The sequence below is a fragment of the Mesorhizobium sp. M5C.F.Cr.IN.023.01.1.1 genome (genome assembly GCF_003997585.1).
Taxonomy (GTDB): domain Bacteria; phylum Pseudomonadota; class Alphaproteobacteria; order Rhizobiales; family Rhizobiaceae; genus Mesorhizobium; species Mesorhizobium wenxiniae.
Genome location: NZ_RZSU01000053.1, coordinates 1 through 43938 on the forward strand (window position 1 = coordinate 1; position 43938 = coordinate 43938).

At 63.1% G+C, this 43938-nt stretch carries 35 protein-coding genes and 6 pseudogenes; 9 read left to right on the forward strand and 32 right to left on the reverse strand.

Translation table 11 applies throughout. The annotated features are described in order from the left end of the window. Positions 1–398: acyl-CoA dehydrogenase domain-containing protein (locus tag EOA78_RS20645; RefSeq protein ID WP_127316738.1), on the forward strand; the 398-nt coding region annotated here is incomplete at its 5' end. Positions 399–479: 81 nt separating this feature from the next. On the opposite strand, the gene EOA78_RS20650 is transcribed toward EOA78_RS20645, so the two are convergent. The 3 genes from EOA78_RS20650 to EOA78_RS20660 are packed head-to-tail and all read right to left on the reverse strand — an operon-like array spanning position 480 to position 5850. Continuing rightward, positions 480–2348 carry an acetyl-CoA hydrolase/transferase C-terminal domain-containing protein gene (locus EOA78_RS20650; RefSeq protein WP_127316739.1) on the reverse strand — a complete coding sequence of 623 codons (1869 nt, stop codon included), beginning with the start codon at positions 2346–2348 and terminating at the stop codon, positions 480–482. Continuing rightward, complete coding sequence (locus EOA78_RS20655) at positions 2345–4447, reverse strand: 3-hydroxyacyl-CoA dehydrogenase NAD-binding domain-containing protein (RefSeq protein ID WP_127316764.1); 2103 nt, start codon at positions 4445–4447, stop codon at positions 2345–2347. Before EOA78_RS20655 ends, EOA78_RS20650 begins: the two co-directional genes overlap by 4 nt. Then, positions 4447–5850 carry an acetyl-CoA C-acetyltransferase gene (locus EOA78_RS20660; protein WP_127316740.1) on the reverse strand — a complete coding sequence of 468 codons (1404 nt, stop codon included), beginning with the start codon at positions 5848–5850 and terminating at the stop codon, positions 4447–4449. Before EOA78_RS20660 ends, EOA78_RS20655 begins: the two co-directional genes overlap by 1 nt. 313 nt (positions 5851–6163) lie before the next feature. Here EOA78_RS20660 and EOA78_RS20665 point away from each other — a divergent pair. Next, positions 6164–6452: pseudogene (locus EOA78_RS20665) on the forward strand (transposase); the annotation flags it as partial. Between the two features lie 180 nt (positions 6453–6632). Here the strand turns inward: EOA78_RS20665 and EOA78_RS37125 are convergent. From EOA78_RS37125 to EOA78_RS20695, 6 genes and pseudogenes are all read right to left on the reverse strand, one after another. Then, a pseudogene (locus EOA78_RS37125) lies at positions 6633–7011 on the reverse strand (tyrosine-type recombinase/integrase); the annotation flags it as partial. A gap of 247 nt (positions 7012–7258) precedes the next feature. Further along, a complete protein-coding gene (locus EOA78_RS20675; protein WP_245477624.1) occupies positions 7259–8758 on the reverse strand; it encodes an ABC transporter substrate-binding protein in 1500 nt (499 codons plus the stop codon). A gap of 33 nt (positions 8759–8791) precedes the next feature. Next, positions 8792–10510: an ABC transporter ATP-binding protein gene (locus tag EOA78_RS20680; RefSeq protein WP_127316742.1), complete on the reverse strand. Its 1719-nt coding sequence runs from the start codon at positions 10508–10510 to the stop codon at positions 8792–8794. Continuing rightward, on the reverse strand, positions 10507–11355 hold the full coding sequence (locus EOA78_RS20685; protein ID WP_065006375.1) for an ABC transporter permease: 849 nt from the start codon (positions 11353–11355) through the stop codon (positions 10507–10509). The genes EOA78_RS20680 and EOA78_RS20685 overlap by 4 nt, the downstream gene beginning before the upstream one ends. Next, positions 11355–12293 carry an ABC transporter permease gene (locus EOA78_RS20690; protein WP_065006374.1) on the reverse strand — a complete coding sequence of 313 codons (939 nt, stop codon included), beginning with the start codon at positions 12291–12293 and terminating at the stop codon, positions 11355–11357. Before EOA78_RS20690 ends, EOA78_RS20685 begins: the two co-directional genes overlap by 1 nt. Before the next feature lie 48 nt (positions 12294–12341). Beyond that, a complete protein-coding gene (locus EOA78_RS20695; RefSeq protein WP_127316765.1) occupies positions 12342–13232 on the reverse strand; it encodes a proline iminopeptidase-family hydrolase in 891 nt (296 codons plus the stop codon). Between the two features lie 117 nt (positions 13233–13349). Here EOA78_RS20695 and EOA78_RS20700 point away from each other — a divergent pair, with 117 nt between their 5' ends. Both EOA78_RS20700 and EOA78_RS20705 read left to right on the forward strand, forming a co-directional pair. After that, positions 13350–14114 carry a LuxR family transcriptional regulator gene (locus EOA78_RS20700; RefSeq protein ID WP_065006372.1) on the forward strand — a complete coding sequence of 255 codons (765 nt, stop codon included), beginning with the start codon at positions 13350–13352 and terminating at the stop codon, positions 14112–14114. Between the two features lie 91 nt (positions 14115–14205). Continuing rightward, a complete protein-coding gene (locus EOA78_RS20705; protein ID WP_127316743.1) occupies positions 14206–15111 on the forward strand; it encodes a proline iminopeptidase-family hydrolase in 906 nt (301 codons plus the stop codon). Positions 15112–15640: 529 nt separating this feature from the next. Here EOA78_RS20705 and EOA78_RS20710 read toward each other — a convergent pair. The 4 genes and pseudogenes from EOA78_RS20710 to EOA78_RS37140 all read right to left on the reverse strand — a co-directional run. Next, on the reverse strand, positions 15641–17239 hold the full coding sequence (locus tag EOA78_RS20710) for a BCCT family transporter (protein WP_127316744.1): 1599 nt from the start codon (positions 17237–17239) through the stop codon (positions 15641–15643). Positions 17240–17628: 389 nt separating this feature from the next. Continuing rightward, positions 17629–17781, reverse strand: coding sequence for a hypothetical protein (locus tag EOA78_RS37130; RefSeq protein WP_164783853.1), 153 nt, complete (start codon positions 17779–17781; stop codon positions 17629–17631). Between the two features lie 68 nt (positions 17782–17849). After that, a pseudogene (locus EOA78_RS37135) lies at positions 17850–17909 on the reverse strand (hypothetical protein); the annotation flags it as partial. 12 nt (positions 17910–17921) lie between these two features. Further along, positions 17922–18026, reverse strand: a pseudogene (locus EOA78_RS37140) (transcriptional regulator); the annotation flags it as partial. 511 nt (positions 18027–18537) lie between these two features. Between EOA78_RS37140 and EOA78_RS20720 the strand changes: the two are divergent. Continuing rightward, positions 18538–20406 carry an OmpA family protein gene (locus EOA78_RS20720; RefSeq protein ID WP_245477622.1) on the forward strand — a complete coding sequence of 623 codons (1869 nt, stop codon included), beginning with the start codon at positions 18538–18540 and terminating at the stop codon, positions 20404–20406. 101 nt (positions 20407–20507) lie between these two features. Here the strand turns inward: EOA78_RS20720 and EOA78_RS37145 are convergent. From EOA78_RS37145 to EOA78_RS20730, 3 genes and pseudogenes are all read right to left on the reverse strand, one after another. Then, positions 20508–20717: pseudogene (locus EOA78_RS37145) on the reverse strand (hypothetical protein); the annotation flags it as partial. A gap of 17 nt (positions 20718–20734) precedes the next feature. After that, entirely contained in the window at positions 20735–23176 is a 2442-nt protein-coding gene (locus tag EOA78_RS20725) for an SAM-dependent methyltransferase (protein WP_164783854.1), read from the reverse strand. An 11-nt stretch (positions 23177–23187) separates the two neighbouring features. Further along, positions 23188–23925: a protein-L-isoaspartate(D-aspartate) O-methyltransferase gene (locus tag EOA78_RS20730; protein ID WP_127316747.1), complete on the reverse strand. Its 738-nt coding sequence runs from the start codon at positions 23923–23925 to the stop codon at positions 23188–23190. Between the two features lie 942 nt (positions 23926–24867). Here EOA78_RS20730 and nuoH point away from each other — a divergent pair. The 3 genes from nuoH to EOA78_RS20745 are packed head-to-tail and all read left to right on the forward strand — an operon-like array spanning position 24868 to position 26924. Further along, on the forward strand, positions 24868–25854 hold the full coding sequence (gene nuoH, locus EOA78_RS20735; protein ID WP_127316748.1) for an NADH-quinone oxidoreductase subunit NuoH: 987 nt from the start codon (positions 24868–24870) through the stop codon (positions 25852–25854). A gap of 23 nt (positions 25855–25877) precedes the next feature. After that, positions 25878–26444, forward strand: coding sequence for an NADH-quinone oxidoreductase subunit I (locus EOA78_RS20740; protein WP_127316749.1), 567 nt, complete (start codon positions 25878–25880; stop codon positions 26442–26444). A gap of 39 nt (positions 26445–26483) precedes the next feature. Beyond that, a complete protein-coding gene (locus EOA78_RS20745) occupies positions 26484–26924 on the forward strand; it encodes a CBS domain-containing protein (RefSeq protein WP_127316750.1) in 441 nt (146 codons plus the stop codon). Positions 26925–26947: 23 nt separating this feature from the next. Here the strand turns inward: EOA78_RS20745 and nuoG are convergent, their stop codons facing one another. The 15 genes from nuoG to EOA78_RS20820 all read right to left on the reverse strand — a co-directional run bounded on the left by nuoG (position 26948) and on the right by EOA78_RS20820 (position 42078). Beyond that, a complete protein-coding gene (gene nuoG / locus EOA78_RS20750; protein ID WP_127316766.1) occupies positions 26948–29560 on the reverse strand; it encodes an NADH-quinone oxidoreductase subunit NuoG in 2613 nt (870 codons plus the stop codon). A gap of 31 nt (positions 29561–29591) precedes the next feature. Then, a complete protein-coding gene (gene nuoF / locus EOA78_RS20755) occupies positions 29592–30857 on the reverse strand; it encodes an NADH-quinone oxidoreductase subunit NuoF (RefSeq protein ID WP_127316751.1) in 1266 nt (421 codons plus the stop codon). A 5-nt stretch (positions 30858–30862) separates the two neighbouring features. Then, positions 30863–31372, reverse strand: a complete 510-nt coding sequence (gene nuoE / locus EOA78_RS20760) for an NADH-quinone oxidoreductase subunit NuoE (RefSeq protein WP_127316767.1) — start codon at positions 31370–31372, stop codon at positions 30863–30865. 18 nt (positions 31373–31390) lie between these two features. Beyond that, positions 31391–32605 (reverse strand): NADH dehydrogenase (quinone) subunit D, encoded by a 1215-nt coding sequence (gene nuoD / locus EOA78_RS20765; RefSeq protein WP_127316752.1) that lies wholly within the window; start codon positions 32603–32605, stop codon positions 31391–31393. A 29-nt stretch (positions 32606–32634) separates the two neighbouring features. Then, positions 32635–33171: an NADH-quinone oxidoreductase subunit C gene (locus EOA78_RS20770; RefSeq protein WP_127316753.1), complete on the reverse strand. Its 537-nt coding sequence runs from the start codon at positions 33169–33171 to the stop codon at positions 32635–32637. Beyond that, entirely contained in the window at positions 33168–33671 is a 504-nt protein-coding gene (locus EOA78_RS20775) for an NADH-quinone oxidoreductase subunit B (protein ID WP_127316754.1), read from the reverse strand. Before EOA78_RS20775 ends, EOA78_RS20770 begins: the two co-directional genes overlap by 4 nt. Further along, the gene (locus EOA78_RS20780) at positions 33659–34024 is read right to left on the reverse strand and encodes an NADH-quinone oxidoreductase subunit A (RefSeq protein ID WP_127316755.1); all 366 of its coding nucleotides are present in this window, start codon (positions 34022–34024) and stop codon (positions 33659–33661) included. The genes EOA78_RS20775 and EOA78_RS20780 overlap by 13 nt, the downstream gene beginning before the upstream one ends. A 152-nt stretch (positions 34025–34176) precedes the next feature. Next, on the reverse strand, positions 34177–35610 hold the full coding sequence (locus EOA78_RS20785) for an NADH-quinone oxidoreductase subunit N (RefSeq protein ID WP_127316756.1): 1434 nt from the start codon (positions 35608–35610) through the stop codon (positions 34177–34179). After that, positions 35607–37082, reverse strand: coding sequence for an NADH-quinone oxidoreductase subunit M (locus EOA78_RS20790; protein ID WP_127316757.1), 1476 nt, complete (start codon positions 37080–37082; stop codon positions 35607–35609). The genes EOA78_RS20785 and EOA78_RS20790 overlap by 4 nt, the downstream gene beginning before the upstream one ends. Positions 37083–37086: 4 nt before the next feature. Then, complete coding sequence (locus tag EOA78_RS20795; RefSeq protein WP_127316758.1) at positions 37087–38847, reverse strand: Na(+)/H(+) antiporter subunit D; 1761 nt, start codon at positions 38845–38847, stop codon at positions 37087–37089. Further along, positions 38840–39094, reverse strand: coding sequence for a hypothetical protein (locus EOA78_RS20800; protein WP_127316759.1), 255 nt, complete (start codon positions 39092–39094; stop codon positions 38840–38842). Before EOA78_RS20800 ends, EOA78_RS20795 begins: the two co-directional genes overlap by 8 nt. After that, a complete protein-coding gene (locus EOA78_RS20805; RefSeq protein ID WP_127316760.1) occupies positions 39091–40554 on the reverse strand; it encodes a monovalent cation/H+ antiporter subunit D family protein in 1464 nt (487 codons plus the stop codon). Before EOA78_RS20805 ends, EOA78_RS20800 begins: the two co-directional genes overlap by 4 nt. Positions 40555–40558: 4 nt before the next feature. Next, positions 40559–40861: an NADH-quinone oxidoreductase subunit NuoK gene (nuoK, locus tag EOA78_RS20810; RefSeq protein ID WP_127316768.1), complete on the reverse strand. Its 303-nt coding sequence runs from the start codon at positions 40859–40861 to the stop codon at positions 40559–40561. After that, the gene (locus EOA78_RS20815; protein ID WP_095492105.1) at positions 40861–41361 is read right to left on the reverse strand and encodes an NADH-quinone oxidoreductase subunit J; all 501 of its coding nucleotides are present in this window, start codon (positions 41359–41361) and stop codon (positions 40861–40863) included. Before EOA78_RS20815 ends, nuoK begins: the two co-directional genes overlap by 1 nt. Before the next feature lie 285 nt (positions 41362–41646). Then, a complete protein-coding gene (locus EOA78_RS20820; RefSeq protein ID WP_127316761.1) occupies positions 41647–42078 on the reverse strand; it encodes a CBS domain-containing protein in 432 nt (143 codons plus the stop codon). A gap of 324 nt (positions 42079–42402) precedes the next feature. On the opposite strand from EOA78_RS20820, the pseudogene EOA78_RS20825 reads away from it, so the two are divergent. Next, positions 42403–42834, forward strand: a pseudogene (locus EOA78_RS20825) (ATP-binding cassette domain-containing protein); the annotation flags it as partial. A 496-nt stretch (positions 42835–43330) separates the two neighbouring features. On the opposite strand, the gene EOA78_RS20835 reads toward EOA78_RS20825, so the two are convergent. Further along, positions 43331–43786, reverse strand: a complete 456-nt coding sequence (locus EOA78_RS20835; RefSeq protein ID WP_164783857.1) for a glycosyltransferase family 9 protein — start codon at positions 43784–43786, stop codon at positions 43331–43333. Positions 43787–43938: the final 152 nt, after the last annotated feature.

Below are 43938 nucleotides of genomic sequence, written 5' to 3' on the forward strand. Positions count from 1 at the left end.
CTCCGATGCCGTCCGACGAACTGACGAACGCGGTGGCCGAAACGCTGATGAAGGATTCGCCGCAGCGCGACCGGCTGACGCCGGACATCTATCTGGGCGAAGGACACAAGGAGCACCCGCTGAAGGATCTCGAGCAGGCATTCAAGCTGGTCACCGCCGCGGCATCCATCGAGAAGAAGATGCGCGAGGAGCATGTGGGCGATCCGCAGGTCGCCCGCGACAAGGGCATCATCAGCGCGGCGGAGTTCGAGCAGCTTGCCGAAGCCAAGGCGGCGGCGGATCGCGTGGTGGCCGTCGACGCATTCCCCATGGAAGAGGTGTCGCCGATTGCAGCGCAGCACCGACAGAAAAAGGCGGCGCGCAACAAGCGCTCCACCCGCTCGGAGGCCGCCGAATAGAGGCAGGCGGCGGCGTCGAGATCGCTTTGGCATTAACGCAGTTGGCGCGCGCAGTGCCGGATCGCCCCGGACCAGGGCAAACTATTCAACGTGCCTGAGCGCCCAGAGAAGCAGTTTTGCATAAAATGTTTCGCGCAGGCTCGCGGGAGTTGAAAGCTGCATCCTTTCAAGCGCGGCGCGCTCCTCTTGGTCGGGCCGGCCTTCGGCCAGGGACGCAAGAGCCGCGCGCGCAAGCGATCGTCCGGACGCACTAATATCCTTCAGATGCCGCAGGGCCGGAATCAGACGCTGCTCCTCCTCGGTGAATTCCGTAGCGAATGGGAACCTGGTGCACCAGCCTTCCTTGCGCAACGGGAGAAGCGCTTCCGCTATCCGCTCCGGCGTATTTCGGCGAAAGGCCGGCGGAACGGCAAAATCCTTCTCGATCTTCCCGGCGGATTTCGCCGCGTCGAGCAGTTCGTCCTGAAAAGCCGAATCGGCGATTGCAAGCATGGCGGCAATGCAGTCGCGATCGGATTTTCCGCGCAAATCGGCAACGCCGTATTCGGTCACGACCATGTCGCGCAGGTGCCGCGGCAAGGTCGTGTGGCCGTAGGACCAGACGAGGCGCGATTCGCGGCGCCCGCGCGTCCGGCGCGCCGCATTGAGCGTGATGATGGAGTGCGCGCCTTCGAGCGCGAAAGCCTGGGCGACGAAATTGTACTGCCCGCCGACGCCGGAGACGACGCGGCCGTCGTCAAGCGCGTCGGAGACGGTTGCCCCCATGAGCGTGACCATCATCGCATTGTTGACGAAACGCGCATGCGCGCGATCGGCGCGCTTTCTTTCCTCCTCGCCGTAAAGCTCATTGACGAAGGAAATGCCGCGCATCTGGAAAAGCGCACGCTCCTCTTCGGGCAGGTCACGAAGAAACGCGTAGAACTCATGGCTGCCGAGAAAGAAGCCGGAATGGAGGATGGCTCCATCGGAGGCGCGGCGCTTTAGGATGCCTTCCCGGTAAAGATCCATGAAACCGTCGACGAACATCTCGCTGGCGGCGTAGAGGCCGGTTTCGAAGCTTCCCGTCTCCCGCCCTTCGGCCTGATCGTGTGGCGACAGGCGATACAGCGTGCCGGCGAAAAGCTCGGGTTGCCGCTGCCGCAGGATCAGGCCGGCCGCCAGCGCATCGCCCAGCGAGCCGATCCCGATCTGCAGTGTTCCGCCGTCCTTCGCCAAACCTGCCGCATGGATGCCGATGGCGTGATCGGCTGCCGACACCGGTTCCCTCGGCACGACGAAGAGCGGCCGATCGCGGTCAGGTCCGTCGAGAATGAGATCGAATTCGCCGGCCGGCAGCACCGCCTCGCCGGGCATGAAGGGCAGTTGCGAGCTCACTTCGCCCACCAGCAGGACCGGCTCGCGCCTGGCCTTCAGTACCGGCAGGATATCGAGCGTGATGTCGGAATTGCAGGACAGGCTGTACTCGGCGTCCGCGCCATCGCCGCGCTTTGCGACAAGCTGAGCGATCACGTTGATGCCGCGGTCGAGCACGTAGCGGCCGGCATGCGTGTAATTGGCCGAGACATAGTTCTGCTGGGCATTGTCGACCGAGAGCCAGCGTCCCGCGACGAAGAAGAACTCGCTGACGCGGACATTTTCCGGCAGCGAGCCGTCGCGCAGCGCCTTGGCGAAGGCTAGACCCGGATAGCCCGAATATAGCCGTTCGTTCAGCGGCTCGATGAAGCGGCGTTCCATGTCGCTCGACCCGGAAGGCCTTTCCAGCGTCAGCGCGGTGAATATTTCGAGATCGATCGCCTTGTCGTCGACCGCCCGCTCGAATAGCGCATTAGCGACGAGATTGGCCTTCCCAAGTCCGAGCGGAAGCGCGAGCACGATGCGCCCGCCAAGGCGCTCGATGATTCGGTCGGCGACGCTTTCGGCCTGTTGGTGCTGGTCCGGCTTGCCCGTCACGTTTCTCCGCTTATTGCATCCCACCCGTTGTCGGGGGCAAATCGAGGCCCGTGCTGCTGTTCAAGCCGCTTCAGCGTTTCCGGAATATCCGCCACACCGCGGCTGCGCGCATAATGCATCGGCCCGCCGCGGAAGGGCGCGAAGCCGGTGGCAAAGATCATCGCGCCGTCGAGCGTCTCTTCGTCCTCGACGATACCCTCGCGCAGGCAGCGCACGCAGGTGTTGAGCATGGGCAGAATGAGGCGGTCCGACATCTCCGGGCCGGGCGCCGGCGTGTCGGACGCCTTTTTCGGCTTGCCCTTGTCATCATAGGCGTAAAGTCCCTTGCCGGCCTTTCGGCCGGTCTCGCCGCTTTCGACCTTCTTCTCCAGCCAAGCCGGAATCTCTGGGATAGGATCGTCGAGCTCATCCTTGAGCATCCGGACGACCTCCAGGCCGATGTCGAGCCCGACGCGATCGGCGAGTTCGATCGGTCCCATCGGCATGCCGAACTCCTCCGCCGCGCGGTCGATCGTCTCTTTGGACGTTCCCTCGTCGAGCATGGCGAAAGCCTCCGTCAGATACGGCGTCAGCGCCCGGTTGACGAGAAAGCCGGGCGCGCTCTTCACGGCGGCGGGCAACCGGTCTATCGCGCCGCAGAAGGCATGCGCCCTGTCGAGCGTCGCCTTACTCGCCTGGTCGTGAGCGACAACCTCGACAAGCTCCATTTTGGCAACCGGGTTGAAGAAATGCAGGCCGACCAGCCGATCGGGAGAAGCGAGGCCTTCGCGCAGCACCTCAAGCGGAATGCTCGATGTGTTTGTGGCGAGGATGGCGTCCTTCTTCATTTTCGGCGCGATCGCGTCAAACACCTTGCGTTTCACGTCCGCCTTCTCCACGACCGCCTCAATGACGAGATCCGCCTTGGCGCCGGAACCGTCGAAATCGGGCATCAGGCGGTCGAGCGCGTCGCGCCGTTCGATGCTTGAATGAAGCTTCTTGTCGTAGAATTCCGCGGCGCGGCCAATCGCCTTGGCGATGGCGTTGCGGTCGAGGTCGGCAAGCGTGACACGCAGTCCCCGCGCCGCGCACCAGGCCGCGATATCGCCGCCCATCGTGCCCGCCCCGATGACATGGACGTGCCGGATGCCGCTTTCGCCCTTGGCGGCGCCCTTCAGCTTCTCGCGCAGGAAGAAGACACGGACGAGGTTTTGCGCGGTTTCGCTGGCGAGCAGTTCGGAAAATGACGTGATTTCGGCTCTTTGCATTGCGTTGGCGTCGCTACCGTGCCCCTCCCAGAGATCGATAAGGCGGTAGGGCGCAGGATAATGCTCCTTCGGCGCGTGTTTCTCCGCCTTGGTCCGCATCTGGCGGGCGGCGAGTTGGCGTGCCGGCGAGAGGGCGAATACACCTGATTTCCAGTTGCCGCGTTCTGTCTTCATCTTGCCGGCCACGGCCGCCCGCGCAGCGTTTTCGACATGGCGCTCTTCGACAACCGCGTCGACGAGACCGAGCGTCTTGGCTTTTTTTGCGTGCACGGTCTTTCCCGTCAGCATCATCGTCATCGCCTCGACGGGATCGATCAGCGCCGGCAGCCGGAACGTTCCGCCGAGCCCGGGGTGCAGGCCAAGCCTGATCTCGGGGAAACCCAACGTCGCGTCGCCGAGGGCGATGCGGTATTTGCAGGCGAGCGCGATTTCGAGCCCGCCGCCGAGGCAATGCCCGTGGATGATCGCCACGGTCGGTACCCTAAGCGCCGCCAGCCGGTCGACGATCTCATGCGCCCGCCTCATGCGCGTCTCGACCTCGCCCGCCTCGGTCACGCCTTTGAAGTCGCGGATGTCAGCGCCGGCGATAAAGCCGCTCTTCTTGGCCGAGCGGATGACGAGGCCCTTGGCGCCCATTCCCTCGACATCGCCAAATGCGGTGTCGAGTTCGGTGAGCACGGCTTCCGACAGCGTGTTGGTGCTTTCGTCGGCCCTGTCGAGCACAAGCCAAGCAATGTCGTCCGATCCCTTGCTCAGCCGCGAGTGCGTGAAAATCTTCGGAGCGTCCTGCGGTCCCAATTCCATGTTGCGGGGAGCGAGCGCCTTCCAGACGGAGGCCTTCGTGACCGGCATCATGCGACCTCCAGGAGCATCGCGCCGCCTTGTCCGCCGCCGATGCACTCGGTGGCTATGCCGCGCTTCAACCCGAGCCGGCGCATGGCATTGACAAGATGAAGCACGAGACGGTTTCCGCTCGTGCCGACGGGGTGGCCGAGGCTGATCGCCCCTCCGTCGACATTGAGCCGGTCGCGGTCGATGCGCCCGAAGACCCGGTCTAGGCCGAGCACGTCGCGGCAATATTCCTCATCCTCCCATGCGGCGAGACAGGCGAGCACCTGAGCGGCGAAGGCTTCGTTGAGTTCCCAGAGATCGATGTCCTCGCGCGAGAGTTCTCGCCGTTTCAGGATTTCAGTCGAACACAATGTCGGGGCAAGGCCCATGATCGAGGGATCAAGCGCCGACCATCCGCTGTCGATGATGCGGGCGAGCGGCGTGAGCTTGTGCCTTCTCATCGCCTCTTCAGATGCGAGAACGGTCCAGCATGCGCCGTCGGTGATCTGGGAGGAATTGCCGGCGGTGACATTGCCGTAGGGTTTTTCGAACACCGGGTCCAATTTCGCGAGCTTGTCCATCGACGTGTCCGGCCGCACGCCGTCGTCATGGTCATAGAGCTTGCCGTCGCGGGTGACCGCAGGGTTGACCTCGCCCTCGAGAAAGCCGTTATTCTGGGCGCGGGCCAGCCTCTGATGGCTTTGCAGGGCGTAGGCGTCGGCAGCTTCGCGCGTGATGCCGAAGAGATGGCCTATCACTTCCGCCGTTTGGCCCATATTGAGTTCGGTAATCGGATCGGTGAGGCCGCGTTCGAGGCCGATCACGGGCTTCGTCATCTCCGGCCGTAAGCCCGCCAGCGCGGTCGCTTTTTCCCAAGGCGTCTTCGCCGATGCAAAGCCGCCGAACCACTCGACCGCTTGCTGGCGAAGCACCAGGGGTGCATGAGACAGCGCTTCGGCTCCGCCGGCGAGGATGAGATCGGCCTTGCCGGCTTCGATTATCCGGAAAGCGGTATCGATCGACTGCATGCCGGAGCCGCAGTTGATCTGGACCGTGAAGGCCGTCATCGCCGCGCCCATGCCGAGCCTGAGCGCCGCCACGCGCGCAGGGTTCATCTCGTCGGCGATGACATTGACGCAGCCGAGAATGACGGTGTCGAATTCGTCCGGAGAGAAAGGCTGGCGCGCGAACAGCGGCCGTCCGCACTGGACCGCCAGATCCACCGGCGTGAACGGTCCCGGCTTGTTGCGGGCCCGAAGGAAAGGCGTCCGTGCGCCATCGACCAGATAGACGGGACGGCCGGAACTCGCCTCGGTCCGACTGGCGTTTCTCGATCTGCCGGTGGTTGGTTTCCTGGCTGCAGTCGCCTTCGCCGCACGGGCCGGGCTCTTCGCCTTCGCAGCGGATTTCGGCGCCTGGGCCATCACGTTGCTCCCCATATTTCATCGGCGGGATGTCGAGCTGAATTTTCTTTCTTGGAGAACAGCGATCATGCCTCCGCAGCACAAAATCCCCTAAAATGCCCAACGTTCAAAGCTGCCGATCGGTTCCGGTTGCGTCTGCGGCTGGCGGATGAGCTTGCGGCCGAGCGGCTCGTGGAATTCACCGCAATCCGAAGCACCGGCGCTCGAAGCTCGTGCGGCTGACGCCCAAAGGTGACGCGCGTTACCGCGAGCTCAACGCCCGGCTTCTTTTGATCGCATCCACTATGGGCGTCGCTCTCAGCGAAGCGGATACCTGGCCTATCGGTGGTTTGCCGGCTTGGCCTTGAGGGTGATGTGCCGGACCACGCAACCTTCTCCAAGACCCGCCGCGGACGCTTCCGCGATGCCAATCTGCTGCGCGAATTGTTCGAGATCGTCGTGCGGCGCTGCATGGTGGAAGGCCTGGTCGGCGGTGAAGGTTTTGCGGTCGATGCCAGCATGACACTGATCGCCAACGAGGGATCGAGACGGCCAAGGAACTCAATCCCAAGGCCAAGCGAGCCGTGGCCAAGTATCTCGCCACGCTGGACGATGCCGACTTTCGGGAAAGCGCACGGCCGCTAACGGGCGCGAAGCGGCCATCCATTGTGCGGAAGTAGAGGTCGGCTTCGGGTCAGAATTGCTGGTTTTTGGGAACGTCCGCTTCCGAGCCGCCAGATAGGTCCCGCAAAGTCGCGAACGGGTCACGAAGCGCCGCTTCCGATAGCGACGCTTCGCAGGGTCTATAGTTCGACCTGTTCAGAGATCGCCAATGCGTCGTCCACTTCGATCCCGAGATAGCGGACGGTGCTCTCCAGCTTGGCGTGCCCGAGGAGAAGTGAGCGGCACGGATGTTGCCCGTCTTCTTTTAAATCTATGCAGCCTTCGTGCGTCTCATCGAGTGCGTTCCATATCGCTTCGGGTCAAACCCGATACTCAAACCCACCCGACAATCCTTCCGTACTGTCTTGTCGACAAATGCGGCTTAGCTCGCACGCGACTCGGGAAAAGGTAATCTCTCTCAGTGAGGTGGCGATGGGCGATCCAAGCACCGACGGCAGCTCGATCTCGAGCGGCTTGAGAGGAGGCTTCTGACCAACGAAGTGGCCCCTGTTCCAACAAGGCATAGTTCTCTCCCATGCCGCCCTCCGCAGCCGCAGCACTTCCAGCGAGCCAATGGATTGTAACGCGTGATTGTCGATCACCTACAACCATTCAAGCCGAGTGGTACTAGCGGGCGTTGCCACGCAAGCGGCGCACTCGCGCCAGTTCAAGACGTCCACTGCTATGCGCCGGAATGTCCGCGTTGGTCCGCCACCCGACATTCCATTCGTAGCTGGCGTCGCCCAGGGGACGACGCCAGCTGGAGTCAGTTCTTGACCGTATCTTCCAGAAAGAAGCGGCCAAGTGGGTTCTGGTCGAAGTTCTGGATGTTTTTGCGCGAAACGTTGATGTAGGGGCTATAGTAGAGATCGATCCAGTGGACGTCCTCCTTGGCCATTTTCTGGATGTCGATATACATTTGTTCACGCTTGCCCGGGTCCATCTCGACGCGGGCGGCAGCCACCAGTTCCTTTACCGTCTCGTTGTTGTAGCGGGTCATGTAGTTCATGTTTGCGTCGTGCCCGACCACAAAGGTGGTCTTCTGATCCGGGTCCAGAATGTCGTTTGTCCAATAGTTGACGCCAACATCGTAGTCACCGGCCACCAGCATGTCCCACTCCTGGCTGGGGTCGACTTTCTGGATATTGACAGTGACGCCTGCGCTTGCGAGCTGCTGTTGCAACAGCACGGCGGTCTGTTCGACGATTTCGTCACCGGCGCGAACGACATAGTTCAGGGAAAGGTCCGAGGCGCCGGCCTCTGCCAACATCTGCTTGGCCTTTTCCGGATCGTAGGGCCGCTGCAGATTGTCCGCGTAGTGGTATAGCGCGCCCTTCGGGATGAAGGAGTTGGCGACCTCGCCGAGGCCGAAGGTCACGGTATCGACGATGGCTTGCTTGTCGATGGCCATGTCGAGCGCCTGCCGCACCTCCTTCTTGCCCAGCGCGCCCTTCTCGTGATTGATGAGCAGATGGTCCTCGCGGGTCGACGGATCGGCGTGGACGACGAGGTTCGGGTCCTTTTTCAGTTCCTCGACGCGCGAAAACGGCACAAAGATGGCGGCGTCGAGCTGGCCTGCCTGCACGTTGAGCATGCGCGTGTTGTCGTCGGGCACGGAAATCCACTCGACCCCGTCGAGCTGGACGCGGTCCGCCTCCCAAAAGTTGGGGTTCTTTTCGAGGATGACGCGGTCGCCGCGCCGCCATTCCTTGAGCGTGAACGCGCCCGAGGCGATCGGGTTTTCCGCATAGGCCTCGGCGCCGAGCGCCTCCATCCCGGCTTTAGAGAGAACGGAGGCGCCGGGCATGGCAAGCGTCGACAGGAACGGCGCCGACGGCGTCTTCAGCTTAACGACAAGGGTGCGGTCGTCCGTCGCTTCGGCCTTGTCGATCACCTTATAGGAGTCGCTCCACAGCGATCCGGGATCGTCGCGGATGCGCAGCAGACTGAAGGCCGCGTCCTGCGCCGTCAGCGGCGATCCGTCCGAGAACTTGGCGTCGCGGATCTTTAGCGTATAGGTCAGCCCGTCCTCCGACACCGTCCAGCTTTCGGCGAGCCCCGGCTCCAGTTTGGCGCCACCCTTGTCGACGCGGATGAGCACGTCGTAGACGTTCGAAAAGACCCAGAAATCGATGTTCTGTGCGGTCTTGATCGGATCGAACGTGGTGGAGTCCTCGCGCCGGCCGATGGTCAGCACGCCGGCCGCCTCGGCGAGGCCGGCGCCGAGCGACGCACTGGCCATGACGGTGACCAGACCGATCTTCATCCATTTCTTCAACATGAGTGTTCCCTTTCTTGTTTACCAGTTGAATGCTGTTGACGGTTGTGCCGAGGCGCGTTCGGGCACCGAAAGCCGCGACGCAGACGGCTCGGCGCGCAGCGGCTTGTCCGGGTCGATGTCCGGAATGGCGCGGATCAATGCGGCGGTGTAGGCATGCCGCGGCTGCGCGAAGACGGCGGCGCAGGGACCTTCCTCGACGATCTCGCCGCGATACATCACCACCACGCGCTCGCACAGATAGCGCACGAGAGCGAGATCGTGGGCGATAAAGAGCAGCGTCAGTGACATTTTGCGGGTAAGCGCTCGGAACAGGTCGATGATTTGAGCCTGGATGGTGACGTCGAGCGCGGCGACGCATTCGTCGGCGATGATCAAACGTGGTTCGACGGCGAGAGCGCGGGCGATGCCCGCGCGCTGGCACTGGCCGCCGCTCATGCTGCGCGGCTTGCGGTCGACGAAATCGCGCCCGAGCCCGACAAGATCGAGCAGCACGCCGACGCGCGCGGCGCTGTTTGCCGATCTTCCATGCACTCGCAGCACCTCGGCGAGCATTTCGCCGATAGTGAGCCGCGGATTCAGCGCGTTGTAGGGATCTTGAAACACCATCGCCGCCTCGCTGCGCAGCTTGCGCAGGGCGGCGGCCCGGCTCTGCGTAAGATCGACGCCGTCGAAGGTGATGTGCCCGGAAGACGATGACGTCAGGCCAAGGATGGCGCGGGCGAGCGTACTCTTGCCGCTGCCGGATTCGCCGACGATTCCGACGGTCTCGCCGGGCATGATCGTCAGGCTCACGCCGTTGATCGCCGAAACCGTGCGACGGCGCGCGAACAGGCCGCCGCCGCTGGCGAAGCGGACGTGGAGGTCGTTGATCTCCAGCAGCGGCCTTGACCCACCACCTTCAGGCGTCGGGGCTCGCGGCGCGGCGCCTGCGGCGGCGTGCTCGTCCGGCATCGACGGGTGGCTGCGAATCAGCACCCGCGTGTAGGGATGCCGCGGCGCCGAAAGCAGCGCGCGCTTCTCGCCCTGCTCGACCAGCCTGCCCTCGCGCATCACTGCGATGCGGTCGCAGGTCTGCGCGACCACGCCGAGGTCGTGGCTGATCAGGATGATGGAGAGGCCGCGGCGGTCGCGGATGTCGAGCAGAAGCCGCAGAATCTGCGCCTGGATGGTTACGTCGAGCGCGGTGGTCGGCTCGTCGGCGAGGAGGATCTTCGGATTGCTCGACAGTGCCACGCCGATCATCGCCCGCTGGCGCATGCCGCCGGAGAATTCGTGCGGATAGCCGTCGTACTGGCGGCGGGGGTCGGGGAAGCCGACCTGCTCTAGGATGTCCACCGCCGCCGCGCGAGCCTCGCGCGGGCCAAGACCCTGGTGGTAGCGGATGCCTTCGGCGATCTGCTCGCCGACACGCATGACCGGATCGAGATGGCTGGTCGGATTCTGGAAGATCATGCCGATGGCGCCGCCGCGCACCTTCAGCATGGTTGGTTCGTCGGCGGTAACCAGGTCGCGGCCCTCGAGGAAGACGGCGCCGCCGCTGATGCTGAGCTTTGGCGACGGCAGCAGGCGCACCAGCGCACGGCAGAACAGACTTTTGCCCGAGCCGCTCTCGCCGACAAGGCCGAGGATCTCGCCGGCGGCAAGGTCGAGCGAGACACGGTCGAGAAGTGTCCGGCCGCCGGCGCCGTCATCGGCGGCGACGCTCAGATCCCGGGCGCTGAGCAGCGGCGCGCTCATCCATTCACGCTCATGAGATCGGCCAGTGCGTCGCCCATGAGGCTGAAGCCGAAGGCGAGCAGCACGATGGACAGGCCGGGAAACAAAGTGATCCACCAGGCGGTGGTGATGAAGGACTGGCCCTCGGCGACCATGATGCCCCATTCGGCAAGCGGCGGTTGCACGCCGAGTCCGAGATAGCTGATCGCCGCGCCGTTGAGCAGCACGAGCACGGCGTCGGACATAACGAAGACGAACGAGCCGGCAACGGCGTTCGGGAGCAGATGCCGGAACATGATGCGCATGCGTCCAAAGCCGAGGCTGGCGGCAGCGGCGGCATAGTCGCTGTTCTTGATGACCAGGATCTGCGCCCGGATCAGCCGCGCATAAGAGACCCAGCCGACCAGCGCCATGGCTATGTAGAAGCTGCCGAGGCCGGGTCCCAGGATGGCAATTATCGACAGCATCAGGACGAGGAAGGGAAAAGCAAGGACAACGTCGACGACACGCATGAACAGCACGTCGATGATGCCGCCGAAGAAGCCAGCGATGGTGCCGAGCGTCGTACCGATGATGAAGGGAAAGACGACGCCGATCACGGCGATCTGCAGGTCGATGCGTGCGCCCCAGATGACCCGGGAGAGAACATCGCGGCCGAAATTGTCGGTGCCGAACGGGTGGAGCAGCGACGGAGCCTGCAGGCGCACCGCGGCATCCTGGAAGATTGGGTCGGAGGGCGCGATCATCGGCGCGAACACCGCCAGCAGGACGAACAGGCCGAGCACGGCCGCACCCGCCCAGAGGGTCGCGCGGCCGCCGATCAGCCTGCGAAGCGAGAAAGGAAGCGACAGCGTCGGCAACCTCATCACAGCGTCACCCTCGGATCGACCGTTACGGTGACGATGTCGGCGGCGAAGTTCACCAGGACCGTGGCGCAGGCAAACACCATCGCCACGCCCTGCACGACCATGTAGTCCCGCGAAAAGATCGCCCGTACCAGCAACTGCCCCATGCCCGGCAGCGCGAACACGCTCTCCACCACGACGGTACCGCCGATGAGCCAGCCGATGTTGACGGCCAGCAGATTGACCGTCGGCACCACCGAATTGGGCAGCACATGCCGCCAGAACACGATGCTCTCCGGCATGCCGCGCGCCCTCGCCGCCGTGGCCACGTCGGATTCCAAGGCCTGCACCATCGCCGCCCGCAGGCTGCGGGTCAGGACCGCCGAGAGCGACAGGGCGACCGTGAGGCTGGGTAGGGCGAGATGATAGAGCTTGTCGCCCAGGCTGTCGCCGTACCCCGACACGGGAAAAATGCCTAACCGCACGCTGAACAGGATGATCAGCATCAGACCCAGCCAGAACGGGGGAAAGCCGATGCCGAGCGTGGAAACGATGCGCACCGCGTGGTCGAGCGTTCGGGCCCGATTGCGCGCGGCAATGGCCGACAGCGGCATCGCGATCAAGATCGACAGCACCACGCTTGACAGGACCAGCGCCAGGGTCGGCTCCAGCCGCGTCGCGATCAGCTTGAGCACGTCGATCTTGTAGAGGATCGACTTTCCCATCTCGCCCTGGCCGAGATTGCCGATGAAATAGAAATACTGCACCCAGAGCGGCTCATCGAGTCCGTATTGCGCGCGGATGTTGGCAATCGCGGTGGGCGTCGCGCGCGTGCCGAGGAGAACGCGGGCGGGATCCCCAGGAATCAGGCGGACAAGCACGAAGGTGATGGCACTGATGCCGAACAGCACCGGCAGGAACTGCAGGGGGCGGTAGAGGACGAATCTATAGCGATGCATGGCTGCTCGTGCCTCTTGTCGGCCAGTCGAGCAGCGGTTTCGGCTGCATCAACCGGCCCCGTGCCTCGACAGGAAGTCGATTAGGATCGGATAATACACCGCCGGGTTCTCGTAGAAAGGCATATGGCTGGCGTTCGAGATTATCCGGAGTTCGGCATCGCGAAGGGCGAGCTTGATGCGCAGCCCGCACGCCGGCGTCAGCTCGTCATGCTCCCCATGCGTGATCAGCACCGGGACGGTGATCTTCGGCAGGTCCGGTACCCGGTTCCAGTCCTTGAGGTTGCCGACATAAAGGAATTCGTTGGGCCCTTGCATCGTCATGTAGGGACCCGTGTTCCAGTCGTCGAGCGACCGGCGCACTGGTGCCGGCCATTCGGAAAGCCGGCAGACATGGCGGTAGTTGAGGATGGTCACGGCCGCCGCATATTCGGGGTGGTCAAAGGTACCCTGTGCCTCGTGCTTCTGCATCATCGCCACCGTCTCCGGCCCGAGCGCCGCGCGCAGCCGCTCCAGCTCGACGATCAGATGCGGCATGTCGGCGACGGTGTCCTCAAGGATCAGCGTATGCAGGTTCTCCTGATAGGCTAGCGCATAGTCGATGGCGAGCCAGCCGCCCCAGGAATGGCCGAGCAGGTGCACCTTGCCGAGCCCCAGCGCCTTTCGCACCGTCTCCGTCTCCTCGACATAGCGGCCGATGGTCCACAGCGCGGGATCATCGGGCCGGTCGGACGCACCGGTGCCGAGCTGGTCGAAGGCCACCACACGATAGCCCTGGTCGACCAGGCAGGAATGCGCTTCGCGCAGATAGTCGCAGGGCAGGCCTGGCCCGCCGTTCAGGCAGAACACGGTCTCGCTGCCGCTGCCGAAGCTGTAGGCGACGACCCGGTAGCCGTCGACGGTCATCTCGATGCGGTCGTCCGGCGTCATCTCGCGCCACATACCTGCCACCCCAGCTCTGCCTACCATTCGAGCACGGCTCAATTTTAGCGCAATACCGGGTCCACGAAAGCTATAAGAAGTGATAGGTTCGATGGCGTTCCGATCGCTGGGGTGGACATGCTGGACGAAATTCTGCCTTTGCGTCGGCGCTTCACAAGGCAGGAAACCTTGGACGGCCGCATCGATGAGATCTATGCGGGGGTTCGGGCGTTCGGCTTCGACGGCCTGATTTACGATTACACGCCGGTGCCTTTCGATCTCGACGGCAGCATCATGATCCCATCGCTACTGAAGCTGCGCAACATGGCCGACGACATGCACGACTACTGGTGTGCGCGCGGCTACTTCCGTATCGATCCAGTTCAGATCTTGGCGACGCGAACCACCACGCCGTTCTTCTGGAGCTACGATGCCGCAGCGGAAACTCGCATCAGGGGCTTTCTGACTGAGGAGACCGCGCCCGTCGCCCGGTACCTACGCGAGCGGGAGGTTTCGAGCGGCGTTACAGTGCCGATCCACATGCCGCGCGGCGACTATGCCACGGTGACCGCCGTGCGCTTCGGCGGCCGCGCCAAGGAGGAGAACGACACGCTGCGGCATATTGCCGATTTCAGCCTGCTGGCCCACGTCTTCCACGAGGCCGCATTCGCGTTGTTCGACGATGTCGTGCGCTCGGCCGGCGCAGCGCGGCTGACTGAGCGTGAACGCGAATGCCTGCGCTATTCGGCGCAGGGGCTGTCGGCCAAGGAAATCTCGCGCATCATCGACCGCGCGGTGCCGACCGTGGTGCTGCACCTCAACAGCGCCGCAAGGAAGCTAAATGCCAGGAACCGCACTCAGGCAGTGGTGCGGGCGGCACACTACCGGCTGCTGGAACACTGAACCCGCCCCTGACGCGACCTATAAGTTCTGATAGCTGCCGGCGGCCCTGCCGTCGCGCTAGAGTCGGGCCGGCAAGCGACGGAGGCGCAGGGTGACGGCGACAATATCGACAGAGGCCTATGCGCCGTTCGGCGCCTTTCGTACCTGGTACCGTATCACCGGTTCGCTGGACTCGCCCCGGCTGCCGCTCGTGGTGGCGCATGGCGGGCCTGGCTGCACCCATGACTATGTCGATTCCTTCAAGGAGATCGCTGCGCTCGACGGCCGTGCCGTCATCCACTACGACCAGGTCGGCAACGGCAATTCCACCCGGCTGCCGGACAACGGCCCGGAGTTCTGGACGGTGTCGCTGTTCCTCGAAGAACTCGACAATCTGCTCGACCATCTCGGCATTCGCGAGCGCTACGCGCTGCTCGGCCAGTCCTGGGGCGGCATGCTCGGCGCCGAGCATGCGGTGCGCAGGCCGCCTGGTCTCAAGGCTCTGGTGATCGCCAACTCGCCGGCCAGCATGAGGACGTGGGTAGCGGAGGCGAACCGGCTGCGCCGAAGCCTGCCGCAGGATGTGCAGGACACGCTGCAGCGGCACGAGGGGGCCGGCACGATCACCGATCCGGACTACATCGCCGCCTCGCGAGTCTTCTACGACCGGCATGTCTGCAGCGTGGTGCCGTGGCCGCCGGAGGTGGCGCGGACCTTTGCGCTGATGGATGAGGATAACACGGTCTACCGCAACATGAACGGACCGACCGAGTTCCACGTCATTGGCACACTCAAGGACTGGACCATCGAGGACCGGCTGCCGCTGATCGCGGCGCCGACCCTGCTGATCTCCGGCCGCCACGACGAGGCGACGCCGGAGGTCGTTCGTCCCTACGCCGAGCGCGTGCAGGGATGTCGCGCGGTGGTGTTCGAGAACTCGAGCCACATGCCGCATGTCGAGGAGAAGGATCTCTGTATGGCAGTGGTGTCGGGGTTCCTGTGCGAGGTTGAAGATTAGTCGTCGTCACGGACGATCGAAACCCCGCTCAGGCTGCTGGATGGGATCGCAGATGGAGTCATCCATATGATGGCTCTCTTTCAAGAGGGCCGATGAACGGACGCTTACTGGGCGGCCAGCCCGCGCGTATTTCTAGGCACGTGACTCGATGGTAGCCAGATTTCGAGCTCGAGCTAGCGAGCCATGCTGCCTCTCCGCGAATGCTGCTCACCGCCTATCATCGACCTTCGTCCTGCGGATGGGAATGGTCTGCATCGGGTGGGTGCGGAAGTTCCCACAACCACCGTCTACAGCAGGTTTTCGCCATGAGCTGTCATCGCCGCGCCAATCTCCGAACGTCGCGTTAGGGCCGAAGAACGAACCGGCAACTTCGAGGCTCGAATTATCAGAAGCGGACCTTTAGGCCGGCGCGGCATCGACGTGATCTGGCCCTAGTCGGACATTCCCTGTTCAAATGCATCTTTGTTCGAGCCGCCAATGCAGGTGATAGTGAGCCATCTCAAGATGGCTCACTAGTGTTGCTTCGCGCTTAACGAGGCTCCGTCCGCAGCACTTTCAAGGTGGCGTACATCATCAGCAAAAGCAGGATCGCGAACGGAAAGCCGGTCGCGATTGCGCCGGCCTGAAGTGCCGCAAGACCGCCACCGAGCAACAGCACGATCGCGACTAGGCCTTCGAAGATTGCCCAGAAAATGCGCTGGGCAACCGGCGCGTCAACCTTGCCGCCAGCTGTGATCGAGTCGATGACCAGCGAACCCGAGTCCGACGACGTGACGAAGAATACGATCACCAGCACGATTCCGATCAATGACGTCACAGGTGCGAGCGGCAGGTCGGCCAGCATAGCGAAGAGGGACAGCTCCGGCACATAGTCGACCACGGTCTGTTGCACGCCCGTGTAGCCTTCGGCCAAGAACTGATTCATGGCGGTGCCACCGAACGTCGTCATCCACAGGATCGACACCAGCGTCGGGATGATCAGCACGCAGACGAGGAACTCCCGCACAGTGCGCCCGCGTGACACACGCGCGATGAACATACCGACGAACGGCGACCAGGAAATCCACCACGCCCAGTAAAAGGTCGTCCAGCCGTGGACGAAGGCATCGTCACCGCGGCCGATCCAATTGGAGAGTGCTGGGAGATTCTTGACGTAGTCCACCGTGTTGGTGAAGAAGCCGGTCACGATGGCGAGCGTAGGACCCAGCACGATGACGAACAGCAGCAACAGCACCGCCAGAACCATGTTGAGTTCCGACAGTCGTTTCACGCCGGTATCCAGACCTGCAACGACCGAGCCAAGGGCGATGGCCGTGATGCCGATAATCAGGAGCACCTTCATCGTGTCGGTGTTGGGTACGCCGTACAACTCATTCAGCCCGGCTAGCGCTTGCGAAGCGCCGAAGCCGAGCGACGTGGCTAGACCGAACAGCGTCGCAAAGACTGCCATGATGTCGATCACATGGCCGGTCCAGCCGCGGATGCGCTCACCAAAGATAGGATAAAACGCGGAGCGGATAGAGAAGGGCATGCCCCTGTTGTAGGTGGCCAGCGCCAGTGAAAGAGCGACCACTGCGTAAATGGCCCAAGGGTGCAGACCCCAATGATAAATGGTCGCCGCCATTCCCATCTCACGGGCTTGCTCGGCTGCGCCTTCGACCAATACGCCGTCAACGATCGGGGGTGCGATGCCAAGCGGCGGATTGTTGAAGTGGTACATCGGCTCCAGCACGCCGAAAAACATCAACCCGATGCCCATACCTGCGGCAAAAAGCATCGAAAACCAACCGGTATAGGAGTAATCAGGCGTTGCCTCCAACCCGCCGATGCGCACTTTTCCAAGCGGCGAGACGACGACCACGAGGCAGAACAGCACGAACAGATTGGCCGCGATCATGAATAGCCAATCGAAGGTCGAGGTCAGCCATATTCGCAGGCCTTCCAGCGCTGGACCCACCGATTCCCTAAAGATCAAGGTGCCGATGACAAAGGCCACGATCGTCACGGCTGAAACGAAGAAGACCGGATTGTGAACGTCGAGTCCAAATATGCGGACGTTATCCTGCCCGGCTTCAAGCCCATGATCCATCAAACCAGTTGCGGCGAGTTCTCCTTGAATGTCAGACATAGTCCCTCCCTCTGTGCCAGCCCCACAACAGTTGAATTGCTGCAGACAACCTCCACCCTCCAGCGAAAGGTGACGCAAAAGCGACAGGACCAACTGTCTGAATGCGACCCTCTGGTCCGAGATCAAGACATGGGAGGCTGACGATGTGCAGGCAAAGTTCAGTGCTGTGGGCTGCGCCAAGAATAGCATCCGAGCGCCCCGAGGGTTGCCCCGTTTCGTATTTACAAATCAAGGGCTTGCAACCAGGCAGGGGGGGTCACCCTTCGATGCCGATTCACAAGAGGAAGTCACTGAAGCCGCGATTGGTTCGACGGATTGGCTTCTAGGAGAGTGGCGGAACGCCTGAAGGCACGACCAGCCGCCCAGGTTAATACAGCGCTGTCAGATGGTCATGCGGCGAAGCGCGGCTCCGGCAGGCCGCGCACGCCTACGTCGACCGCCAGTAGGGAGCCCGCCCAGGGCTGGCCGGCGAGCTGATCGGGTGATGAGTCCCAGATCGCCGTGGTGACATATAGCGTCGCCAGGTCAGGGCCGCCGAACATGCAGCTCGAGGGCCGCTGCACTGCAGCGCGACCACACGATCGACCGAGCCATCCGGGGCATAGCGGACCAGGCGCCATCCATCCCACTGAGCGTTCCAGAGATATCCTTGTTCGTCGATGGTCGATCCGTCCGGAGTGCCAGTAACCCGCGCGGACCCTTCGGCGAGCCGGGTCAGGATGGACCGACGGGTCGGATCGGCCAGCGCATGGAAAAGCAGCGAGAGATCGGGAACATGCTTAGCCATGATGCTAACTATCGCGCGATCTATCGGCGGCGCAAGAGAAAACTTCGTCAAGTTGCTAAGTTTTCTCTACCTAAGCTCGTCGAGCAGAGTAGGACCGCACAGGGGTTAGTGGTTCGACGTCGCTGCGGGCGAACAAAGTAGAACGGGGTCGCAAGATCATTATCAAAAGATCTGACCGTCATCGAGCTTTCCTGAAAGGCAAAGGTCGCTTGGACGTGGGTGCGAGATTGGCATTTTCCAGTGTCGCTCGCGATGCCATCCGCAGAGGTCCAACATTATTTTTCGTTCTTGAAGATCGATCTGATCATCGACAGCGGTCCGGTGAAACTCATCAAAAGCGTCTCCATTCCCGGCTGCGGCCGGTGAAGCGCCGCGCCCTGGACATATTCTCGACGGAAAAACGCCTCGAAGCGCCGGGATTGGGAACAATCTTACCTGTTTCAAGGTTGGGGATGCGCAAGGGACTGCTCTACGGAATCATGTCCAGATGAAACGCCATTTTCGGATTGTTGTGGGTGCCGCGGTCGGCCTCACATTGACACCTGCTCCGCTTCCCGCACTTTCGCGCGGCGCCCAGCCGCTCTCCGCACCCCTCATTCTGGCCCAAGCCCAGTTGCCCGAAGAGGAAGAGCTGCTCCGCAGGAAGAAGGGAAAGGGGGCCAAACGCGACGAGCAGCGGACTCCGCGGGCAGAAAGGCCGGCGCAGCGCGAGCGGGCCGAGCGGCCTGCGGCGCGGGAGCGCGAAGCCGTCAAACGGCGGGCCGCCGAACCCGAGGCCGCGATCACCGAGGAACGCCTGAAGAGGCGCAAGGACCGCGAAGCCGTCAAACGGCGGGCCGCCGAACCCGAGCCCGCAATCACCGAGGAACGCCAGAAGCGGCGCAAGAACCGCGAAGCCGTCAGACGGCGGGCCGCCGAACCCGAGCCCGCAATCACCGAGGAACGCCAGAAGCGGCGCAAGGACCGCGAAGCCGTCAAACGGCGGGCCGCCGAACCCGAGCCCGCGATCACCGAGGAACGCCAAAAGAGGCGCAAGGAGCGCGAGGCCGCCAGACAGCGTGCCGCCGAACCCGAGCCCGCGATCACCGAGGAACGCCAAAAGAGGCGCAAGGAGCGCGAAGCCGTCAAACGGCGTGCCGCCGAACCCGAGCCCGCGATTACCGAGGAGCGCGTGAAGCGGCGCAAGGAGCGCGAGGCCGCCAGACAGCGTGCCGCCGAACCCGAGCCCGCGATCACCGAGGAACGCCTGAAGCGGCGCAAGGAGCGCGAAGCGGCGATGCGTCGTCCCGAGAACGCCGCCAGGCTCTTCGACAGCGCCAAGGAAAAGCCGGTGAGGCGCAAGCCGGGCGGCGCCGGGTCGGACCAGCCCGCTGCTCGGGCCAGGGCCGAGCGGCTGCCCGAAAGCGACGCCGCGGCGCAGGCGCGAGCCTCGACAGATCCAGTGCAAATCGGCTCCGTCATTTCCGAGGAAGGCCGCCGCATCGAACGCCCGCGCAGGGAGCGTCCCGAGGTTCCGGAGGGCGCGGAACTTGTGCGCGAGGTCAACAATCGCTTCATCTTCCGGACCAACAATACCTATTTCATCGAGCGGCCCCGCGAGGAGCGCTTCATCATCGACGCGCGCGAGGTCTACTACGAGGAACTGCCGCGCAGCCGGCAGCGCGAGGTTGTGGTCCGTCCCGACGGGACGCGGATCGTCACGATCCGCAACCGCTGGGGAGACGTCGTCCGCCGCGTGAAGATCCTGCCCGACGATCGCGAGATCGTCCTCGTCTATGTCGAAGACGACTATTACGACGAGGTGCTGGAATGGCGCGATCCCGGCCTCGACTTGCCGCCGCTCGACCTCGACATTCCGGTTCGCGACTACATACTGGACGCGGAATGGGTTGAGGACCCCGAGGACTACTACACGTTCCTCGACCAGCCGCCGGTCGAGCAGGTGGAGCGCACCTACTCGCTTGACGAGGTCCGGCGTTCGGCGCGCATCCGCGACAAGGTCAGGCGCATCGATCTCGACATCATCAATTTCGAGTTCGGCTCGGCCCAGATCCCGGAGAGCGAGATCGGCAAGCTCGAAGGTGTCGCCGGGGCCATGCAGCGCCTGCTCAAGGAGAACCCGGGCGAGACCTTCCTGATCGAGGGCCACACCGATGCGGTCGGGGCGGAGGTGGCGAACCTGGCGCTGTCGGACCAGCGGGCCGAGGCGGTGGCGACCGCGCTGACCAACGTCTTCGACATCGCGCCCGAGAACATGGAGACGCAGGGCTATGGCGAGCAGTACCTGAAGGTTGAAACCCAGGGGCCCGAGCGCGAGAACCGGCGCGTCGCGATCCGCCGCATCACGCCGCTGGTCGCACCCGTGGCGAGCTCCGAATAGGCTCCCACCCTTGTTTTGAGCGTGCCGGGAAGCTAGCGCTAGACTAGCGCTCACCATTGCAACGTCGAGCGGGCCAAATAGACGACACGCATCTAGTCCGGTCACCGGATTAATTGACGCCGAGGAAATGGGCGGCGCTCGGGCGTGTTAGAGCTGGCGAAGACCTTGCCGGGCGGGCCGATCTCGTGGATGCGGCCTTCATGTATGAAGACGGCGCGGCTGGCAAGACGCATTGGGTGACCATCAAGATCGTTATGCCGTCGGCGGAGCACCTCGGCAACCAATTCGGGGTCAAGTGCGGAGGTAATCTGGCTAGCAGTGCAGAACTTCACGACTGGAAAGGGATCATGGTTTGGATCTTGAGCCGATTTCCAAGCAAGGCTGGGGCGACAAGATAAAGGACCACAGCGATCATCACGACGCCAGAGAACCCTACATGCATTGCAAGCAGGGTGGCGAGAATCGCACTCAGCACGGACGCACAGCCGTTGATTCCCCACGCCCAGGGAATGAATGTCTCCGAACGCGCGCCGACATGCTCGAGGCCGAGTGGAAACGGCATGCCCATAAAAAGAGCGAGCGGCGCTATGAGAAGAAGCGCGATCGCGATCTTAGCGGCGTCCGGGAACGCCAGCAGCCTTTCGAATACTGGGGGCAGCGCGAGAAGGTAGGTGGCAGCCAGGACCGCGATAACCCCGACAGCGAGGGCGATGCCGCGCACCGCCGACCCGCGCCCAACCACCGCGGCCCAGCGTGCGGCAACGGCGCTACCGAGACCGGCGAATGCGAGGAAGCCCGCAAGAACGACTGCGACAGCGTAGAACGGATGACCGAGGAACAGCACAAAGCGCTGGATGAAGGCGATTTCGATGAAGAGGAAGGCTAGCCCCAAGGCAAGGAAGTAGAGCCCGAAGCGCAGCCGGTGCAAAGCTTTCCCGAGCGCGTCTCTGCGAATCCATAGCGGCAGGAGGATCAGGACGGCGCTGAGGATGGCAGCCTGGACCAGAGTCGTCACGAGGATCAGGTAGCTCCAGTCGAGCATCGCTGCCCCGCCCTGGGTGCGAAGGGCCAGGAGTTCGGGCAGGGCGCGCCAGCGGAAGAAGTCGAAGAAATAGGGCCGATTGTCGGTGGCCGGTGCGATGGCAAACTTGTAGCGCTCGATGAAGTCGGCGCGCTCAGGGCTGAGGAGCGCGAGGGCTCCCTCGTAGAGATATTCCTGATCAAGCTGGTTGAAGTGGTTCACATCGCTCGCGGAGATGCCTGGCACCCAAGAGATGTCGAAGAAGTTCTCGGCCGCGAAGCTGCGAATGACCGCAATGTCTTCGCCTTTGAACGGCGACTTGGCGACGAGCAAAGTTGCAGTGTTCCAGCTCCTGATCAGCGCCAGGTGCCGGTCCGGCTCGGCCACGCCTTCCGCCTCGAGCGCTGCTATGGCGATGGCGAACAGCTTAAGGCTATCACGCGGCGGCACTCGCAGCCATCGTGTGATAGCGACGACACCATCTGGTCCGAGAATCGCGAGGTAATCCCGCATTGCCTCAACGGTATAGGTGTAATTTTCATGCAAGCTCTGCACGCCGGCCGCGGCCGCGCTGAAGGAATCGAGGAGCGGCATCTGGATCAGGTCGTAGCGCTCGCCAGCAGTCGCAGCGAAGGCGCGCGCCTCGGCCAAATGCAAGCGCAGGTTTGGTCGGCTGAAGATACCGCCAGCGAAGTCGGCGAAGCGATTCCGAGCCAGGTCGATCATTTGCGGGTTGACCTCTACCGCATCCACGGTATCGGCCCCGGCGCGCAGCGCCAGCAGCACCTGCTCGCCGCCCCCAGCGCCGAGGATTAGCACCCGCGGCCGCTCGAGGATGCGGTACGGCAGCGCCGCCGTTGTCCGGTCGAGATAGGCGACCTTCGCTGGATCGCCTCCATAGGCGGTGATCGCCGCAATACTGTCGCCATCGGTGAAGACGGCGAGTTGCGCAGGCGGCTCTTGGGTATTGGCAAGGCTGAGGCCAGGCGCATAACGGAAGGGGATGGTCGGACTCTCGACAACCGTCAGCAACCCGAGCGGGCTCGACCGCTCCTCGATCACCCGCGCGTTCGGAACCTCCAGGGCTATGCGGAGGCCCTTATACTGCGACATATGCGGCTCGGGGGCCACCCAGGACGGCGGTAGCGATACTGCAACGAACGCCGCTGCCAACCCAAGGCCGCCCGCTGCGAGCCACCGATGGCGGACCATGCCGAACGCGGCAAAGGCAGCCGCCGCGAATGCCAGTGCTGCAACGAAACGCAGCGCCGTAGATGGAAAGACCAGGAACAGGAGCCCGACGGTACCCAGCGCCCCGATCCCTGCGCCGACCAAGTCGAAGGCGTAGACGCGTCCGATCTGTCCGGGATGGCGGCAGAAAGCAAGGCCGACGCAGGTCGCGCCAAAGAAGAACGGCAGGATCAGAAGCGCATAGTTGGCCGCGAGCCAACCGAGCTGTCGCGGATCCCAGATGATCTCGAGCGCGTTGAACGGCAGACGTTCGGCGATGGCGAAGCTGGCGACCGCGGTCATGCCGAACAGCGCCGCCGACGCCGCGAAAGCAGCCGGGTAGCGCTCCACTAGCCAGCGCTGGGCAAGCGCAATGAACGTACCGCTCGCGCCGAAGCCCAAGAGCGCGATGCTGATGATCATGTAGGCAAAATGGTGCCATTGAACGATCGAAAACAATCGCATCAGCAGCAGTTCATAACCGAGAACCGCTGCCGAAATGAGACCGACTGCTAGCATGCGGCCCGCTCTCACCGGGAGGGACCTCCCCGCAGCGGAACGAAGCTCACCGGCAGCAGCTGCCGGGTCGTGATGCCTCCGTCTCGTCGCTTCTCGACGAGCATGAGAAACTGGGTGGCAAAGGGGCCTCCCACGGGGATGACCATCCGACCTCCTTCAGCGAGCTGCTCGACAAGCGGCGGCGGAATATGGCTGGCAGCCGCGGTCACGACGATACCGTCGAAGGGCGCGTGCTCAGGCCAGCCGTAGTATCCGTCGTCCACCTTTACCTCGACGTTGTCGAAGCGGGGCACCGCAAGTCGTGCCGCTGCCCTCTTGCCCAGCTCCGGGATAATCTCGATCGAGTAAACCTTGGCGGCGAGGGGCGACAGGACGGCTGCCTGATAGCCCGAGCCGGTGCCGATCTCGAGGACGGTGTCGCCAGGCCGGACATTGATCAGGTCGGTCATAAGCGCGACGATAAAGGGCTGCGAGATCGTCTGACCGTGCCCGATCGGCAGGGGCCGGTCATGATATGCCGCGCCGCGCTGCGCCTCGGGTACGAAACGCTCGCGCGGCAGTGTGCCCATCGTCTTGAGCACCGCCGGATCGATGCTGTGTGCCCCGGAGCGGGCGTGTCCCTTTATCGTCTCGATCATGGCCGCACGCTCGGCTGCGCGGTCCTGAGTGGACGCGGATGTCGAAACGAAGGCGGCAGCACTCGCGACAAACGCGGCCAGCAACGCTCGGCACTGGGCTAGAGCACTCATGAACCTCTCCTGGCCCACGGCGTTGAGAACAAAGGCGGCGGCCTTTTGAAGCAAACGCTGCTCTGATCTCACACCAAACATGTCGCGGCACCAGGTCCGGATCAACCCCGTTGGAGGTTGGTGGTGCGTCAGAAGGCGTCTTCCGCCTCAGGCGGCGACCGCAAATGGGACGGCAAGCAGCCTGACCGCATTACGCATCCTTCACGGATACCAAGGACCTCGCGGTTACCTGCCTGCAAGTCCGCTATCCCACTTATTGCAGCCTCGCTTCACCAGGTTTGATTCCAGGACCGGTCGGTCGCCGGGGCGTGACTGCGAAATGGTACACAGCTCGTGACACACTAAACTACTGAAATTGTTGAGTGAGAAAGCTGTGAACTAAATCCGGTCAGTTGACAGGTTCGGAGAATAACCGCCCAAAGAGAGCGGCGAGGCCATTGTGCCCAAGGCGGTAAGTTCACAGCTTTGCGCGTGGGCATTCTTGCGGCTGCGCTGAGGTCGGAGAACGTTTTGCGCGGTGGCGCTGGCGGAGGGGAGGGAACTCCAATCCAAAATTCTCCGTGCGCCGGCAAAACCGGCGGGCGGTAGCACTTCCACTCGGTGCGCCAGCACACCGCATCGCCGACACCATCGCTCTTGGAGCGAATTTCTTCATCCCCCTGCCAGCCGTGGCGCGCGGATCATTTCGGCTTCGCCGGAGAGCGTGGCGACCCACGCCGTCAGCTAACCACTTCTCGCGACGCGATAGAGGGGCAAAGAAAGCTTTGCGACAGAGCCCGTTTGGGTCCCAAGCGACACACACACCGTGGCCAGCAACGGTAAGACCGTGATACCATTGCACAAGTTGCGTCGCCGCCGGCAGACTGCCGTTCCCGCGAAGCCGGACAAGCGCAAGTGCTCAGTGTCGTAAGTCTCAACCCGTTGAACAAGTAGCTGCGGATTATGGAACTTGTCTTCGCCCTTGGCCTGATCGCCTTCAAGGTCGCGTTGCTGATTGCGATCCTGCTGCTGCTGCCCTTGCCGCTGACGTGGCTCGAACGCAAGATCGCCGGGCACATCCAGCAGCGGATGGGGCCGATGCGCGTGGGGTGGCACGGGCTGCTGCAGCCGGTGGCGGACGGCATCAAGCTCTTGACCAAAGAGGACCACATCCCGGCCGAAGCCGACCGCTTCCTGTTCAAACTGGCGCCGATCCTGGCGCTCGCCCCGCCTTTCGTGGTGTTCGTCGCGATCCCCTTCGGCGAAAGCGTCTCGGTCCTCGGCGCCGAGATCACGCTCTACGTCTCCAACATGAACGTGGCGCTCCTTTTCGTCTTCGCGGTGATCGGGATCGAGGTCTATGGCGTCATCTTCGGCGGCTGGGCCGCGAACAGCAAATACGCGGTCCTGGGCAGCCTCAGGACTTGCGCGCAGATGATCAGCTACGAGATCCCGATGGGGTTCGCGGTCATCGGCGTGGTAATGCTGGCGCAATCCATGAGCCTGCTCGAGATCGTGCGGGCGCAGGCCGATGTCTGGAACATCGTCTACCAACCGGTCGGGTTTTTCGTATTCTTCGTCGCCGGGCTGGCCGAAGCGCAGCGCATTCCATTCGACCTGGCGGAGGCGGAAGGCGATCTGGGGGCCGGGTTCCATACCGAATACAGCGGCATCCGCTTTGCGTTCTTCATGGTCAGCGAATACGCCGTCATGCTGCTGGTGTCGGTCCTGTCGGTCATCCTGTTCTTCGGCGGCTGGAACGGCGTGCTGATTCCGTTGCCGCCGCTCCTCTGGTTCGCGCTCAAGGTCGCGTTCTTTCTCTATGTGTTTATGTGGTTCCGCTTCACCTTCCCGCGCTATCGATACGACCAACTGATGGCGATCGGGTGGAAAGTCTTGCTTCCGCTGTCACTGGCGAACATAATAGTAACAGGTGTTGCTTTCCTTTGAGGGCCACTCCAAGCGAGGCGGCGATGTCGCGCGCACTGCACATAAGTGGAACATGGATCGGCTGGGCATTCTTCGCCGATCTAGCGGGCGCCTTGGCGCTGACCTTCGGCTACATGTTCTCCAGATCCGTGACCATGCAGTATCCTGACAAGGAAAAATGGTTGCCCTATTCGCGTTACCGCGGGCATCACTTCCTGACGCGCGACGAAGAGGGCGAGATCAAGTGCGTGGCCTGCGAGCTCTGCGCGCGGATTTGTCCCTGCGACTGTATCGAAGTCATTCCCTACGAGGACGAGAAGGGCAACCGGCATCCAGCAAAATTCGAGATCGACATGGCCCGCTGCCTGTTCTGCGGGCTGTGCGAGGACGCCTGCCCGGCCGACGCGATCGCGCTTGGCCAAGAGTTCGAATTCTCGAGTTTTTCCTCGCGTGACCTGGTGGTCGGACGTGACGATCTGCTCGGCAAACCGGGCAAGGCGACGACCGGCGGCGGTGTGGTCGCGGCGCGCCTGAACACCGAACAGGACGTCCTGGTCGAGACGAGTGAGCCGCAGGGATACAACTGGTGGCGGAATATCCGCCGAACGTGAACGCGCGGTAGCCGTCAAGCCGGAGCACAGGAGGCTCAGATGCTTGTCTGCCAAATCTTGAAGACCAAATCTCCCGAGCTCATCTCGGTCACACCAGATCAGACGGTCGTAGAAGTCCTGCGGCTGTTTCGGGACAACAACATCGGATTCGTGGTCGTCAGCCGTTCGCCCGGGGAATGCCTGGGCACGCTGTCGGAGCGGGACTGCTGCTATGCGGTGGCAGAATACGGAATCGAGGCGCCCACAATGCGGGTCGCCGACATCATGAACCGCAGTGTGGTGACCTGTTCGACACAGGATTTGCTGCCCTTTGTGATGTCGCTCATGACCGACCGACGCACGCGCCATGTGTTGGTCATGGACGGCGACGCTTCTGTCGGCGTGGTGAGCATCGGCGACGTGGTCAAGCACCGGCTCGACGAATTGCTCCGTACCGAGCAAGCATTGAGCGATTACATTGCCGGGACCCCTTATCACTGAGGATACAAACCCGGGGGAGCCGATTAGGGTGAACTGCCCGGAAGCTCGGCAATGCCTCGGCCGCGACTTTCAGGGCGCGCCTCGACTCCGGTGGCGAAGGCAGCGTGCGCCTTTTGAACCTCCACCGGACAAGGGTATTCCCCCCGCCGCATAAGGCTGTTGAGACGCAGGTCTCTATAGTTTTCCGGCACGAACACGAGCCCCCCGGGAAAATGCCTATTGACCTTGAGCTGCGCCCTCAGTTCCCCCTGGGTGGATCGTACGATCACCTGATCGCGATCCGAAAGGCCAAGCTGCGCGGCGTCCCACGCGCTCATCTCAACATATGGGTCATCCGCCACCGTATTTAGGATCTCCGAGCGTTCGGAAAGATATCCATTGTGGAACAGGCAGTTGCCGGTGACCAACATGAGCCGGTCGGCCGCATTCGGGTTAGGCGGAGGGGCGAAGAACTCGCCAGCCGGCGGCGTCGGGTCCGCCGTTGTGAATGCTCCGTCGGCGCCAAGCCCGTCCTGCGTCAGCCCTCGGTAGGCCGGAACCAGCCGGGCAATCTCGCGGAAGATTTCGCCTTGCATCGACGGTTGCATTGCCTGGTTGCGGAGCGCTGCTACGAAGTCAAAGATCGCCAGATTGCCCCGCGCCTCGAAGGCGGGTTCGCGGAACTTGCGGACCGCCTGGATCCGGCCCTCGTTGTTGGTGAAGGTGCCGGATTCCTCTCCATAACCCGCCGCAGGCAGGACGACATCGGCCAGACCGACGGTATCGGTGAGGAAGGTGTCCTGCACGATCAGAAGATCGGTGGCATCAAGCGCCCGCTTCACGAATCCCCGGTCGGGATAGGCCATCAGGGGGTCGCTTCCGGCGATATAAAGCGCGCCTACCCGCCCCTCGTTACAAAGCGCCAGCATGGCGTCGAGATCCGCGCCCGGCTCAGGTGGAATTTCGGCGCCCCACGCCCGTATGAGAACTGTGCGCGCCGCATCATCATTGACCGGGCGCAGCCCCGGCAGCGCCGCCGACAGAACCCCCATGTCCCAGGCGCCCAACTGGTTGGCACGGTCGAAGAGGAACTGCATCGCCGGGTCCTTGCCGAGTATGCGGAGAAGCTGCAACAGGTTTCTGAGTTGCTGCAACGTCGCGCGCGCTTCGGGTGATCTCAGGAGATCGGCGCTGACAAGAACGGTGACGCCGCGGCCTTCCAGCAGCGCGGCGACCAGACGGTCCGGCCCGTTACTCTCTGCGGTCCCTTCCGGCCCACCGCTTGTCGCGCCCCTGTCGGCAAAAACGTCACGCGGCAAGGCCTGACCAGCCGCCGCCACCAGCCCGGCCACTACCGCGGCAAGGCTCGCTGCCTCACCGCCCGGCCGAACGCGAACGACCACCCGGGCATCGGCGTCCAGACGGGATGGCCGCGCCGAGAGCATGAGCAACCCGGTCTGCCGCCGCCGGGCGCTGTCTCGCAGCAGGTATTCAGTGACTGGGTTCTCGTCGGTCACGTTGCCACCGACGACAAGCACGCAGTCGTTGCCGATCACCTCCTCCAGCGGCGCGCGGGTGTAGAAGCCCGCCACCAACGGGCCGAGCGTCTCGAACGGCGTGGACCAGCGCGACGAGCAGTCGATGTTGTTGGTCCGGAATACCGTCCGCATCAACTTCTGGAACTGGTACAGCACCTCGTTGGGCAGGCGCGGCGAGGCCAGCCCGCCCGCAGCCTTGCTCTCGACGGCCGACAGGCGCCGGCGCAGGTAGTCCCCGGCTTCGTCCCAGGAAACCGGAACCAGTGCGCCGTCACGACGGATCATCGGCCGCTTGATCCGGTCCCGGCTCCCGACGAAGTCGAGGCCGAAGCGCCCCCGAACGCAGAGCGTTTCGCGGTTGACGCCATGCTCCCACTTCGAACGGACCCGCATGAACTCGCCCTTGCGCGCGCCGACGGTGAGCTGGCAGCCGGTGCCGCAGTGCGGGCAGACCGTGTCGGTCTCGACCAGATCCCAGGGCCGTGCCTTGTAGCGATAGGGGAAGCTCATCAGTGCGCCGACCGGGCAGACCTCGACGCAATTGCCGCACTGGTCGCAACTCGCGAGACTGCCCTCGAAGCCGGTGACGGCGGTGTCCATGCCTTTTTCGATGGTGCCCAAGGCGACCGCGCCGACCACGTCCTCGCACATCCGGACGCAGCGCTGGCACTGGATGCAGCGGTTGACGTTCATGATGATGACCGGGCTGAGACGGATGTCCTCGGAGTGGAACACACGTTTGGCATCGCGGAACCGGCTTTCCCGGGGCCCGTATGCCATCACCATGTCCTGAAGCTCGCACTCGCCGCCCTTGTCGCAGATCGGGCAGTCGAGGGGGTGGTTGGCGAGCAACATGTCGAGCATGGAAGAGCGCGTTTCGTCGATCAGCGGCGTGTTCGTCCGCACTACCATGCCGTCGGTGACCGCGGCGGCGCAGGAAGGCTGCAGCCGCCGCTGCCCTTCGATCTCTACCAGGCACATGCGGCAGGAGGCCAGCGCCGGCAGCCGCTTCAGATAGCAGAAGGTCGGGATTTCGATGCCCAAACGCTCGGCGGCCTGCAGCACCGTAGAGCCTGCCTCCACTTCCAGCGTTTGTTCATCGATCGTGACGCTAACCATGACTTCTTGCGGCCTTCTCCCTGCGCGCTCCTTAGTGAAACGAGCACCTCCGCTCCTCGATATGGGCGACGAATTCATGCTCGAAATGCGCCAGTGCCGCCCGCAGCCCCATAGCCGCGCCGTCGCCAAGAGCGCAGAACGTGTTGCCGAAAATGCCCTTGCAGAGCGCCTCCAGCTGTTCCAAATCGTCCGGCGCGCCCTGTCCCGCCTCGACCCGGCGCAGCACTTTCACCACCCAGTTCAGCCCTTCGCGGCAAGGCGTGCATTTGCCGCAGGACTCGTGATGGAAGAACTCGATGATCCGGGTGGCGACCTTGACCATGCAGGTCGAGTCGTCGATCACGATCACCCCTGCCGAGCCAAGCATCGAGCCGGCCGCAGCCAGCGAGTCGAAGTCCATCCCGACATCCAGCCCGCGCTCCGGGATCAGCGGCGCCGAGACCCCGCCGGGGATCACCGCCTTGATCCTGCGCCCCGGTGGCGGCCCGCCGGCGCGGTCCTCGACCAGTTCACGCAGCGATATGCCCATCGGCAGTTCGTAAAGGCCCGGTTGCCGCACCTGCCCGCTAAGGCAATAAAGCTTCGGACCGGGGCTCTTGTCGGGGCCGATGCCACGAAACCAGTCCGGCCCCCGCGCCACGATATGCGGCACGCAGACCAGCGTCTCGACATTGTTGATCACGGTCGGGCTGGCGTAGAGCCCCGCGACCGCCGGAAATGGCGGTTTCAGACGGGGCTGCGCCCGCTTGCCTTCGAGCGAGTCGAGCATCGCGGTCTCCTCGCCGCAGATATAGGCGCCGGCGCCGCAATGGATGTGCATGACGAAATTAAAATCCGAGCCCAGAATCCGCTTTCCCAGATAGCCCTTCGCATGGGCCTCGGCGATCGCCTGCTCCAGCCGCCGGATCGCCAGCACGTACTCCCCGCGGATGTAGAGATAGGCGGTGTCCGCCCCGATCGCGTAAGCGCTGATCGCCATGCCCTCGATCAGCTGGTGCGGATCACGCTCCATGATGATCCGGTCCTTGAAGGTGCCCGGCTCGCCCTCATCGGCGTTGCAGCACAGGTATTTCGGCTTGTCGGCCCGTTTCGGCACGAAGCTCCATTTCAACCCGGTCGGGAATCCGGCTCCGCCGCGACCGCGCAGGTTCGATTGCTTGACGAGGTCGATGATCTCGTCGGGCGTGTACTGGCGCAGCGCCTTCGCCAGCGCCTGGTAGCCGCCGCCGGCCTCATAGCTCGAAAGCAGATGGCCATCCGGCACGTCCATGTTTCTGAGAAGGACCGGTTCAAACATGGCGGCTACTCTCCCGGCGGTTCTGCGGCGGCGAGTTCGGCGCCGGTCGCTTGCCCCGCCGCGCGCAGCCTGTCCACGAGCGCGTCGATCCGCGCGATGTCGAGGTCGCCGTGATAGTCGTCGCCAACCTGCATCACCGGGGCCATCTCGCAAGCGCCGAGGCATTCGACGGTCGAAAGCGTGAACAGCCCGTCCGGGGTCGTGCCGCCCTTTTCGATCCCCAGCACCGTCTCCAGATGCCTCAGCAGGTCGTCGGATCGGCGCAGCATGCAGGAGAGGTTGTCGCAGAGTTGCAGGTGGAACAGACCTACCGGCTCGGTATGGAAGAGGGTGTAGAAGGTCGCCAATTCGTAGACCCAGACCCGCTCGACACCGAGGATGTCGGCGACCTCTTCCAACACCGGGCCGGGCAGATGGCCATGTTCCTTTTGCGCGATCAGAAGCGCGGGCATGATCGCCGAGCGCTGGTCGGGATACCGCGCCGCCGCCGCCTCGATCTGTTCGCGCATGTTCATCGCGTCCAAAATCCCCTGCTACTTGTCCACCTCGGCCATCACTGGGTCGAGGCTGCCGAGCACGGCGATCATGTCCGCCAGGTAGCGCGCATTGCTGACCCCGAACAGTCCCTGAAGGTTGACGAACGACGGTGCCCGCACCTTCATACGGAACGGCTTTTCCGACCCATCGCTGATGATATAAAACCCGAGCTCGCCCTTTGGCGCCTCGATCGCCGAATAGACCTCGCCCCTCGGCACCTTGAAGCCATAGGCCGATAGGTCGAAATGCTGGATCAGCGCCTCCATCGAGCAGTGCACTTTGTCCTTGTTCACCGGGAAAGCGATTGTCGGCATATCGATCTGGAACGGCCCCTCGGGCATCTGGTCGAGGCATTGTTCGATGATCCGGACGCTCTCGCGCATCTCCTCGACCCGGCATCGCCAGCGCGCGTAGCAATCGCCCTCGTCGCGGGTGATGACGTTGAAGTCGAGCCGGTCGTAAATCTCGTAAGGCTCGTCGCGGCGGATGTCCCAGTCGACGCCTGAAGCGCGCAGGTTCGGGCCGCTCAGGCCGAGATCGATACCGTCCTCGCCCGAGATCACGCCGATCCCCTGCGTGCGCTTCAGGAACACCCGGTTGTTCTCGACCAGCCGTTCATAGTCGCGGATCCGATTCGGGAAGATGTCGCAGAACTCCCTGATCTTGGGGAAGAACCCGTCGGGCAGGTCCTCGCGCACACCGCCGACCCGGCAGAAGGAGGTGTGCATCCGCGCCCCGCTGATCATCTCCAACAGGTCCATGATCATTTCACGCTCGCGCATGGCGTAAACCAACGCGGTCATGGCGCCCAGGTCCATCGGCAGCGCGCCGGTGATCAGGAGATGACCAGAGACCCGCGCCAGTTCGGCCATCAGCACGCGGATATATTGCGCCCGGATCGGCGCTTCGATGCCCAGGAGCTTCTCCACGGCCAGCGCGAAAGCGAGGTTGTTCGAGGGCGGGCAGAGGTAGTCGAGCCGGTCGGTCAGCGGAAAAATCTGGGTGTAGGTGAAGCTCTCGGCCAGTTTTTCGGTGCCGCGGTGGAGGTAGCCGATATGCGGGTCCAAGCGCGCGACATATTCGCCCTCCAACTCAAGGACGAGCCGCAGCACCCCATGCGTGCTGGGATGCTGCGGTCCGAGGTTGAGAAGTACTTCCCTGGTGTCGGGCGCTTCGCCTTCCAGCCTGCTCAGTTGCGTGACTTCGGTCATCTCAGCTTCCTGTCGTGGAATGATCTCCCTTACGGTATGTTCCTGGTGGCAAGGTCAGGCTTCGTCGGCGGAGGGCCTTCGGCACCAAACGGGTTCAGCTTGTCCTTGTAACCGCGTAGCGGAAAGTCCTTGCGCTGCGGGAAGCCCTCGAATTCTTCCCACATGTAGATCCGGCGCAGGTCCGGATGGCCCTCGAACCTGATCCCGTACATGTCCCAGGCTTCACGCTCATGCCAGTTGGCAGTACGCCAGACTCCCGTCACTGACGGAACCCGCGGCGGATCGCCGAGACGGCACTTGATCCGAACGCGCCATTTGTTCGGCAGCGAATAGAGGTGGTACACCGCCTCGTAGCGCGGCGCCTCGGGGTGATGATCGACCCCGCAAATGTCGGACAGGAAGTTGAACCGCAGCGCCGGGTGTTCCTTCAGAAACCGGCAAAGCTCGACGATCAATTCAGGCGGAGCGGCAAAGGCGTGCACGCCATGCGCGAAGCCAAGATCTTCGATTGCCGCCCCGAAACGCTCCGCTATCGGGGCGCGGTTGAGGGGCGTCTTCGCGCTCATGGCGCCGCGACCCGGTCCAGAGGCGTCCCGGCCAGCGCCCGGGATTTTTTGATCTTCTCCTGAAGCAGAAGGATGCCATGCATCAGCGCCTCGGGCCGCGGCGGGCAGCCGGGCACATGCACGTCCACTGGCACGAAAGTCTCCGCCCCCTGCACCACGGCGTAGGTGTTGTAGACCCCGCCCGAGATCGCGCAGGTCCCCATCGCGATGACCCAGCGCGGCTCCGGCATCTGGTCATAGAGCCGACGCACGACTGGCGCGAATTTCCGCGTCACGGTGCCGGCGATGATCATCACGTCGGACTGGCGCGGCGAAGGCCGGAACACCACGCCGAACCGGTCGAGATCGTAGCGCGCACAACCCGCCGAGATCATCTCGATGGCGCAGCAGGCGATGCCGAAGGTCTCGGGCCAAAGCGCCGACCTTCGGCTCCAGCTGATCACGCTGTCGGCCGTGGTGAACAGCACGCTGTCGCGGATCGCGTTGTTTACTCCTCCCATTCTAACGCCCCCTTCAGCCAGGCGTAGGCGAAGCCCACAAGAAGCAGCAACATGAAGACAAACATCTCGACATAGCCGACCAGTCCGATCTCTTTCAGGACGACAGCCCAGGGAAAGAGGAACATCGCCTCGACATCGAAGACGACCAGCAGGATCGCGAGGATGAAGAACTGCACCCTGAAGCGGCCCCCGGCGGCCTCGCCCGCCGGGTCCATGCCGCATTCATAGGGCATGTTCTTCGCCGGATAGGGATTGGATGGGCGCAGTAGCGAGGAGACAAAGAGCGTCGCCATTGCCACCAGAACAATTCCGGCGACCATGAAAAGAACCGGCAGGAAATCCATTCCAGTCATGTCGCGCTACCCCGGTCACCTACCGAGGGCTTTGCTCAGGCCGCGACCGGCCACCTTCGGGCCGGTGATGCGGACCCCCGGGAAGCGACTTGGCGTTCCTTTCTTGCTCTGCCAGAGTATAAGGTCGGCCGCATCATTGCAAATCCAATCGATCAGCCGCCAAACGCGGAATGTTGGGCAAGCCTCAGAAACCAAGCCGGAAATAGGCCGATGCCGACGGTGCCGGCGGCGGTGATGGCGAGTGTGGCGCGGAGCGAGGGCGAGAGCGCCGGGTCGAACGTGCGCTCCGGCTCGCGCATGTAGATCACCATAACGATGCGGATATAGAAGTAGGCGGCGACGGCGCTCAACAGCACTGCAATCACCGCCAGTATGACGAAACCCCGCTCGATGAGCGCAACCAGCACGTAGAACTTGGCGAAGAACCCGGCTGTCGGCGGAATGCCGGCCAGCGAGAACAGATAGAGCAGCATCAGAAGCGCCAGCCCGGGATGCGACTTGGCGAAACCCGCGTACTCCTCGATGACCTCGCCTGAGAAATCGCCGTTCCGCATCATGATGACGGCGCCGAAGATGCCGAGGTTCATGAATGCATAGATCAGCAGGTACAGCATTACGCTGGCAATCCCGTCCGCACCGCCGGCCACCACGCCGAACATGGCGAACCCGGCATGGGCAATGCTGGAATAGGCCAAGAGGCGCTTGAAATTGTCTTGGACCAGGGCCACGAAACTGCCGAGCGCCATCGTCACCACAGCAATGACCGCGACGATGATCCAGGCGTCCGAGGCTGCGACAAGCGGGTTGAGGAACACCCGCAGGATCACCGCGAACGCCGCCGCCTTGGGGCCTACTGACATGAAGGCGGTGATCGTCGTCGGGGCGCCTTCATAGACGTCCGGCACCCACATATGGAACGGCACCGCGCCGACCTTGAAGACCAGTCCCGCGACGATGAAGACCACCGCCAGCAGCAATCCGGGATCGAGCGGATCGCCGGTCACCGCCGCAGCCATCCCCTCCAGCTGCGTCGTGCCGGTGAGCCCGTAGACCAGAGAAACGCCGTAAAGGAAAATCCCGGTCGAGACCCCGCCAAGAATCACGTATTTCATCGACGCTTCGTTCGACCGCCGCTGCTGCCGCAGGAAGCCGGTCAGCACATAGGTGGAGAGCGCCATCAGTTCGAGGCCCACATAGATCGACAGGAGGTCGGTCGCCGAGGCCAAGATCATCATTCCCGAAAGCGCGAAGAGCAGCAGGACACAGTATTCGCTGCTCCCGATCTTTTCGATCTCTGTATATTTTCGCGAAAGGAGGAATGTCAGAACGGTGGCTAAGTAGAACAGGCCCTTGAAGAAGACCGCGAAGGGGTCGGCGATGAACATGCCCGTGTAGGCCGGCCGCACCTCTCCCGCCAGCATGAGTGTCGCCAAGCCGGCAATCAACACGACCGCAACGGAAGCCCAGACAAGGAAATGTCCCTTCCGCACAAGCTGTCCTAGGATCAGCAATATGCAGGCCCCAGCGACTACCACGATCTCGGGCAGGCTCGCGAGGATCGACTGGAAAAGCGCGGCGGCGGTCATTGACCGCCCCCGTCACCGTGGACCTGCGCCAGCAGATGCCTCATCGAAGCGTCGATGATGTCGAGAAAGGGTTTCGGATAAAGCCCGATCCACAGCACAAAGACGGCCAGTGGCAGGATCGCCACCAGTTCGCGAGCGTTCACGTCGCGTATCTTGAACCGCACGCCGACGCTGGCCGGACCGAGCGCGACTTTCCTATACATGCCAAGCAGGTAGGCCGCGCCCAGCAGAGCCCCCAGAACGGCGGCGGCGCCGACAGCCAGATTGGCCGCAAACGCGCCTGACAGCACCAGCAACTCGCCCACGAACGAATTCGTTCCCGGCAGCGCCATCGACGACAAGGTGAACAGCGCAAGAAACGCGGTATAGACCGGCGCAGCCTTCATCAGCCCGCCATAATCCGCGATGCTGCGGGTATGGGTCCGCTCGTAGATCAGGCCGACCAACAGGAACAACGCGCCCGTCGTTACGCCATGATTGAACATTTGCAGGATGCCGCCCTCGAGCCCGCGGAGGTTCAACGTGAAAATCCCCAGCGTCACGAAGCCCATGTGGCTGATGCTGGAATAGGCCACCAGCTTCTTGAGGTCATCCTGCGCCAAGGCAAGCAACCCGCCATAGACGATCGCAAGCGCCGAAAGGGCCAGCATCAGCGTCGAATAATGCACCGACGCCTCCGGCAGCATCGGCAGCGAGAACCGCAGGAACCCGTAGGCGCCCATCTTCAGGAGCACTCCGGCGAGGATGATGCTGCCCGCCGTCGGCGCTTGCACATGGGCGTCCGGCAGCCATGTATGGACCGGGACCATCGGCACCTTGACTGCGAAAGCGATCAGGAAAGCAAAGAACAGCCAGGACTGAACCCGGAACGGCAAATCCTGCGCCGTCAGGGCGAGGATGTCGAAGGTCTCGCCGCCGTGGAGATAGAGCACGATGACCCCGATCAGGAACAGAAGGCTGCCCGCCAGCGTGTAGAGGAAGAATTTGAACGCCGCATAGACTCGGCCGTCGCCGCCCCAGACGCCGATGATCACGTACATCGGGATCAGCATCGCCTCCCAGAAGACGTAGAACAGGAACAGGTCGAGCGCGCAGAACACCCCCAGCATCAGCGCCTGCATGGCCAGCAGGCTGACCATGAACTCCTTCACCTTGCGGTCGATCGCGACCCACGAGGCGAGCACGCAGATCCAGCCCAATAGCGCAGTCAGGAATACAAAGAGCGCGCTGATTCCGTCGATGCCAAGCGCGTAAGTGATTCCGAGCGCGGGCACCCACGGGCGCGTCTCGGTGAACTGCATCTCGTGGGTAGTGGTGTCAAAGCCGGCCAGCATCACGATGCAGAGAGCAAAGTCGAGGACGGTGACGCCCAGCGCCGTCCACCGCACCGCATCGTCGTTGCGGAGAAACATCACAACCGCTGCCCCGGCGGCGGGCATGAACACGATGAGGCTAAGCAGCGGGAACGCCATCGCCCTACTGCCACGCCACGGCGAAGACGGCGATGGCTGCGATCACACCGACGATCATCGCCAGCGCGTAATGGGTCACGACGCCGGTCTGCAGCTTGCGCAGCGCGCCGCCACCGCGCAGGATCGAGCGGGCGACGCCGCTCACGACGGCGTCCACACCGTTGAGATCGGTCCGCAGTCCGGCCCGTGCGATCCCGTGCAGGAAGGGCAGCACCGCGGTCTCGGACACGTCGCTCACCGCCTGCTCGTAGCGCGCCAACGGTTTTTCGGCGAGCCACATGAAATGCCGCGCGCCTTTGCGGTAGAACCAGTCGGTGTCGAGGCTGATCGTGTTCTCGGGGTCGAGCGCCCTGAGGAACAGCACGAATCCCAGTGCGGTGAACATCAGCACACCGAGGCTCTCGGTGACATGGACGCCGGTGTAGGGTTCGAAGTCGACCCGATAGGGCAGAAGCGCGTAAAGCGGCTGGGGGAAAACCCCGATCGCAATGCAGAGCACCGCCGCCATGCCCATCGCAACGAGCATGTTGCGGGGCGGCTCGCGCCCCTGAAGCCCCCGGTCGGTGCCGAAGAACATGTAGTAGGGCAGCTTCAGCCCAGTGTGCAGGAAGGTTCCCGACGACGCCATGGTGAGCGCTAACACCACCAGCGCGCGGTGGTCCTGCCCGGCGGCGGCGACCACCATCGACTTGGTGACGAAGCCCGAGAAGAACGGAAATGCCGAGATCGCGAAGGCGCCGACCATGTAGAGCGCCACGGTCAGCGGCATGGTCCTGTAGAGCCCGCCGAGCTCGGTGAGCTTGCGCAGCCCAGTGACATGGATCACCGCCCCCGCGCCCATGAACAGGAGCGCCTTGTAGAGGATATGCGCGAAGGCATGGCTAGTGGCCCCGTTTACCGCCATCTCGGTGCCGATGCCGACGCCCGCCACCATGTAGCCCACCTGGCTGACGATGTGATAGGCCAAGAGCCTCCGGCAGTCGTTCTCCAACACCGCGTAAATGACGCCGTAAAGCGCCATCACCGTGCCGAGCCAGACCAGAAGCTCGGTCCCCGGAAACGTCCGCGCCAGCACGTAGACGGCGGTCTTGGTGGTGAAGGCGCTCATGAACACCGCTCCGGTGACGGTCGCCTCCGGGTAGGCGTCGGTCAGCCAGGCGTTGAGCGGCGGCACCGCGGCGTTGAGCATGAACCCGGCAAGGATCAGGTAGGCGGCGACGCCCATCCCCCCCTCGATCGGGCCGAAGAGCAGCGAGCCGGTGGCGAGCCCGTGGAGAATGACGCCGCCGAGCAGGGCGACGCCGCCGGTGATATGGACCATGAGATACCGAAACCCGGCACGGACCGCCGGCCCGCCGCGCTGGGCAAAGACCAGATAGGCAGAGGCAAACGCCATACCTTCCCAGAACAGGAACAGGGTCAAGTAGTCGCCGGCAAACACCACGCCGAGTGCGCTGCCGACGTAGACGAACGCCGCCACATGCTCTCCGGCGCGCGTCAGGTGCAGCGCGTAGACCATGCCGATCAGCGCCATGATAGTGAAAACAGTGGCGAAGACGATGCTCAACTTGTCGACCTTCGCAATCAGGAGTTCCTGCCCGATGAACTGCGCCGCACCGTAGCTGCCAGGCTGCATCGTGAAAACGGCGAGGATCGCCAGCGCCGGGATCAGCAGCAGATAAGCCTTGCGGATTGACCCTTTCAGGAAGGGGATCGGCAGGGCGCCGAGAATGAATAGGACGGCGGGATGGACGAAGTCAGTCATAATAGTCCTCGCGCCGCATCAGCCCACCCTGATGGCCGAGGAACTTGGAAAATAGGATCAGCAGCACGCAGGAGCCGAAGCCGTAGACGGCCGACCAGCCGGGCAGGCGGTCCCACAGGTATTCGGCGTGTTCGCGAAAGACCAGAAAGTCTGCGATGACGATCAGAACGAGCACGAGAAAGAACAGCCAGCGGCGCTGCTTCGCATATCGCCCGTCACCAAAGAAATCGACGACGCGGTTGATCATCTGACCACTCCTTCCGCCAGGGCGAGGAAATAGCCGGGGAAGATGCCCATCGACACCGACAAAATGGCGGTCGCGACCAGTGGGATCGTCACCATCGGAATTTCATGGACCGTTGCCGGCCACTCCTGCGCATCCGTCCCGAAAAAGGCGACATAGCTGACCGGCAGGAAATAGGCGGCGTTCAAGACCGAACTCACCAAGAGAACGATCAGGAACGCGATCTCCCCCGCCTCCACCGAGCCCAGCGCCAGATACCACTTGCTGACGAAGCCCGCAGTCGGCGGTACCCCGATCATGCTGAGCGAGCCGACGAAGAACGCCCCCATCGTCCAGGGCAGCCTGCGGCCGATGCCGGCCATGTCGCTGATGTTCCGCTTACCAGAGGCGCAATAGATCGAACCGGCGCAGAAAAAGAGCGTGATCTTGGCGAACGCATGCGCCGCAATGTGGATGATCCCGCCGACCATCGCGACCGGCGACAGTAGGACAGCTCCAAGCACGATGTAGGACAGCTGGCTGACCGTCGAATAGGCGAGCCGCGCCTTCAGGTCGTCCCGCGTCAGGGCGTAGATGGACGCCATCAGGATCGTGAACGAGACCAGATAGGCCGTGGCGAGGCCGAGCCCCAGCCCGTCAAGCAGCCCTGCGCCGAAGACATGGAACACCACCCGCAGCACGCAGAACACACCCATCTTGACCACTGCAACCGCATGCAATAGCGCGCTGACCGGTGTCGGCGCCACCATCGCGGCAGGCAGCCAGGCGTGCATTGGCATCACCGCGGCCTTGGCGAAGCCGAAGAGATAGCAGAAATAGATGACCGTCAGCAGAGACGCTGAGGCATCGACCCCCGCCAGCAGCCCCCCCGCCACAAAGTCGAGCGACCCGGCAATGTGGTAGGTCAGGGCCAGCGCGGCAAGAAGCAGGCTTTTCGACGCGCCCATCAAATAGACGAGGTACTTGCGGCTGCCCGCCCATCCCTCTTCGTCCTCGTGGTGGTAGACGAGCGGATAGGTAACGAGGCTGAGCACCTCGTAGAAGATCACCAGCGTGAATAGATTGGCTGCGAAGGCGCCCCCGACGGCCGCCGCGAGGCTGGTGGCAAAGCAGGCGAAGAACCGGGTCTGCGCGTGCTCGTTCAAGTGCCGCATGTAGCCTATGGAATAGATCGCCGCCACAATCCACAGCAGCGACGAGACGGTGGCAAACACCATGCCGAGCGCATCGACCCGGAAAGCGAAGTCGATCCCCGGCAGAATCTCGAACAGGCGAAAATCCACCGTGCCGCCCGCCAGCACCGTGGGCGCCATTGAGGCGACAATTGCAAACATGGCGATCGCGGCCAACGGCGAAACGACATCGCGGAGTTTTTCGCGGTTGTTCAGAAGGAGAACTGCAAGTGCCGCCAGACCTGCGACGGCGACGGCAAGCAACGGCCGGATCGATATCACCGGGTCCAAGCCGCTATCCCTTCATCATGGTCACGTCGTCGACCTTGAGGGTGGGCTTGTTCCTCACGAGGGCGACCAAGATGCCGAGAGCGACGGCAACCTCCGCCGCGGTGATTGCGATGACGAAGATCGCGAAGATCTGCCCGCCGAAGTCGTCGTAGTAGTGCCCGAAAGCGATGAAATTGATGTTGACCGAGTTGAGCAGCAGCTCCAGCGACATCAGCACGACCAGGATGTTGCGCCTGAGCAGCACGCCCGCCGCTCCGATCACGAACAGGACCACTCCTAGCACGATATACCACCAGAGCGGCACCATCACCTCGGCTCTTTCCGCGCCAGCATGATGGCGCCGACCAGGGCCGCCAGCAGGATGACGGAGGCGGTTTCAAATGGCAGGAGATAGTCGGCGAAAAGCGTCGTGCTGAGCTGCCTGATCTCGCCACCGGTGCGCATAGCGACGGGCTCCGTGACCGAAAAGCGGTCGCTCCAGAGCACCAGCGCAAGCATCTCGAACCCAAGCACGACGAGCAGCACCAGAGCCGGCAGGTTGCCGCCCGGCAAGAACCGCTGCAACACCGCTTCGCGCACATCGATCATCATGATCACGAAAAGGAATAGGACCATGATCGCGCCGACATAGACGAAGATCTGGATGACCGCGAGCAACGGCGCCTCGAGCAAGACGAAGATCGCCGAGATCTGCAGGAAACACGCCATCAGCGCCAATGCGCTGTGAACCGGATTCCGCGCCAGGACCACGGTCAGTGCCGTGATCACGGACGCCGCAGCGAACAAAAGAAAGAAGGCCTGATCCATCGACGCCGACCCTCCGCCGCGATCTGTCACTCGGCGCAAGACGGCCGGATTTGAAGATAGCTGCGCTGCGCACTTCAGATGCGTCCACAAATTGTGCCCTAGTATCGGATTTTTCTCAAGATTGTATGGTTTGGCCCTACGTTAGGCCCAAGTCTCAGCATCTGATTCTGTGTGCGATTCCCGCAGCCTGCTTATCGGTGATTCAGGCTGCCGAAGGAGGTTCGGCACGGGATCAGAAACCCTGAAAAAGGACGTCGCGCCCGGGGCGGCGGGCCTTCGGCGAGCTTACCCCGCCCAGATGTAGTGAATAATCTCTTCGGCCTCGCGCTCGACCTCCTCGATTCGCTTCTTCACCACGTCGCCGATCGAGACGATGCCGTCGAGTTGGCCGTTCTTCACCACGGGCAGGTGGCGGAAGCGGCCTGTGGTCATGATCTCCATGACCTGGTTGATCGTGTGGTTCTCGGTGCAGAGGTTGACCTTGGCGGTCATTGCGTGACGGACACTCTGCTGCAGGGCCGCAGCCCCATGCTTGTCCATGGCGCAGACGATATCGCGTTCGGACACGATGCCGACCACCTTGCGATCGCCATTGGTAACGACCAGTGCGCCGATCCGGTGCTCGGCGAGCCTGTTGATCGCCACGGCGAGCGTCTCGTTCGGGCCGATCGTCTCGACGGCTCGACCCTTGTCCTCGAGAATCGCTTTGACGTTCATGGCTTCCTCCAAGCGCTGCTACGCTCCAGCCCTCCCCCCTGTCTCCCTCTCGGTGCATGTCTGCCCCATCGTGCGCCGCGCGCCTTCATATTTCAAGTCCGACTTGCGCGCTCAGGCACCAGCGCTTCCTGGCGGTAGGCCTTCATGATTGGCTCACACAAACCGCCGCCTGATTCAGGGGTCGCCCTTGCCGGCGCCGATGCTCATCGATCAGCCGAGAGCGCCGTCGCAAGCGTCCCTGAAACTTCAGGCGGCTTGCAGGTGCCGTTCAGCGTCGCGTGCGGCGATTTTGGCAAGCGGCGCGAGGATCGAACTTTCGCCTTCTCGGGCAAGTCGACCTTGCTGCGTTGCCTCAACCGCCTAGTCGAGTGTCGAGCCGGAGACATCCGGCTCGATGGCGAAAGCATCTACAGGCAGACCCCTGACCAACTTCGGCGGCGGCTCGGCATGGTTTTCCAGCAATTCAACTTGTTCCCCGACCGCAGTGCGCTCGCCAACATCACCCTGGCGCTGCGCAAGGTAAAAGGCATGCCGCGCCAGCTGGCTGAGCGCGCGGCCTTAGCGAGGCTGCATGAAGTCGGACTCTTGGAGCGCAAAGATCATCGGCCGGCAAATCTTTCGGGCGGACAGCAGCAGCGGGTGGCCATCGCGCGCGCCCTAGCCCTCGAACCCGGGGTTATGCTGTTCGACGAAGTCACCAGTGCTCTCGATCCGGAATTGGTAAAGGGTGTCCTGAACTTGATGGCCGACCTCGGACCGGGCGGGATGATGAACTGGCGATGCCGAGGGAAATAATCGATCGAAACGCTTCGCGAGATGCGATCCCCGCGGTCGCCCCAGCCATGCCCTGGCCGTAACGCGGCTAACGGTGCAAACGCTGCTCTGATCTCACACCAAACATGTCGCGGCACCGGGTCCGGATCAACCCCGTTCTTTTCCAAACATCCTCCGGGCCCACCATAACCTTTTACCTTCCCACGCTTTGTCCACGCCCTGGAAACTCGAGCCAAGATTGCCTTGGTCATCGCACGACGCGCCCCCCGCCGCTTCATCCGGTCCCGCTTTTCCTCCCGCTGGTTGATCGCTCTTGCGATGTCGACGGCAATTCGTTTCTTGTTAGCCTCGCGTACGTGATAATCCGTCACCGTAATCGAGAAATGCCCCATCGCCTCCATTATCGCGCCCCTGCATGCACCGCGAGATAGGCATTTCTGCGCAGACCTCTTCCCGCCAGAATTTTTGTGCTTTCCCATTAAGCGTCTGGTGTCGGCGCAAGCCTCGGCGTGACATCGGCGGCGTCAAGGCCGAGCGCCTGCATGGGAGAAAGGTGTCGGTAGACGTAGTGGGAGCCGCCCTGGCCATAGGGTGCGGCAAAGACATTTGCCGGCTGGCTCTCCCAGAATTTCATCGGTCTATCGGTTGGGTCGACGCCAACCCGCATCGGCGCGCCGACCGATCGGTGCACTATCCGGGATGTTTTGGAGTCACTCAGATCGATAGTAAGGTCAAACCGTCGTTGGCGGAGATCCGAAACCACGCTGAGGTACTCCGCCAGCCGCTGGAAGAGGCTCTTTCCTTTGTCGCGGCGATCAAACGCGATTGCCTCATCGGCGATGTTCTGGCTGATGACGAAATCCCGAAGGTTGGGCGTGCAGAGCATCGCTATTTTGGCATCTGGGTAGGCGAGACGCAGATTGCGCACCAGCACCGACGTCAGGACCATATCGCCAATGTACTTTGTCTGAATGACGAGAATGGATCTGGGGGCCGGCCGGCCCTTCGCGGCAAGCGCCGATCCCGATGCGCGACGGTTCGCCACCTCGGTTGAAGTGCGGCGGGTCATCGACTTTAATCCCGACC

What these genes read in the sequence shown, in the direction of transcription:
- EOA78_RS20655 (WP_127316764.1), bottom strand. Translation starts at nt 4,447, where the DNA reads ATGCCGGTCACGAAGGCCTCCGTCTGGAAGGCGCTCGCTCCCCGCAAC.
- EOA78_RS20660 (WP_127316740.1), bottom strand. Translation starts at nt 5,850, where the DNA reads ATGGCCCAGGCGCCGAAATCCGCTGCGAAGGCGAAGAGCCCGGCCCGT.
- EOA78_RS20675 (WP_245477624.1), bottom strand. Translation starts at nt 8,758, where the DNA reads ATGAAGATCGGTCTGGTCACCGTCATGGCCAGTGCGTCGCTCGGCGCC.
- EOA78_RS20680 (WP_127316742.1), bottom strand. Translation starts at nt 10,510, where the DNA reads ATGAGCGCGCCGCTGCTCAGCGCCCGGGATCTGAGCGTCGCCGCCGAT.
- EOA78_RS20685 (WP_065006375.1), bottom strand. Translation starts at nt 11,355, where the DNA reads ATGAGGTTGCCGACGCTGTCGCTTCCTTTCTCGCTTCGCAGGCTGATC.
- EOA78_RS20690 (WP_065006374.1), bottom strand. Translation starts at nt 12,293, where the DNA reads ATGCATCGCTATAGATTCGTCCTCTACCGCCCCCTGCAGTTCCTGCCG.
- EOA78_RS20695 (WP_127316765.1), bottom strand. Translation starts at nt 13,232, where the DNA reads ATGTGGCGCGAGATGACGCCGGACGACCGCATCGAGATGACCGTCGAC.
- EOA78_RS20700 (WP_065006372.1), top strand. Translation starts at nt 13,350, where the DNA reads ATGCTGGACGAAATTCTGCCTTTGCGTCGGCGCTTCACAAGGCAGGAA.
- EOA78_RS20710 (WP_127316744.1), bottom strand. Translation starts at nt 17,239, where the DNA reads ATGTCTGACATTCAAGGAGAACTCGCCGCAACTGGTTTGATGGATCAT.
- EOA78_RS37130 (WP_164783853.1), bottom strand. Translation starts at nt 17,781, where the DNA reads ATGTTCGGCGGCCCTGACCTGGCGACGCTATATGTCACCACGGCGATC.
- EOA78_RS20725 (WP_164783854.1), bottom strand. Translation starts at nt 23,176, where the DNA reads ATGCTAGCAGTCGGTCTCATTTCGGCAGCGGTTCTCGGTTATGAACTG.
- EOA78_RS20730 (WP_127316747.1), bottom strand. Translation starts at nt 23,925, where the DNA reads ATGAGTGCTCTAGCCCAGTGCCGAGCGTTGCTGGCCGCGTTTGTCGCG.
- nuoH (WP_127316748.1), top strand. Translation starts at nt 24,868, where the DNA reads ATGGAACTTGTCTTCGCCCTTGGCCTGATCGCCTTCAAGGTCGCGTTG.
- EOA78_RS20740 (WP_127316749.1), top strand. Translation starts at nt 25,878, where the DNA reads ATGTCGCGCGCACTGCACATAAGTGGAACATGGATCGGCTGGGCATTC.
- EOA78_RS20745 (WP_127316750.1), top strand. Translation starts at nt 26,484, where the DNA reads ATGCTTGTCTGCCAAATCTTGAAGACCAAATCTCCCGAGCTCATCTCG.
- nuoG (WP_127316766.1), bottom strand. Translation starts at nt 29,560, where the DNA reads ATGGTTAGCGTCACGATCGATGAACAAACGCTGGAAGTGGAGGCAGGC.
- nuoF (WP_127316751.1), bottom strand. Translation starts at nt 30,857, where the DNA reads ATGTTTGAACCGGTCCTTCTCAGAAACATGGACGTGCCGGATGGCCAT.
- nuoE (WP_127316767.1), bottom strand. Translation starts at nt 31,372, where the DNA reads ATGAACATGCGCGAACAGATCGAGGCGGCGGCGGCGCGGTATCCCGAC.
- nuoD (WP_127316752.1), bottom strand. Translation starts at nt 32,605, where the DNA reads ATGACCGAAGTCACGCAACTGAGCAGGCTGGAAGGCGAAGCGCCCGAC.
- EOA78_RS20770 (WP_127316753.1), bottom strand. Translation starts at nt 33,171, where the DNA reads ATGAGCGCGAAGACGCCCCTCAACCGCGCCCCGATAGCGGAGCGTTTC.
- EOA78_RS20775 (WP_127316754.1), bottom strand. Translation starts at nt 33,671, where the DNA reads ATGGGAGGAGTAAACAACGCGATCCGCGACAGCGTGCTGTTCACCACG.
- EOA78_RS20780 (WP_127316755.1), bottom strand. Translation starts at nt 34,024, where the DNA reads ATGACTGGAATGGATTTCCTGCCGGTTCTTTTCATGGTCGCCGGAATT.
- EOA78_RS20785 (WP_127316756.1), bottom strand. Translation starts at nt 35,610, where the DNA reads ATGACCGCCGCCGCGCTTTTCCAGTCGATCCTCGCGAGCCTGCCCGAG.
- EOA78_RS20790 (WP_127316757.1), bottom strand. Translation starts at nt 37,082, where the DNA reads ATGGCGTTCCCGCTGCTTAGCCTCATCGTGTTCATGCCCGCCGCCGGG.
- EOA78_RS20795 (WP_127316758.1), bottom strand. Translation starts at nt 38,847, where the DNA reads ATGACTGACTTCGTCCATCCCGCCGTCCTATTCATTCTCGGCGCCCTG.
- EOA78_RS20800 (WP_127316759.1), bottom strand. Translation starts at nt 39,094, where the DNA reads ATGATCAACCGCGTCGTCGATTTCTTTGGTGACGGGCGATATGCGAAG.
- nuoK (WP_127316768.1), bottom strand. Translation starts at nt 40,861, where the DNA reads ATGGTGCCGCTCTGGTGGTATATCGTGCTAGGAGTGGTCCTGTTCGTG.
- EOA78_RS20815 (WP_095492105.1), bottom strand. Translation starts at nt 41,361, where the DNA reads ATGGATCAGGCCTTCTTTCTTTTGTTCGCTGCGGCGTCCGTGATCACG.
- EOA78_RS20820 (WP_127316761.1), bottom strand. Translation starts at nt 42,078, where the DNA reads ATGAACGTCAAAGCGATTCTCGAGGACAAGGGTCGAGCCGTCGAGACG.